Source organism: Oscillibacter sp. ER4 (genome assembly GCF_000765235.1).
In the GTDB taxonomy this organism is placed as follows: domain Bacteria; phylum Bacillota; class Clostridia; order Oscillospirales; family Oscillospiraceae; genus Hominicoprocola; species Hominicoprocola fusiformis.
In genome coordinates this window covers 1-51239 of the sequence record NZ_JPJG01000012.1, presented here as the reverse complement: position 1 = coordinate 51239, position 51239 = coordinate 1, and the positions used below count along the sequence as shown (strand labels likewise).

Annotated in this window: 43 protein-coding genes, 1 tRNA gene and 1 pseudogene; 25 read left to right on the top strand and 20 right to left on the bottom strand. The window is 54.7% G+C overall.

The genetic code is table 11. From position 1 onward, the window contains the following. A partial coding sequence (locus NI20_RS15575; RefSeq protein WP_369699384.1) for a hypothetical protein occupies positions 1-512 on the top strand: 512 nt, incomplete at its 5' end. A gap of 877 nt (positions 513-1389) precedes the next feature. On the opposite strand, the pseudogene NI20_RS0102135 reads toward NI20_RS15575, so the two are convergent. The 6 genes and pseudogenes from NI20_RS0102135 to NI20_RS0102115 form a co-directional block, all read right to left on the bottom strand. Next, positions 1390-3060, bottom strand: a pseudogene (locus NI20_RS0102135) (recombinase family protein); the annotation flags it as partial. A gap of 100 nt (positions 3061-3160) precedes the next feature. Continuing rightward, the gene (locus tag NI20_RS14400) at positions 3161-3310 is read right to left on the bottom strand and encodes a hypothetical protein (RefSeq protein WP_197055338.1); all 150 of its coding nucleotides are present in this window, start codon (positions 3308-3310) and stop codon (positions 3161-3163) included. Positions 3311-3335: 25 nt separating this feature from the next. Continuing rightward, positions 3336-4325, bottom strand: coding sequence for a MobV family relaxase (gene mobV / locus NI20_RS0102130; RefSeq protein ID WP_033119792.1), 990 nt, complete (start codon positions 4323-4325; stop codon positions 3336-3338). Then, the gene (locus NI20_RS0102125; protein WP_033119807.1) at positions 4325-4540 is read right to left on the bottom strand and encodes a hypothetical protein; all 216 of its coding nucleotides are present in this window, start codon (positions 4538-4540) and stop codon (positions 4325-4327) included. The genes mobV and NI20_RS0102125 overlap by 1 nt, the downstream gene beginning before the upstream one ends. A 439-nt stretch (positions 4541-4979) precedes the next feature. After that, positions 4980-6287 carry a phage/plasmid primase, P4 family gene (locus NI20_RS0102120; RefSeq protein ID WP_033119806.1) on the bottom strand — a complete coding sequence of 436 codons (1308 nt, stop codon included), beginning with the start codon at positions 6285-6287 and terminating at the stop codon, positions 4980-4982. Beyond that, on the bottom strand, positions 6265-6897 hold the full coding sequence (locus tag NI20_RS0102115; RefSeq protein ID WP_033119791.1) for a CHC2 zinc finger domain-containing protein: 633 nt from the start codon (positions 6895-6897) through the stop codon (positions 6265-6267). Before NI20_RS0102115 ends, NI20_RS0102120 begins: the two co-directional genes overlap by 23 nt. A 319-nt stretch (positions 6898-7216) precedes the next feature. Between NI20_RS0102115 and NI20_RS0102110 the strand changes: the two genes are divergently transcribed. From NI20_RS0102110 to NI20_RS13965, 8 genes are all read left to right on the top strand, one after another. Beyond that, entirely contained in the window at positions 7217-8044 is an 828-nt protein-coding gene (locus tag NI20_RS0102110) for a helix-turn-helix domain-containing protein (protein WP_052084362.1), read from the top strand. Positions 8045-8725: 681 nt separating this feature from the next. Next, on the top strand, positions 8726-8962 hold the full coding sequence (locus NI20_RS0102105) for a helix-turn-helix transcriptional regulator (protein WP_033119790.1): 237 nt from the start codon (positions 8726-8728) through the stop codon (positions 8960-8962). 2 nt (positions 8963-8964) lie between these two features. Continuing rightward, entirely contained in the window at positions 8965-9477 is a 513-nt protein-coding gene (locus NI20_RS0102100) for a hypothetical protein (RefSeq protein WP_033119789.1), read from the top strand. Further along, a complete protein-coding gene (locus tag NI20_RS0102095) occupies positions 9464-11044 on the top strand; it encodes a site-specific DNA-methyltransferase (protein WP_033119788.1) in 1581 nt (526 codons plus the stop codon). The genes NI20_RS0102100 and NI20_RS0102095 overlap by 14 nt, the downstream gene beginning before the upstream one ends. 14 nt (positions 11045-11058) lie before the next feature. Further along, on the top strand, positions 11059-11712 hold the full coding sequence (locus tag NI20_RS0102090) for a hypothetical protein (RefSeq protein WP_033119787.1): 654 nt from the start codon (positions 11059-11061) through the stop codon (positions 11710-11712). A gap of 1 nt (position 11713) precedes the next feature. Continuing rightward, a complete protein-coding gene (locus tag NI20_RS0102085; RefSeq protein ID WP_033119786.1) occupies positions 11714-14338 on the top strand; it encodes a DEAD/DEAH box helicase in 2625 nt (874 codons plus the stop codon). A gap of 29 nt (positions 14339-14367) precedes the next feature. After that, entirely contained in the window at positions 14368-15390 is a 1023-nt protein-coding gene (locus NI20_RS0102080; protein ID WP_033119785.1) for a ParA family protein, read from the top strand. A gap of 15 nt (positions 15391-15405) precedes the next feature. Then, complete coding sequence (locus NI20_RS13965; RefSeq protein WP_052084361.1) at positions 15406-16059, top strand: HEPN domain-containing protein; 654 nt, start codon at positions 15406-15408, stop codon at positions 16057-16059. A gap of 81 nt (positions 16060-16140) precedes the next feature. Here NI20_RS13965 and rlmD read toward each other — a convergent pair whose 3' ends face one another. Next, positions 16141-17763 (bottom strand): 23S rRNA (uracil(1939)-C(5))-methyltransferase RlmD, encoded by a 1623-nt coding sequence (gene rlmD, locus NI20_RS0102070; protein ID WP_033119784.1) that lies wholly within the window; start codon positions 17761-17763, stop codon positions 16141-16143. A gap of 70 nt (positions 17764-17833) precedes the next feature. Then, positions 17834-19429 carry an MBL fold metallo-hydrolase RNA specificity domain-containing protein gene (locus tag NI20_RS0102065; RefSeq protein WP_033119783.1) on the bottom strand — a complete coding sequence of 532 codons (1596 nt, stop codon included), beginning with the start codon at positions 19427-19429 and terminating at the stop codon, positions 17834-17836. 262 nt (positions 19430-19691) lie between these two features. Between NI20_RS0102065 and secA the strand changes: the two genes are divergently transcribed. From secA to NI20_RS0102045, 4 genes are all read left to right on the top strand, one after another. Continuing rightward, on the top strand, positions 19692-22418 hold the full coding sequence (gene secA, locus NI20_RS0102060) for a preprotein translocase subunit SecA (RefSeq protein WP_033119782.1): 2727 nt from the start codon (positions 19692-19694) through the stop codon (positions 22416-22418). A gap of 653 nt (positions 22419-23071) precedes the next feature. Then, positions 23072-23896, top strand: a complete 825-nt coding sequence (gene pgeF / locus NI20_RS0102055) for a peptidoglycan editing factor PgeF (RefSeq protein ID WP_033119781.1) — start codon at positions 23072-23074, stop codon at positions 23894-23896. Next, complete coding sequence (locus tag NI20_RS0102050) at positions 23893-25431, top strand: ABC transporter substrate-binding protein (protein WP_052084360.1); 1539 nt, start codon at positions 23893-23895, stop codon at positions 25429-25431. The genes pgeF and NI20_RS0102050 overlap by 4 nt, the downstream gene beginning before the upstream one ends. A gap of 35 nt (positions 25432-25466) precedes the next feature. After that, complete coding sequence (locus NI20_RS0102045) at positions 25467-25895, top strand: hypothetical protein (protein ID WP_033119780.1); 429 nt, start codon at positions 25467-25469, stop codon at positions 25893-25895. 146 nt (positions 25896-26041) lie between these two features. On the opposite strand, the gene lexA is transcribed toward NI20_RS0102045, so the two are convergent. After that, positions 26042-26680 carry a transcriptional repressor LexA gene (gene lexA, locus NI20_RS0102040; protein WP_033119779.1) on the bottom strand — a complete coding sequence of 213 codons (639 nt, stop codon included), beginning with the start codon at positions 26678-26680 and terminating at the stop codon, positions 26042-26044. 207 nt (positions 26681-26887) lie between these two features. Here lexA and NI20_RS0102035 point away from each other — a divergent pair, with 207 nt between their 5' ends. The 5 genes from NI20_RS0102035 (at position 26888) to NI20_RS0102015 (ending at position 31095) form a co-directional block, all read left to right on the top strand. Further along, on the top strand, positions 26888-27256 hold the full coding sequence (locus NI20_RS0102035) for a GntR family transcriptional regulator (protein WP_033119778.1): 369 nt from the start codon (positions 26888-26890) through the stop codon (positions 27254-27256). Next, complete coding sequence (locus NI20_RS0102030; RefSeq protein ID WP_033119777.1) at positions 27253-27948, top strand: ABC transporter ATP-binding protein; 696 nt, start codon at positions 27253-27255, stop codon at positions 27946-27948. The genes NI20_RS0102035 and NI20_RS0102030 overlap by 4 nt, the downstream gene beginning before the upstream one ends. Then, positions 27942-28760: a hypothetical protein gene (locus tag NI20_RS0102025; RefSeq protein ID WP_033119776.1), complete on the top strand. Its 819-nt coding sequence runs from the start codon at positions 27942-27944 to the stop codon at positions 28758-28760. The genes NI20_RS0102030 and NI20_RS0102025 overlap by 7 nt, the downstream gene beginning before the upstream one ends. A 140-nt stretch (positions 28761-28900) precedes the next feature. Further along, positions 28901-29665, top strand: a complete 765-nt coding sequence (locus tag NI20_RS0102020) for an ABC transporter ATP-binding protein (protein WP_033119775.1) — start codon at positions 28901-28903, stop codon at positions 29663-29665. Then, complete coding sequence (locus NI20_RS0102015) at positions 29662-31095, top strand: FtsX-like permease family protein (RefSeq protein WP_033119774.1); 1434 nt, start codon at positions 29662-29664, stop codon at positions 31093-31095. Before NI20_RS0102020 ends, NI20_RS0102015 begins: the two co-directional genes overlap by 4 nt. A gap of 66 nt (positions 31096-31161) precedes the next feature. Here NI20_RS0102015 and NI20_RS0102010 read toward each other — a convergent pair whose 3' ends face one another. Together NI20_RS0102010 and NI20_RS0102005 are read right to left on the bottom strand one after the other, a co-directional pair. After that, positions 31162-32379 (bottom strand): homocysteine S-methyltransferase family protein, encoded by a 1218-nt coding sequence (locus NI20_RS0102010; RefSeq protein ID WP_197055337.1) that lies wholly within the window; start codon positions 32377-32379, stop codon positions 31162-31164. A 40-nt stretch (positions 32380-32419) separates the two neighbouring features. Next, a complete protein-coding gene (locus NI20_RS0102005; protein WP_052084359.1) occupies positions 32420-33913 on the bottom strand; it encodes an ASKHA domain-containing protein in 1494 nt (497 codons plus the stop codon). A gap of 86 nt (positions 33914-33999) precedes the next feature. On the opposite strand from NI20_RS0102005, the gene NI20_RS0102000 reads away from it, so the two are divergent. Beyond that, complete coding sequence (locus NI20_RS0102000; RefSeq protein ID WP_033119772.1) at positions 34000-34527, top strand: DUF2284 domain-containing protein; 528 nt, start codon at positions 34000-34002, stop codon at positions 34525-34527. A 17-nt stretch (positions 34528-34544) separates the two neighbouring features. Then, the gene (locus NI20_RS15570; RefSeq protein WP_242842898.1) at positions 34545-36275 is read left to right on the top strand and encodes a cobalamin-dependent protein; all 1731 of its coding nucleotides are present in this window, start codon (positions 34545-34547) and stop codon (positions 36273-36275) included. A gap of 78 nt (positions 36276-36353) precedes the next feature. On the opposite strand, the gene NI20_RS0101985 is transcribed toward NI20_RS15570, so the two are convergent. Next, positions 36354-37730 (bottom strand): gamma-glutamyl-gamma-aminobutyrate hydrolase family protein, encoded by a 1377-nt coding sequence (locus tag NI20_RS0101985; protein ID WP_052084357.1) that lies wholly within the window; start codon positions 37728-37730, stop codon positions 36354-36356. Positions 37731-38024: 294 nt separating this feature from the next. On the opposite strand from NI20_RS0101985, the gene NI20_RS0101980 reads away from it, so the two are divergent. Then, positions 38025-39854 (top strand): CvpA family protein, encoded by a 1830-nt coding sequence (locus NI20_RS0101980; RefSeq protein ID WP_242842897.1) that lies wholly within the window; start codon positions 38025-38027, stop codon positions 39852-39854. Between the two features lie 342 nt (positions 39855-40196). After that, the gene (gene gdhA, locus NI20_RS0101975) at positions 40197-41549 is read left to right on the top strand and encodes an NADP-specific glutamate dehydrogenase (RefSeq protein WP_033119771.1); all 1353 of its coding nucleotides are present in this window, start codon (positions 40197-40199) and stop codon (positions 41547-41549) included. Between the two features lie 98 nt (positions 41550-41647). Here gdhA and NI20_RS0101970 read toward each other — a convergent pair whose 3' ends face one another. From NI20_RS0101970 to NI20_RS0101960, 3 genes are all read right to left on the bottom strand, one after another. Next, positions 41648-43063 (bottom strand): spore germination protein, encoded by a 1416-nt coding sequence (locus tag NI20_RS0101970; RefSeq protein WP_052084356.1) that lies wholly within the window; start codon positions 43061-43063, stop codon positions 41648-41650. A 634-nt stretch (positions 43064-43697) separates the two neighbouring features. Beyond that, on the bottom strand, positions 43698-45098 hold the full coding sequence (locus tag NI20_RS0101965; protein ID WP_033119770.1) for a GNAT family N-acetyltransferase: 1401 nt from the start codon (positions 45096-45098) through the stop codon (positions 43698-43700). Positions 45099-45171: 73 nt separating this feature from the next. Continuing rightward, entirely contained in the window at positions 45172-46059 is an 888-nt protein-coding gene (locus NI20_RS0101960; protein WP_033119769.1) for a LysR family transcriptional regulator, read from the bottom strand. A 175-nt stretch (positions 46060-46234) separates the two neighbouring features. On the opposite strand from NI20_RS0101960, the gene NI20_RS0101955 reads away from it, so the two are divergent. The 3 genes from NI20_RS0101955 to NI20_RS0101945 all read left to right on the top strand — a co-directional run bounded on the left by NI20_RS0101955 (position 46235) and on the right by NI20_RS0101945 (position 47744). Further along, positions 46235-46957, top strand: a complete 723-nt coding sequence (locus tag NI20_RS0101955; RefSeq protein WP_197055336.1) for a polysaccharide deacetylase family protein — start codon at positions 46235-46237, stop codon at positions 46955-46957. 99 nt (positions 46958-47056) lie between these two features. Further along, positions 47057-47132 (top strand) — tRNA-Pro (locus NI20_RS0101950). Between the two features lie 201 nt (positions 47133-47333). Then, the gene (locus tag NI20_RS0101945; protein WP_033119768.1) at positions 47334-47744 is read left to right on the top strand and encodes a hypothetical protein; all 411 of its coding nucleotides are present in this window, start codon (positions 47334-47336) and stop codon (positions 47742-47744) included. Positions 47745-48071: 327 nt separating this feature from the next. Here the strand turns inward: NI20_RS0101945 and NI20_RS0101940 are convergent, their stop codons facing one another. The 5 genes from NI20_RS0101940 to NI20_RS0101920 all read right to left on the bottom strand — a co-directional run bounded on the left by NI20_RS0101940 (position 48072) and on the right by NI20_RS0101920 (position 51204). Then, a complete protein-coding gene (locus NI20_RS0101940) occupies positions 48072-48515 on the bottom strand; it encodes a hypothetical protein (RefSeq protein WP_033119767.1) in 444 nt (147 codons plus the stop codon). Then, a complete protein-coding gene (locus NI20_RS0101935; RefSeq protein WP_033119795.1) occupies positions 48502-48717 on the bottom strand; it encodes a helix-turn-helix transcriptional regulator in 216 nt (71 codons plus the stop codon). Before NI20_RS0101935 ends, NI20_RS0101940 begins: the two co-directional genes overlap by 14 nt. A 291-nt stretch (positions 48718-49008) precedes the next feature. Then, a complete protein-coding gene (locus tag NI20_RS0101930) occupies positions 49009-49581 on the bottom strand; it encodes a hypothetical protein (protein WP_242842896.1) in 573 nt (190 codons plus the stop codon). 268 nt (positions 49582-49849) lie between these two features. Further along, a complete protein-coding gene (locus NI20_RS0101925; RefSeq protein WP_033119766.1) occupies positions 49850-50836 on the bottom strand; it encodes an IS5 family transposase in 987 nt (328 codons plus the stop codon). Between the two features lie 32 nt (positions 50837-50868). Continuing rightward, positions 50869-51204, bottom strand: a complete 336-nt coding sequence (locus NI20_RS0101920) for a ketopantoate reductase family protein (RefSeq protein ID WP_156108534.1) — start codon at positions 51202-51204, stop codon at positions 50869-50871. Between the last annotated feature and the right edge of the window lie 35 nt (positions 51205-51239).

The following is a 51239-nucleotide window of genomic DNA, read 5'->3' as shown; positions in this document are numbered from 1 at the left end:
ATTTGATGAGCGCATTCATGGGCAAGGGTAAATCTGCGCTTCCCGCACAAAGCATGAACCTGTCCAGGCTGAATAAAGCTCAAATCCAAAAGAATTTGATTTGCTTTCAGCGGGATTGTCCGCTTAACGCCCTGTTCCTCTATGGTGTACTCTGTATCGGCATGGACCACTCATATCCAGTACATGAGATCGGTATGTCAGTCGATCCACCAGCGCTGCGACCATCGTTGTATGCGAAAGCGAGGGTATTTGCGATCCGTTCCTGCAAGAGCAACGAACCGAAGGGCTTCAAGTTCTCCAAGCCGAGAGGCGAACAGAAAGGTGTTGTTACGATCTCCAACAAGAATCTGCTTGACCCGCTTCGCGCTGTCACTGGCGAGGACTGGATTCCCGGCAAGCGCTACAAGGTGCGTGGGTTCTGGGTTGCTGATGCAAAAACCATGTGCTTTGACCTCAATGAAGGGGTTCAGGAGGACTTTCGCCCTGTTACGCCGAGCAATGACGCAGAATAATCCCTGATATTCAGGGAGAAAAGGGAGAGCAAAAGAGCGGCGGCAAGCCGCCTGAGCGAGAAAGCCACCTCTCCCTTTTCTCCCTCGCTGCGGCTATGGAAACCGTGGAAAACCGCAAGCGGTTTACGCACCGTTCCCACAGCCTGCGCTCACCCTCTTTTTCCTCTCCGGCTTTCTCCCTATACAAAGAAAAGTGTTCATTTCTATCCCGAAAACGTACAGTTGCCGTGATGAACCGAGGGCAGCGTGTCAATATGGCAAAGAAAAGCAAACGGCACACAGTCGGTTTTATCCTCAAAAAAACCCGAAGCATGACAAAAAAGAAGCCCAGCACCACGCCATTAAAGTGGTGCTGGGCTTTGTCTGATTACAGCGATTTTCAGCGGGTGAAGCAATGCTCTGCTTGCAAACAGCTCTTTCGCATTTTGCTGTTTGGTGCGGAAATGTACTGTTTCGCAAAATCCTACGCACAGAAGCGTACCGCGTACACTCTATCGTGCTTTGCTTTCTAATATACTATTTTGCGCAAGAAGAAAGAAATTTGCTGTTTTCACTACGCTCGATTTTAGCACGGCGTTTTTACTGCCTCATAGTCAATTCACTCAGCAATTAAGCCAAAATGCCGCAGCGCATCTTTGATCGCCTCAACCTTTTCAGGCGGGCAGGGATGATACTCATGTTTTCTCTGCTCCACTGCGTTCGGCGCTTTGTGCATATCCAGTCCGACCATACGCTTGACCTCGGCAATATATGCCGTATGGACTTTGAAGCCGTACTTCTCCTGCACATATTCCTGAATAAGCTTATAGGTCGGATGCTCCTTGACCTCGCCGGTTTCCACTTCCATTCTGACTTCAACCGTCAGTGGATTTGTTTCCCGTGACAAGAGGACAACCGTCTCAACTTGTGTTTCATTGTCCAAACTAAAACTCATATCTTCCTCAATAATCGGGAGCTTAAATTTGATGGACTTGAGCCACTGTCCGTTGGGTTGACGTTCCGGATAAATCTGAATCTCGGAAATCAGAGATTCCATAATCTGCCGCTTTTCTTGCTCACTCATGACGGCGTACAGCTTATCGAAGTAAATCAGCACCTTGTAAATATTATCTCCGGCGAGCTTTTCTGCTTCGATTGCCATTTTCTTTGCTCTGGCGGCGATCAGCAGATTTTCCGTATCTTCGATTTTATCATACATCTTATAAAGCCGATCATCAAGGTCTGCTTTGCGTTTGTAGTAGTGTTTATCGTCCGGGTCAAGGGAATCTATTTCTTCCATCAGCTTTGATTTCACGGCATAACACTGCCGGAGCTGCTTTTCGTAATTGGCAATCTCCTGCTCAATGGCCGCCGTGTCCACCTTCATGTTGATTTTTTCCTGCATCATGGCGGCAAACTTGGGATTGCTGACCAACTTCACAATAACCTCTGCCACAGCACTGTCCAACAGTTCCTCGTGAATCTGCTTTCGATAATCGCACTTGTGCCCACGGGTCATAGTGCGGTGCTTGCAGCCGTAATAGAAGAAATCCTTGTACTTTGTTCCATCCGACTTATGCTTAATGCTCTTGTTACCATACATCCCGGCTCCGCAGATTGGGCATTTGACGATACCGGACAGAAGATGCACCTTGGTGTCCTTACCACGATTCACGTGTTCATACTTTTCAGCCTGAGCCAGCAGCTTCACCTGTGCTTCGTGCCAGAGTTCTTCCGACACGATCCCCTCATGCTGGCCATCCACCAGCAGATAATCATCCTGCTCCACAAGCCGGTAATCGTTCCTGGTGCCATGCACCTTTTCTGTTCTGCGTCTGCCATAGGCGATTTTCCCACAATACACAGGATTTTTCAGTATTCTTCGGATCAGGGATGCATCGAACAGCGGGTTTTTGCCGTTTTGCCGCTGGATTTTGTGAATACCATGTTGGTCAAGATATTTGGCAAGACCATTTGCACCCATGTCGGTATGCACATACTGATCGAAGATCACCCGAATTGCAACCGCTTCTTCCTCATTGATAATAAGCTGTCCATTTTCCAGCTTGTAACCATAGGGCGCAAACCCGCCATTCCATTTGCCTTCACGGGCTTTCTGGATTCTGCCTTCCATTGTCTGGACCCGGATGTTTTCTCTCTCGATCTCCGCAACTGCAGATAAAACAGAGATCATCAGCTTTCCGGCATCCTTGGAGGAATCAATCCCATCCTCCACGCAGATCAGATTGACACCAAAATCCTGCATGACCTGTAAGGTAGACAATACATCCGCCGCATTTCTACCGAAGCGGGACAGCTTGAACACCAGCACAAAGGATACGCCATCTTTTCCGGTTTTTATATCCTCCATCATGCGGTTAAACTCGGCTCTACCCTCAATAGATTTACCAGACTTGCCGGCATCCTCATACTCACCGACTATCTTATAATCATTGTACTCGGCAAAGGCTTTCATTCTGGACTTCTGGGCATCCAGAGAGTACCCGTCAATCTGCATAGCGGTGGATACCCTCGTGTAGATATATACTTTTGTCTTTTCTTTTTTCATCTCACGATCCTCATTCGTGCCACAGCCATGGCACCTTTATGTATCCTTACTCCGAAGTTCTTTCGGAGTAAGTTTGGACACTTATCACACGATTATTATATCATGCCGTTTTAGCTTTTTCAATAGTGTTCTCTGGCTGTTCGGGGATATTTGTAGCTCCGGCAGGTTCTTTTCCCAAACAATTCGGCGGCTCTGGAAGATTGTCAAGATCCAGAACCGCCGCATATTTTTCTATTAAGTTGGCAAGCAAATCAGCAAAGCCACTCCACTCATCCTTATTCCAATCCGCTATAATGGTTTACCTCCTGTTTCTTACTGCCACGCTGTGTGTACGCCCGGGTGATCTCTGGAGGGATACGGTCAAGAATCCCTTTTACCTGTTCATAATCGCTTTGCAGCCTTGCTTCCTGTAACTTCTTGACGGTGCTCTGCTGCTGGCTCTTTTCCAGAGCAACCGTCAGATCATCGTTTTTCTTTTTCAGCGCCTTTTTCTCGGACTCAGCCGTGGTAAAGCACCTCTGATATTTCTTCATCTGTGTTTCCATCGCCGCCACATCCGGGATATATTCCTCCAGAAACGCTGCGATCTGCGCTGTCCGCTCCTTGTAGTTGGTAAACTTCACATCGGAAAGCATTGCATCCAGCTTTTCCATCTGCTTTGTCAGACGGGTCATCTGTTTGAACACTCTCGGCGGGATATGGTCACGGCCCGTCTCGCTGGCACTCTCACCACGCTCCAATACCGGATACTTCTTGACCATGTGTTCCCAGAACTTGTCTTGCCACCATGTCAGCTTTTTCTTGTTGCCCACGATCTCCTTGGCGCTGAGCCGCTTGTCCTCTGTCAATGGGACAAAAGAAAGGTGCATATGGGGCGTTTTCTCGTCCATATGCACCACGGCGGATATAATGGTTTCGGGGGATTGGTTCTGTCGGATAAACTCCAACGCTTCATTGAAGAATTCCTTGATCTCAGCCCGCTTCTTGCCCTTGAAAAACTCCGGGCTTGCGGTGATCAGCGCTTCCACCACACGAACACTGTCAGAGCGAGTGCGGCATCCGGCTGCAGCAATCTGCCGTTCGGACTCTGCCCGGTACTTTCTTTCCGGCTTAACAAGGTGGAAATTCAAATGACTCCGACTGATGTCAATATCCGGATTGCTTGCGTATTCTTCTTTGGTGCGCTCATTATGGGCTTCAATACGCCCGATCTCCGGCCCTTTATACTTGGCAAATCTCAAAATAGCAAACTGTCCCTTTTCCATTATTTTTCCCGACCTTTCTGCCACACGATGTCGTAGCCCAACACATCAGCCAGTTCCAAAACCTCTTTATAGCGGATGCTCTCCCGCTGCAACTTGGCAGACAGGTTGGAAACGCTGTCCGACCAGCCGTATTCATCATGTAGCAGGTCAACTACTTCCTGCATCGTCATTCCGGCACGCACAATCTGTGCCTTGATTTCGTTGCGTACATTCATATCAAAAAATCCTCCATAAAATTTCATTGTTGGTTCGGTGAACACCCTGCGCTTCAAGGTAGAACAGATATACCGAATCGTGAAAAAAAGTAATCTCTGAAATCCGTCCAGAATTTCTCCTGTGATGTCCTGTCCCCATCTGACCATATCCCACTTTACTGTTCCGTGTGATTTGGGTTGGAACAGTGAAAACACCCACCATTCCATAAACACGGTACACGGTTCAGAGAAGCACGATTTCATGAAATCATTTCGTCCTACGGTCAAAAATTTGCCTGTTTTCACTACCCTTGAAAATCCATGCCCCAAAACAGGTCATTACGGATGCTTTTGCCAAAAAGAAGTGGGGTGGACTGGAAAGTACATGTACCAAGCGTACTTCCGTACCGTGGTACGTTTGGTACGGGTGGTACATGTATTTTTGGGTCACTTTCACTTTTCACAGAAACGGCCTTTGCAGAAGCTCGATGCCAACAAAACCTCTGGCGAACTTCCCACCGCCGATATTGACCTTATTTGTGTATTCAAGGTGATAGTGGCTCTCGTTTTGTTTGAGGAAGGAGCAAAAGCGCTTTTGTGAAAGGCTGCTCATGGCATTATCGTCACACCACAGCTTGTAAATAGCGTACAGGTCTTTGGAGCTGACTTCGTAATCTGCCTTGAAACGGATATACCCCTCGGAGCCTAAAAAATCGATGATGTTGTTGCCGTCCGATACCGCAGCGTCCATGTTGTCCTGCGCCGACTGGCTAAGTGTAAACTTGTAATCGTTGGCGATCAGACGATGCAGGCCCGCAAGTGCCCACAGGAAAATGCCTTCCGCTTCGGTGCACATCTTTTCCGCAATATACGGATCGTCTTTCCGGTTCGGGTCTTTTTCTTTGGTGGAAAGGATAATCTGTCTGCGGAAAAAGCCCACGCTGTGGTCATTGAGAGATTGCAAGACGCCGTTGCCCAAGCCGATAAAGCGAACATACAAATCGCCCTGATAGCTCTGCTGTCCCTTTTTCTCCAGATCCATCGGCAATTCTGCGGTGATGATCGCCTTGATGTGATTGGTCTGGGGCAAGGCTTCCAGCTTCATATCATCGTCCAGCATCACAAGCTCATGCTCCAGATCGGCACGAGCGAAGGGGCTTGTCTCTACCTTTGCGATACTGCCCGTGTTCATGTTGCTGCCCAGCAGCGCACGAAGGACAATACCAATGCGGCTTTTGCCCTCGCCTCCCTTGCCGATCAGCAAAAGCATCTTCTGGCCTTTGGTGGAGGGAATAAAGCAGTATCCCATAAATTCCTGTAAAGTCAGAATGTCCTCTGGCTCCAAAAGCTGAGACAAAAAATGCAGCCATGTCACTGGCTGCGGCGCTTCTGGATTGTAGGAAACAGGCAGACGGTTCCGGCAGAAATCCTTTTCCGGGCTGAATGTGCCGTTCAGATAATAGGTGCCGTTTGCCACATGGATACGGTCTTGATACAGGGGCAGCTTTTCGGTACAGCACTCCATCCGCATGACATCCAACAGGTTTGTGACTTTCTTTGCAATGCCGCTGGTCACATAATACTTGATGCGGTCATAGATCACCTTTTTCAGGCGGTTTTCATCGTGTACTCTGCCATTGACCGTGAAAAATGCTCCGTTCACCGTGATCATTGGATAGTCCCGGAGAAATTCTTCGCAGAATAGGGCTTCGCTGATTTTCTTGCCGTCAAACCACGCCGGATTTTCAGAGTGCGTGGTCTGCGTCATTTCCTCGCTCACAGCGTACATCCTCCTCTCTCTTTCTTGCGGTGTAGTCCTGGAGGAACGCAATCTTGCCATCCCTCATCAGCTCATCCACCACAGCAACACGTTCTTCCAAATCACCTACGGTCAAAATGTCAGTCAGATACTCGATGCGGTCAAGCATCTGGCAGGCTTCCACAAAACGATCATTCAGAGCATCGTCCGGCGTTTTGGGTGCATACCGTACTTTCCAATCTTCCAGCAGATGCAGATAATCCGTCAGTACACGGAAGCAAAACATTTCATCTTCTCGGAACTGTCGGATGTGGGGATGTTTGGGCTTGCGGGAAGCTGCCACAGCTTGTCCCTGTTCGGTGCTGATACCGAAGTCCACAGCCAGCCTTTGCGCCGCTTGCAAGCTTCCCAAATCAAACAGCTTTGCCGTAAATTCAATCACATCCCCGGTAGCTCCACAGCCGAAGCAGAAGAAATATTCCTCGTTCAGCTTCAGGCTGGGATGCCTGTCATTGTGGAATGGGCAGCAAGCCATGCCGTTGCGGTTAACTTTCAGCCCGTAGTGTTCGGCGGCTTGTCTTACGGGAACTGCCGCCTTCACAGTTTCAAAAATATTCAAATAGCAATAATCCTCCTGCTTGCTCTTGGTTAAGCCGTTCTACCCATTCCGTTTCCTGACAGGCAACCCTGCTCGGCGCTGTGTCGTCTCCTTTGTGGAGCGCTCGTTCCTTTTACAGAAGTCATGGCGGTTTATCTCGGTCTGGACGGTCATTCGATTTTCAAAGTGTCTTTTCGATCGATCGTGAGCCAAGTTTACCGCAAAAAATTAGCGGCCTTCGTTTATGCACGAAAGCCGCAAATGTCGGAAGTATAGACTTGAAAAATTGCAAATTTGCACAGGGTGGTTTATAATGATAGTAGGTTGGGAGGCGTTGCACATGAAGAAGAACTATGACGATGAGCAGGAAAATACCACTGCGTACCGTGTCCGCCTATTACGCCAGGACAGGGGATGGAGCCAAAAAGAACTGGCAGACAAAATATTTGTTGCTCACTCCCAGATCAGCCGTTTGGAGAGTGGAGAAACCACAAATATCGGCAGCGCTTTGTTAGTCTCGCTGGCTAAGGTATTCCATGTTTCAGCAGATTATCTACTTTGCCTTACGCCCATTAGCGTACCGAAAAGCTATGATATTTCCCAGCTGGGATTATCAGAGGAAGTAATCCGCAGGCTGATTTTGAAAACGATTGACCCCGATGTGTTAAACAGGCTTTTGGAGCATGACCAGTTCCCAAAACTTTGTGCTTTGATGAAAAACTATTTCAGCAATACCGTTGCAAATGGTATCATGGCCAGAAACCAGATTATTGACCTTGCCACTGATCCGCTTGCAGAGCTGATGAGCGCCGATCCTTCAAAGCGAACGGAAATGATAAAAGATCTGAGTTTTCTGAGCTCCAGCAAAATTCAGAGTAATGAAGCAGACATAGAGAAAATCAAAAACATATTGATGAAGATCATTCGGGATGTAAAAGAGAACATGGCAGAGGAGCAACCCAGTGGAGCGGTTGCTACAGCAGAAGCAGTAAAGGGGATTCGTGCCGCATTACCGGACAAGCCACAATCTGAATTGACAGCCGATGATGTGTCAACAGCCATTACTGCCTACATAGGAACGATGATCACAATGGACGAGAATACTTCAGAACTGTTCCAGCAGCTTGCCAAGCAAGTTCTTGAGCTCCCCTTGGATGGGGAAAATTAAGCGTGTCGCTGCGGCGGGTTTTTATATACCTCTTGCGCCCCCGTTGACACAGAAAAACTTTTCGCACAGCTACAAGGTTTTCTGCGCCACCTACACCCGAACAGCCGGATTTTGCTCATGGCAAATCCTTCATTTTGTGTATCTTACAGCCCACAAAATCCGCCTGTTCTGCTGCCACTGAAAACGGTCTGTCTGGCGTGGGACAGCCCCTTTCCAGCGTCAGCGGTCGCAAAAGGTATAACACACTAGACTTTCCTACGGAAAATCGTGTGCCAAGTGGAACTCCGTCCCCTTTGGATGCCCCTGCCAGGGGCAACGCTGTTTCCCTTTGGATACCCTATGCCAACAGGGATGCTGCTCGCCCCTATTGGAAACCCAGAGCCGAAGGGGCTTTGCCCCTCTGGACGCCCCGCCTGTCCATGCAGTAGCGATCCATCCTGCTCCTACACGATAGATACGCTCCTGCCCGAACAGGTAAAACAGGCACAGAGGTTTGCCCGAATAGCGGGTAAATCTCTGTGCCTGTTTTGGTCAGCAGCGGCTGGGAAAGGTGAACGGAAAGCCTTGCTGACTGATAAATTTGAGTTGGATATTTTCGTATTGAGATGCTAAAATCTGTTGTTCTGAATTCCTGTATCTGGTATAATAAAAGCGTCGAATTTTCTGACCGGAGGTACCCATATGGCCATTTCTTACAATAAGCTCTGGAAACTGCTCATTGATCGCAAAATGAGCAAGGCAGACTTACGCCGTGCGGCGGGAATCGCCCCCAACACCATGACAAAACTAAACCGCGATGAAGAAGTGACCTTGGAAACACTGGGGAAAATTTGCGCAATATTGAATGTAAATATTGGAGACATCGTGGACTTTCTGCCGACCAACCAAACAACCGAAGTGAACTTGGAGGCAAAATAAGTATGACGGAAAATGTATTGTGTGCGCTGATTGGCGTAGGGGGAACACTGTTAGGGACCATTGTTGGTCTTGTTTTTCCGTACCTGTGCAGTGGCTTTGGACGCAAACTGCTTGTTATTTCCGATATTGATGTGCGGTTCGGTACGGGCAAACCAGACGGTGAAGGCGGATATGATGGTTCGTGGATAAATTTTAGGGCTTCGATTCTCAACAAGAAAAATAAATCGTTGATTATTGAGAAAATTGCTTGCGAATTATACAGCGGTTCAAACAGAATTGCCGTATGCTCCTGTGCCGATAAAGACACCGTTAGGAAAAGCGCAGGAGCCTACAAATATGATGAACTTCGATATATTGATGTTGCTTCAAAATCAAGCACTACAAAAAACATCCATGTATTTGTGCGTGGAGATTTGACCTCATGTGATAAGGTGGTTTTTGTATATTCATGGGGGATAGTAAAAAGAAAGCAAATTGTTTGGGTCAAGGAGGATACACCCCATGCCAACACTTGAATGGATTGGAAAAGATAAAGTGGTAAACCACCACCAAGAGGTGCCTTATCGGGTGCTGGAGCGCCAGTACAGCTATGACGAAGCCGGACAGCACGCCGAGGACAACGGCAGCGAAAACATGATTATCCACGGCGACAATCTGGAGGCGTTGAAAGCTCTGCTGCCACAGTATGAGGGCAAGGTGAAGTGCATCTACATTGATCCACCGTACAACACCGGCAACGAAGGCTGGGTGTATAACGATAACGTCAATGACCCCAAGATCAAAAAGTGGCTGGGTGAAGTGGTGGGCAGAGAAGGAGAGGACCTTTCCCGGCACGATAAGTGGCTGTGCATGATGTACCCCCGCTTGAAGCTGTTGCAGCGATTATTAAGAGACGATGGTGCAATTTTTATTAGTATAGATGATACAGAACAGTCAAATCTTCGCTTGATTTGCGATGAAATCTTTGGCGCGGGAAATTTTATATCAGACGTAATTTGGCAACATAGTGTTCAGGCAAATGGTTATGGCGGAAAATTTGTTTCACAGTTTAATCATACCCTCGTTTATTCTAAATCTCCACAGTTCGTTCTCGGAAATTTGCCAAGGTCGGATGCTGATAATAAATTGTATAAAAATCCTGACAATGATCCTCGTGGGCCATGGAGAGCAGGCTATTGTGTCAACGGACTATATCGACCGAATTTAAAGTATGAGATTCAAACACCGCATGGGAATATTATTTCTCCTCCTGAAAAAGGCTGGCGATGGAGTAAAGAAACCATGCAGGTCAAAATAGATAGTGGGGAAATCATTTTCAATGCAGATGAAACGGCAATTATTCATAAATTATATCTATCTGATTTAAATGGTAAAGTCCCTGAAAACATCTGGGCGGGTGGTATAGCGGGGACTACTCGGCAAGCAACCGCGGAATTAAAAGTAATATTCGATGGCACAGCCCCTTTTGACACGCCAAAACCAACTTGCTTGATTGAGCGCATCATCCAAATCGCGTCCGATCCTGATTCCATCATTCTCGACTCTTTCGCCGGTTCCGGCACTACTGCCCACGCCGTGCTCAATATGAACAAAGCCGACGGCGGTAACCGCAAATTCATCTTGGTGGAAATGGAGAATTACGCCGACAGCATCACCGCCGAGCGTGTCAAACGGGTGATTGACGGCTACGGCGAGGACAAGAAGGCCGTGGAAGGCACCGGCGGCAATTTCAGCTACTATGAGCTGGGGCCTGTGCTTCTGCTGCCGGACGGCAACCTCAATGAAGAAGTGGGTCCGCAGAAAATCCGGGAATATGTCTACTATATGGAGACCAAAGAGTCCTTGCCCACCGAACAGCCCACGGACGAGCCCTACTTCATGGGCCTGTGCCGCAACACCGCCTATTACTTCTACTATGAACGGGAAAGTGTCACTACGCTGGACCATGCCTTTTTAGCTACTATCCAGACCAAAGCCGAGGGCTATACGATATATGCCGATCTATGCGCCATCCCCCAGGAGACGCTGCGCAAGCATAACATCACATTTAAGAAAATTCCTCGGGACATAGCTAGGCTATAAAGGAGCATGAGGAAATGGCAAAAGAACTTTCCGAAATATCAAAATTTGTAGCGAGTTACTGGAACTATTATCTCGAACTGGAGGAAGCTTTTAAGCAAACTCAGAAATATGTAGCTTTTGACAGACACAATGATCGGACCTACTCTGTTGAGTATTTGAAACTTATTCAGGCTGTGTGCAGCGAGATTGATGTTGTAGCAAAAGAAATTGCAGAACATTTTGACCCAAACTTTTCTACAATTCAAAGACCTAATATTACCCATTGGGGGTATGTTATCATAAACAATATGCCCCAAATTACAAAAGCTCGTGTTTTCTTTACTAACGGTTACGTGGTTAAACCATGGGACAAATTTGGATACACCCAGTATCTAGATAAAAACGGAAATGTGAGATATAAATTACTTCCAAACTGTAATACGCCTAGTTGGTGGAGCGATTATAACAAAATGAAGCACCAAAGGACTTCGAGAAATTCGGATGGTGAAATCAATTTTGTAAAGGCAAATCTAAAAAATATGGTTTTATCTTTGGCTGCGCTCTTTTCACTGGAAGCACTATACATGGACATCATTACTCCAGAAATTGGACCAGATTGCAATATTGAGGAAAATCAATTATTTGAACTTACTTGTAGTGACTCTATTGAGTTCATAGGGGATACATAATATGGAACTGAAATCCTATCAAAAAGAAGTCATTGCTGATCTTGCACGCTACCTGGAGCTGGTGGTGGAACTGCAAAGCCCGGCAAAGGCGTATCAGACCCTCTGGAACGAAAAGAATGTTCTGGTGGGCTTCGGCGGTATGTCGAATTATGTGAATGTGTTGCCCGGCGTGCCTCATGTGTGTGCCAAGGTACCCACCGGCGGCGGCAAGACCTATATTGCCGCCAGTTCTCTGCGGACGATTTTTGACGCCATGCCTCAGCGCCGGGCCAAGGCCGTTGTATGGCTGGTGCCCTCTGAGGCCATTCTGACCCAGACACGTAAGGCGCTGGAAAATCCAGACCATCCCTACCGCCAGCGGCTGGATGTGGATTTTGGCGGGCGGGTGCAGGTGTACTCCAAAGAACAGGCCCTCATGGGGCAGAATTTCACCCCCTCTGCGGTGACAGAACAGCTTTCTTTGTTTGTCCTCAGCTATGATTCCTTCCGAACCAGCAAAAAAGAAGGCCGCAAAGCCTATCAGGAGAATGGTTATCTGGCTGAGTTTGCCAAGTGGATGGATGATCCGTCTGTTCTGTTGGCCGATACCGATGAGACGGCGTTGATCCAGGTAATCCGCTATTTGAATCCGGTGGTTATCGTGGACGAAAGCCACCATGCCACTTCGGATTTGAGCGTGGAAATGCTGCAAAACTTCAACCCCAGCTTCGTGTTTGACCTGACCGCCACCCCCAAGAAGAAAAGCAATATCATCTCTTTTGTGGACGCTGCTCGACTGAAAAAGGCCAACATGGTCAAGCTGCCGGTCATCGTCTACAACCGTAAATCTCAGGCCGATGTATATGGAGATGCTATCGCTATTCGTGCCAAGCTGGAGGCGCAGACTAAGCGGGAGCAGGAAACCAGCGGGCGCTATATTCGTCCCATCGTTCTGTTCCAGGCACAGCCCCGCAACAATGCGGACAGCACCACATATGAAAAAATCAAGAAAACGCTGGTGGATGGCGGCATTCCAGAAAAGGAAATCGCCATAAAAACCGGCGATAAAGACGAGCTGAAAAATGTGGACTTGCTGTCCCCAGACTGCCCCATCCGGTACATCATCACCGTGAATGCCCTGAAAGAGGGCTGGGACTGTCCCTTCGCCTATGTGTTGGCCACGGTGGCAAACCGCACTTCTACCGTGGATGTGGAGCAGATTTTGGGGCGTGTGCTTCGCTTGCCCTACACACAGAAAAACAGCAGTGAAGTGCTGAATCTCTCCTATGTCATCACATCTTCCGCAGACTTCCACCAGACGCTGGAAAAGGTTGTAGCCGGACTGAACAGCGCCGGTTTCAGCAGCCGCGACTACCGGGCACAGGATGTGGATGCTCCCATTATGGTACCTCCCACAGCAGAGACAGAGCAGCTTCCCATTGTAACCCCTCCCGCTGACGAACCAGATCTGCCGGAGGTAGACGGCTCGGATTTGAAGGCGCGTTTTGAAGCGGCAACACATGAGTCAGAGCAATCCGTGCAGGATGGAACTATGCAGTCCGATCCCATGCTGTCACAGGCCCTGCAACAGAATAAAACCTATGAGGACGAGATCAACCAGGCCGATAACACTGCTTTGAGCCAGGCTCCATCGGAGGTGCGCGACAAAATGAATCAGTTCCGAATGAATGAGGAATTTGCAGACGAAGCCGCTGCCTTGCGCTTCCCCCAATTTATGCTGGAGACTGGCCCCAGTCTGTTTTCGGAAGCTCATGAAACCCTGGAACTGGAACATTTAGAGGGTGGTTTCTCTCTGCGGGACAAAGACGCTCATGTGGATTTCACTACCGTCAACGCTGAGATGGCGCGGGTGGATGTAGACGATAGCAAAGACAGCACCGCAAAGGCATGGCGGTTGTCTGGTGGCGACAGCGCCTTTTTCCGGGAGTGGTTCAACACCCAGCCCTCGGAAAAGCGGCTTTCTCTGTGTAAGGGCATTATCAAGCAAAAGCTGTCCAAGATGAACTGCGTCAACGACCGGGAACTGGATGAGTACATCGACCGGGTGATCGGCACCATGAGCGAAGACCAGCTCTCCGAGCTGGAGCAGTCGCCGTATCCCTATGTCGTGAAAATTCAGGGAAAGGTAAAGGAATTGATTGCCCAGCATCGCTCCAGCGTCTTTGATACCTGGCTGGAGCAGGACAAGATTTCCTGCCTGCCCAACTATGCGCTGCCTGCGGTGATCTCCCCAACGGCATTTACCTCGATGGTGCCGAAATCGCTCTATACCGCCGAAGAAGATATGAACGAGTACGAGTTCAAGGTGGTGTGGGCACTGTCGGAGCTGGGCAACGTCAAGTGGTGGCACCGGAATATTTCCAGACTGGGCTTCCAGATTAACGGGCCCGTTCACGCCTATCCCGACATCATCGTGATGCTCCACAGTGGGAAGATTTTGATGGTAGAGACCAAGGGCGACCACCTGGACAACGATGAATCTAAGGAAAAAGCCAAAATCGGCGACCAGTGGGCGAAGCTGGCCGGAAAACAGTACAAGTATTACATGGTGTTTGAGACCAAGCAGCCGGACTATCCGGGAGCGTATTCCCTGGAGCGGTTTATGGAGATTGTGAAGGGGTTATAATATTCACTTTAGCATTAGGAGGATAGACAATGGCAAAAATAATTTCTTTTTTCAACCACAAAGGTGGAGTTAGCAAAACAACTACAGCTTATCACGTAGCATGGATGCTTTCGGACAAAGGATACAAAGTCCTAATGGTAGATACCGATTCTCAGTGTAATCTCACAGGTCTAGCTATTGGCGAAGATTCCTTTGAAAGATTTTACGAAGAAAACCCCAATAACAATATCAAGTCTGCACTTGATCCGGCATTTTTGGGGCAGCCGATTCCTATCCAAGCAATTGAAGGAGTTCAAGTTAAAGAAAACTTGTGGCTTGTTCCAGGGCATATTGATATTACGGAATTTGATATTTCTCTTGGAATGGCACACAATTTTTCTACATCTATGGCCATTTTGATGAATTTACCTGGTGCAATATACGCATTTATTCAAAAAATGGTCGAAAAACACCAAATTGACTATGTTTTAATTGATATGAACCCAAGTCTTTCGGAAACAAATAAAAACTTATTGACTATTAGCGATTACTTCATCGTTCCTACTGCACCGGATTTCTTCTCGCAGATGGCTTTATCGACATTAGCCTCAACGGTTCCAAAATGGAAAAAATGGTCCTTAACTGCTAGAGCGTTTTTTAGAGACAGCATTTATCCTTTTCCCGAAAAAGATCCTAAGTTTTTAGGCATTGTGATGCAAAATTTTACTATTAGAAAAGGGAGCCCCACGCAGGCATTTCAAGGAAAAATAGATAGTGTTGTCGAAAAGGTGCAAAATACAGTCATTCCCGCTTTTGAACCACAAGACTTAGTGTTGGATGGAGAAAAAAGAGCAATTCAAGAAAGAGTTAAATATTGTTTGGCGTACATCTCCAACTTTCAAAGTCTAGCTCCCAAAATGCAAGAAGACAATGGACCATCTATCCCTGTATTTGCCATTGATGAGAGATATTTAGGAACCGGACAGGTGCTGGAGAACTATCTTGAAAAAAGGCAAATGTTTTATAAGGTCTTTTCTGATATGGTTGATGAAATTGTAAATTTGACAAATTAATAGTGAGGGTTGAAAATGAATACTCCAATTGACAATTTCAATCTTCACATCCTAGAGTTAAAAAAATTGGATGATATTTTCAAGTATAATGCCAGATTGCTTACAGCCGGAATAGATATATCTGGTTTGTTAAGAGCAGAAATTGTGTTTGCAGTTAGTGCTTTGGACCAGTTTATCCATGCGGTGTTAATTTACAAAGCAATGGATATATTGAAAAACGGAAAGCCACAGTCCGCATCCTTTTATAAGCTTACAATTGGCTTAAATTCTGTAAGTCTATTTCTCAATAATACCAATGCAATTGATGCTTTTCCAATCATCGAGAAAGAAATCAGAACCAATTTAGGGTGGAAAAGTTTTCAGCAGCCAGACAAGATTGCTGAGGCATTAAAAATAGTGTGTGATAAAAAAATTTGGGACGAAGTTTCTGGTATAATGGGTATTTCAACTCAGGTACTCAAGGAACAACTTAAGCTGATTGTAAAGCGGCGTGATTCCATTGCACATGAAGCAGACTTTGATTTGGTGAATCAATGCCAATACCCTATTGATAGAGCAAGTACAAAGGATTCGGTAAATTTCGTTATTTCTCTGGTCTATGCAATTGATTCCATTGTTTTCGACTATGTCTATAATCAAGCAAATGTAAATCGGTATCTCATTACATAACAACAAGAAAGTGCCAGCCTTTTGACTGGCACTTTCTTGCTGTCTATATCAATTATAGCCTAATCCTATCAAACTTCAATTTTATGAAATCATTTGAAAATGCTTCAGTGCCGCCATAATAGCCGCTTCCTTTTCAGGTGGGCACTGTGGCACTTTTGCATCTTCCTTCTTTGACAGGTTATAATTCTGTCCCACATCCAGCCCGCACTTCCGCTTGACTTGGGAGATATACAGGCTGGACACCTTCAAACCGTACTTCTCCAGCACATACGCTTTGATCTCATCATAGGTTGCCTTTTTCTCTGCTGCCGTCAAATCCAACTCGTCCATATCCAGCTCAACTTCAATATGCTGCGTCGATTTCAGTTTGGACAAAAGACATACCGTCTCGACGTGATCCGCCCTTGGGAACATGTCCACTGCGCAGGCGCGCTGGGCGGTGTAGCCGAGGTCTGCTAAGCGCTTTACGTCGCGCGCCATGGTCGCGCTGTCGCACGAGACGTACACGACACGTCCCGGCTGCATCTCGGCGATGCTCTCCACCACGTCGGCGGCCAAGCCCTTGCGCGGCGGGTCGACGGTGATGACGTCGGGGCGCAGGTTTTCGCGCGCGAGCTTTTTTGCCACATCGGACGCATCGCCGCAGAAAAACTCCGTGTTTTTAACGCCGTTGCGCGCAGCGTTTTCGCGCGCGTCGTCGATGGCCTCGGGGACGATCTCCGCACCGAGGACTTTCTTCGAGTGGTCCGACAGCGCAAGTGTGATCGTGCCCGCGCCGCAGTAGAGGTCGAGCACCGTCTCCTGCCCCGTGAGGTCCGCAAATTCGATGGCCTTCGCATAGAGCCGCTCGGCCTGCGCGCGGTTGACCTGATAGAACGACGGCACGCTGAGCCGGAACGTCTTGCCGCAGAGTGTGTCCTCGATCCGGTCGCTCCCCCAGAGCGTGCGGTAGCGGTCGCCAAGGATGACGTTGCCCTTTTTCGTGTTCGTGCCGAGCACGATGCCGGTGCACTCCGGGCACGCATCGCGCAGGAGTGTGACGAGCCGGTCTTCTTTCGGCAGCTTATCGCCGTTCACAAGCACGCAGATCAGGCTCTCCCCCGCCGCGTTTGAGCGGACGTAAAGGTGACGAATGAGGCCGCGGCCCATCTTTTCGTCATAGCCCGCGACGCGGCAGGACTGCATATATTCGCGCAGCGCCTCCGCCGCGGCGTCGGCCTCAGGTCTGACTAATAAGCAGTGCTCGCACTCGATGACCTCGTGCGTGCGGGCGCGGTAAAAGCCGACCGCGCCGTCCTTTGATACAGGGTACTGCGCCTTGTTGCGGTAGCGCAGCGTGTCCTGCGCGCCTAAAATCTCCTCAACCGTCACATCACTGCCGCCGATGCGGGACAAATTGTCCTGCACGCGTTGCTTTTTCAGCCGCAGCTCCTCTTCATAGCGGATGTGGCGGTACGTGCAGCCGCCGCAGCGCGGAAAATACGGGCAGTCCGATTCCATGCGCTCGCTCGACGGCTCGAGCACCTCGAGCACTTTGGCAAAGGCGACGCTCTTGAGCGTCTTCAGGATGAGCACGCGGCACTTTTCGCCGCGCAGCGCGCCGTGGACGAACACGACGCGCCCGTCGATGCGCGCAACGCCCATGCCGCCCTCGCCATAGCCCTCGATGGTGACGGTATGCTCCTGATTTTTGGCAAGCTCCATCGTCTTCTCCTCTCAGAAAAGGTACTTCGCGCTTTTATCGCGCGAAGTACCTTTTGTTGTGTATCTCAAATCACTCGCGGAAGCGCTCGATCAGGCTGATGATCTGGCCGGTGAGCGCGGAAATGTCCTTGTTGGGTCTGCCCTTGCAGCGCTTGGCAAACTCAAGCAGCGACTCCGCCGCCGCCACGAGCTTGGCGTACAGGTTGTCGGCGCGGGACTTCTGCGCCGTGCGCTTGCGCTCGGAAATGTAGCCCTCGCTGACCATCTCGTTTGCGGCAAGGTCGTAACACTCGGTAAACTTGGCCGCGTGCGCATGGAAGCCGAGGGAATTGAGCTCTTCGGCAAACACGGGCGCAACGTCCTCGTCGCCGTGGACGACGAACACATGCGCAGGCTTCGGGTCGAAGGCCTTGATCCACTCGACAAGGTGGTCATGGTCGGCGTGGGACGAAAGGCCCTGGAAGTTGACGATCTTCGCCTTGACGGCGATCTCCTCGCCGAAGAGCTTGACCTTTTCAACGCCGTCGAGCAATCTGCGGCCCAGCGTGCCGGGCGACTGGAAGCCGACGAACACGACCGCGCTGTTCGCGCGCCAGAGGTTGTGCTTCAAATGGTGGCGAATGCGGCCGGCGTCGCACATACCGGAGGCGGAAATGATGACCTTGGGTGTCGTGTCCATGTTCAGCATCTTCGATTCCTCGCTCGACTCAACAAGGTTGAGGTTGGGGAAGGTGAACATGTGCGTGCCGTCCTTGACAAGATCAAGCGCCTGCTCATCAAGATAGCCGCGCAGGTCGCCGCAGAACACAGTCGTTGCCGCCTTAGCAAGGGGCGAGTCGATGTACACAGGGAAATTCGGCGTCGACTTGACGAGCTTTTGATCCTTGATCTCGCGGATAAAGTACAAAAGCTCCTGCGTGCGGCCCACAGCGAACGACGGAATCACAACGTTGCCGCCCTTGCCGAGCGTTTCGTCGATGATCTCGGCAAGCTCGTCGGTATAGCTCCAGACCTCGGTGTGGTTGCGGTCGCCGTAGGTCGACTCCATCACGACGTAGTCGGCCTTTTTGAGAAGCTGCGGGTCGCGGATAATGGGCTGGTCGACGTTGCCGATATCGCCGGAGAAGACGATCGTCTTGTGCACGCCGTTTTCTTCCAGCTCAAGCGTGATGGACGCGGAACCGAGCAGATGGCCCGCGTCGGTGAACACCGCGCTCACACCCTCGCAGAGGTCGACCTTTTCTTTATACTCGCAGGTCGTCACGTACTTGAAGACGTCCAGCGCGTCCTGCTCGGTGTAGAGCGGATCGACATGCTCGCGGCCCGCGCGCTCGCCCTTGCGGTTTTCGTACTCAGCGTCGCTCTCCTGAATGTGAGCGGAGTCGAGCAACATGATCTTCATCAAATCTGCTGTCAGGCGTGTCGTCAGGATGCGGCCGTGGAAGCCGTTTTTCACCAGCAGCGGGATACGGCCCGTGTGGTCGATGTGCGCGTGGGTGACGAGCAGAATATCGATATTACCGGGAGCAAAAGCGAGATAACGGTTGTCGAGCTCGTCGCGGCCCTGCTGTAAGCCGCAGTCGACGAGGATCTTCTTACCGTTTATCTCCAGGCAGTGGCAGGAGCCGGTCACGCAGCGGTCGGCCCCGTAAAAGTGCAGTTTCATGCGAATGTCCTCCTTAGATGAGAAAAAAACTTCTTCCTTATACTTCTGTCCTCCGCCGTCGGAGGGCGTTTCGTCGCTTTGTACTATCTTGCTTTGTATTTTACCACAGCAGCTATATAGAGTGCAAGCCATGCCTGACGCGGCGGCGGAATTTATTTACAATCCATTCATATTATACAGCAAATTTCCCTTTGCATATCGCGCAGAGGGATGCTATACTTGTAAGCGTGTCATTATGCTCCCACGAAAGGAAGTTTTGAATATGGGTTTCTTTAGTAAAATGTTCGGTTCCTACAGCGACCGTGAACTCAAGAGCATCTACCCCATCGTCGACAAGATCGAAGCGATGGCGGACGAATACAAGGCGATGAGCGACGCGGAGCTGCAGGCCAAAACGCCGGAGTTCAAGACGCGTCTGCAAAGCGGTGAAACGCTCGACGACATCCTGCCCGAGGCGTTTGCCACCGTGCGCGAGGCGTCCCGCCGCGTGCTGGGTCTGTACCCCTACCGTGTGCAGCTCGTCGGCGGCGTGGTGCTCCATCAGGGCCGCATCGCCGAGATGAAGACCGGTGAAGGTAAAACGCTGGTGGCAACGCTGCCCGCGTACTTAAACGCCCTGACCGGCAACGGCGTGCACATCGTCACCGTGAACGACTACCTCGCCAAGCGAGACAGCGAGTGGATGGGCAAGGTCCACCGCTTCTTAGGCCTCACGGTCGGCCTGATCGTCCACGACCTCACAAGTGAAGAGCGCCGCAAGGCCTACGCCGCAGACATCACCTACGGCACGAATAACGAAATGGGCTTTGATTACCTGCGCGATAACATGGCCATCTACGCAAGCGAACTCGTCCAGCGCGGACATGCCTTCGCCATCGTCGACGAGGTCGACTCCATTTTGATCGATGAGGCGCGCACGCCGCTCATCATCTCCGGCATGGGCGAAAAGTCCACGGAGATGTATTCCCGCACGGAAAACCTTGTACGCGGCTTCCGCAAGAAGGTCATCGCCGAGAGCGACGACAAGGAAGAGGAAGACGTCAACATCGACGCCGACTACATCGTCGACGAAAAGGCCAAGACCGCGACGCTCACCGCCCGCGGCGTGAAGAAGGCCGAGGAATACTTCGGCCTTGAAAACCTCTCCGATCCCGAAAACTCCACCATCGCGCACCACATCAACCAGGCCATCAAGGCCCACGGCACGATGAAGCGCGATATCGACTACGTCATCAAGGACGGTCAGGTCGTCATCGTCGACGAGTTCACCGGCCGACTGATGTTCGGCCGCCGCTACAGCGACGGTCTGCACCAGGCCATCGAGGCCAAGGAGCATGTCGAGGTCGCGCGAGAAAGCAAGACGCTTGCGACCATCACGTTCCAGAATTACTTCCGCCTGTACGGCAAGCTCTCCGGTATGACCGGTACGGCGCTCACCGAGGAAGAGGAATTCGGCACGATCTACAACCTCGACATCATTGAAATTCCGACGAACCGTCCCATCGCCCGTATCGATGACCCCGACGTCGTCTACAAAACCGAGGCGGCAAAGTACCGCGCTGTTATCGAGCAGGTCAAGGCCTGCCATGCCAAGGGCCAGCCCGTGCTGGTCGGTACGGTGTCGATCGAAAAGAACGAAAAGCTCTCGTATCTGCTCTCCCGCGAGGGCATCAAGCACAATCTCTTGAACGCGAAGAACCACGAAAAGGAAGCCGAGATCGTCGCGCAGGCCGGTAAGCTCGGCGCGGTCACGGTCGCGACGAACATGGCCGGCCGTGGTACCGATATCATGCTCGGCGGCAACGCCGAATACATGGCGAAAACCGACCTTCGCAGGGCGGGCCTCAGCAATGAGCTCATCGCCGAGGCGACCGGCTATGCCGAGACCGACAACAAAGAAATTCTTGACGCGCGCGACATGTTCGCCAAGGCTCTTGAAAAGCACCGCGAGGAGATCTCCGGTGAGGCGGACAAGGTCCGCGAGGCGGGGGGGCTCTTCATCATCGGCACGGAGCGCCACGATTCCCGCCGTATCGACAACCAGCTGCGCGGCCGTGCCGGCCGTCAGGGCGACCCGGGCGAGACGCGCTTCTACCTCTCGCTTGAAGACGATCTGCTGCGCCTGTTTGGCGGCGAGCGCATCACGAACCTGATGGAGCGCTTCAACCTCGACGAGGATACGCCGATTGAAAACAAGACTCTCTCCAAGGCAATTGAAAACGCGCAGACGAGCGTCGAGTCCCGCAACTTCCAGTACCGCAAGAGCACGCTCGAATACGACGACGTGATGAACAAGCAGCGCGAGATCATCTACGGCCAGCGCAAGCAGGTGCTCGACGGCATGGACATCAAGCAGACCGTTTTGAACATGCTGAGAAGCAGCATCGAAAGTCAGGTCGCCTTCGCCTTCGGCGAGCACGACAAGACCGACGACGAGCACCGCGCCGACGCGCTCAAGAGCTGCGAGGGCACGTACTTCCCGCGCAGCGCCGTGGATGCAAACTCTCTCTCCGGCCTTTCCGCCGACGATCTGACCGATCGCTTCTATGAAGCCGCTGAGAAGTATTACGAGGCCAAGGAGGCCGCCGTCACCTCGCCCATCATGCGCGAACTCGAGCGCGTGGTGCTGCTGCGCGTGGTCGACGAATACTGGATGGACCACATCGACGCGATGAGCGAGCTGCGTCAGGCCATCCGTTTACAGTCCTACGGCAACAACAAGCCCATTGACGTCTACAAGCAGGAATCCCTCACGATGTTTGAGGACATGATCTCCGCCATTCAGGGCGACACGGTGCGCCGCATCTTCTCCGCCCGCGTCAAGACCGAGGGCGAGGTCAAGCGCGAGCGCGTGGCCGACGGCATCGTCGCCTCCACCTCCGGCGACGGCACGGTGAAAAAGCAGCCCCGCAAGGTCCAGAAGATTGGCCGCAACGATCCCTGCCCCTGCGGCAGCGGGAAGAAATATAAACAGTGCTGTGGGCGCTGATTGACCACTTGTAAGTGGTGGAACATTTCCCCCACACCCGTGGGGGATACGGGAAAGGGGGCCATTCTCTCACATGAGAGAATGGCCCCCTTGGACCCCCAAGAGAACGCAAGGGGCGCCGCCCCTTGACCCCGCACATTGGTAGTCTGTAGCTTGAAGGGCTGCACGCGCTGCGCAGTGAGGGTGCGGTGTACATGGCTTCGCCATGAATCCCTGCGAGTCGTGACCGCTTGCAACCGCGCCTTACTATCGTGAGGCGCGAGTGACGTTAGAACGGCGGCAGACTGCCTGCTGAATGCGGCATTGCTGCGCTCGCCGCATTGTGGAGACTGGCGGTAGATGGGAATTACTGCGTACTCCTACAAGATGGGCAGAGCGGCAGCGGATGATAGGAGCAGAGGCAAATCGTATAGCAGCTTCAAACGCGGCAACGCCGCGCTATGGGCAGTGCAATCGGCAAGCATTGCAGCTCTTCGAGCTGCTCGCTTGCAATGCAAACGCCTTTCTTTTGGACGGTCACACCGCCCGTTTTCTTTCCACGGAAAGAAAATGGGGGGTGTGGTGCTGCGGCGCACACGCCGCATTTCCCCCGCCGCCTGAGACAGGCGGCGACATCTCCGCACCCTTTGGTGCAGAAAAAGGAGGCACTTTTGATGTCTTTCACCGAACATAACGTAAACGGTCTCATCTACGACACGTCCGATGTCATCACCGCCGCGGGGAGCGGCGCGGTGCACGCGTTCACGACGCGGCACGGCGGCGTGAGCCCTGCGCCCTACGATTCACTCAACTTTGCCGACAACAAGGGCGACACGAGCGAAAACCTACTCGAAAACTACCGCCTTCTCGGCGAGGCCGTAGGCTTTGACGCGAGCCGCGCCGTCGGCTGCCGCCAGATCCACTCTGACCTTGTCCGCATTGCATCGGAAGAGGACGCGGGCAAAATTCTCTGGGATGACCGTCCCTACGACGCCGACGGGCTCATCACGAACGTGCCGAACCTGCCGCTGTTCGCCTACGGGACGGACTGCTGCGTCATCACGCTCTATGACCCGACTTCGCGTTCGATCGGTGCGGTGCACGCCGGCTGGCGCGGTACGGCGAGCGGCATCGCGCTCAAGGCCGCCGTGTCGATGATGAGCTGCTACGGCGCCGATCCCTACACACTGCGCGCCGCCATCGGCCCGAGCATCGGCAAGTGCTGCTTTGAGACCGACAGCGACGTGGCCGACGCCTTTTTCGCCCTGCTCGACCCCGCGATGGACGAGCGCATCGAAAAGCGCGGCGACAAATACCACATCGACCTGAAGGCGATCAACCGCCTGTGGCTGCTGCGCGCGGGCATCGACCCCTCGCGCGTCGATGTACACCCCGACTGCACGAAGTGCCACCCCGAGCGCTACTGGTCGCACCGCGCGATGGGCGACCGGCGCGGCGGCATGGCGGCGATGATCTGCCTTACGGAGGATGCGCTGTGAAGCGCCGCCTCTCTGCGCTTTTGTGCGCGCTGACGCTCGCGCTTTCGCTTTCGGGCTGCTGGAGCGGCGATGTGAGCGACGACAGCAGCGGCGACTTCTGGGAGGAAACGCCGCCGGTGGAAGCGGACACCTCCTCCACCCTGACGCCGATCACGTCGTTCGCACTGCCATATTTGCAGGGCGTGACGCTCGACCCCATCACCTGCCCCGACGGCATGCAGCAGACGCTTGGCGCGCTGCTCTACGAGGGGCTTTTCGTGCTGGACGAGTCGTTTGCGCCGCAAAATGTGCTGTGCAGCCGCTATGAGCACAACGACGACTGCACGAGCTACACCTTTTACCTCCGCGACGGCGTCAGCTTTTCCGACGGCAGTAGCCTGACGGCAAGCGATGTGCTCGCGACGCTTCGCCGCGCGCAGGAGAGCGAGCGCTACAGCGCGCGCTTTGCCAACGTCGCCTCGATGCGCGCAAGCAACGGCGCGCTCATTGTCAATCTCACGCGCGCGGACAGCGCATTCCCCGCGCTGCTTGACATCCCCATCGTCAAATCCGGTTCGGAGAAGAACACCGTGCCGCTCGGCACGGGGCCGTATCTCTTCGTCACGGACAGCGACGGCGCATGCCTCAAGCAGAACCCCGACTGGCGCAGCGACGGCACGCTGCCGTTCGAGCGTATCGAGCTGCGCGCCGTCAAGGACGCGGACACGGCGTCGTACCTTTTCTCCTCGCGCGAGGTGCATCTGCTCTCGGCTGACCTGACGAGCAGCACGGGCGATCTGCGCAGCGCGGACACGGCGCTCACCGACTACGCGACGGCGAACATGATCTACCTCGGCTTCAACACACAGCGCGCGCCGCTCTCCGATGCATCGCTTCGCAGCGCCCTCGCGGGTGCGATCGACCGCGCGACCATCACGACGGGCTACTTCGCTGGTCACGCCGAGGCGGCGCGCTTCCCGCTCTCGCCGCACTCCAGCCTCTATCCGACGGAGATGGCGTCGACGCTCGCTTCGCCTGACCTCGCCGCTGCGCTCGAAAGCGCGGGCGTGACGGAAAGCTGTCCCCGCACGGTGACGATCCTGGTCAGCGAGAGCGACTCGTTCAAGGTCTCCATCGCCGACTATCTGAGCCGCACGCTCTCGACCGACGTTCTGACGGTCAGCGTGCGCTCACTCCCGTGGAGCGACTATCTGACCGCGCTGCAAAACGGGAATTTTGACCTGTACCTCGGCGAGGTGCGCCTGACGGCGAACTGGGACATTTCGTCCCTCGCGCGCACCGGCGGCGCGCTGAACTACGGCCGCTACGCGGACGCGCAGTGCAACACGCTGCTCGACGCGTTCTCGCTCAATGAGACGGATCAGACCGCCCGCGCGCTGTACCGCTACCTTGCCCAGAGCGCGCCCATCGCACCCATCGCATTCAAGACCGCGTCGGTCCTGACGCCGAGCGGCCTCATCGACGGACTGAACCCCACCGTCTCCTCCCCGTTCTGCGGGATCGAGGGCTGGACGGTGCACTTTGACAAGGGATGAGGGCGTAAACAAATCGGAATCTAAGGAGGCGCAAAATGGTAACGAGATTTAAGCAGCAAATGAATATGCCGTATAGCTTACATGATATGGTCGTAAGCAATATCACTTGCCAAAATGGAACTGTTTATTTGGAGTTTGAGCACGGATTTGTAAGTGTCAAAGAGCCTTATACGCAAGTAGATGGGAAAATTGCCATTGAAAACGTCGATATGGATAGCACCTGCGTTTTACTGTTGAGCAAATTAGGAAAATACGGCAGATTTGACGGTGTCAAAGTATCATTGAATGATTTTATTAAGCAGTATGGTAAATGCTGCTTTGAAATTGTAGATGAAATGTATGGATTTCATCAGGTAGAGTATATCGGTTATCTGCGTTTGCCTAAAGATAATGAGTTAGATTTAATCCAAATGTCGTTGTCCATGTATTTTAACGGTGACATTGTATACGAAACCGAAGAATAGTATTTTTATGTCCGCTTTTGCAAGGAACTCAAACAACAGGAATTGAATAACTTCCAGTTTGCCGCAACTCCCTCTAACAGTACGCTTTCCCCCTGTAACAACCAAAACGCTCCTCCGCGAATGCGGAGGAGCGTTTGCTTTTTCTCTTAATACTGCCGCACCACGGCAACGACGCGGCCCAAGATCGTGCACTCGCGGCCGTCGATGGGCTGGTAATCGGGGTTCGCGGGCATGAGCCAGACCTCGCTGCCCTTGCGCTTGAGCGTTTTGACCGTCGCCTCGTCACCAAGCAGCGCGACCACGATCTGCCCGTTCTGCGCGATGTTCTGGCGGTGGACGACGACCAAATCGTCCGGCAGGATGCCGACGCCGAGCATCGACTCGCCGCGCACACGCAGGGCGAAATACTCGTCATCGTGCCCGCCAGTGTCGAACGTCAGGTAGTCCTCGATGCACTCCTGCGCCAAAATCGGGTTACCGGCGGCAACATTGCCGAGGATCGGCACCTGACGGCGGCGTGGGGCAAGCTCGTCGATCTCGACGGGCTGCGGCGCAACGGGAACGGCCTGCAGCTGCTTTTTGAGCGTGATGGCACGGCCCTTGCCCGCGCTCTTCTCAATGAGCCCCATCTCCTGCAGGTGCTTGATATGGAAGTGGACCGTGGAGGGTGACTTGAGTCCCAGCGCCTCACCGACTTCGCGCACAGAGGGGGCATAGCCGTGTTCGGCGATGCTCTCTGCTATATAATCGTATACGCGCTGCTGCATTCTGGACAGTTTTTCCATCTTGTGCGCCCCTTCCAACATTTGCTCGAATCTATGATACCACATTTTTCCCGAAATGCAACATCTGTTTTAGGGTTTTATGTCAATTTCGCGGCTTTTTTCTGCCGCGAAATTTTTTGATCTTTTTTGCGTCCGGCTATTGACAAATGCCGCTTGATGTATTATTGTACTAATCACTTAATACAGTGATACACAAGGAGGATCACTATGGACTGGAACTTCCGCAATGACCAGCCGATCTACTCCCAGCTGACACAGCGATTGACGGAGGCCATCGTCTCCGGCATCTACGCGCCGGGAGAAAAGCTCCCCTCCGTGCGAGAGCTTGCGGTGGAGGCGGGCGTCAACCCCAACACGGTCCAGCGCGCGCTATCCGAGCTCGAACGCGACGGTCTGGTGTTTTCCCAGCGCACGGCGGGACGGTTCGTCACGGAAAATGAAAACATGATTGCAAATGCCAAGCTCCGCATTGCGGACGAGCGCGTGGGAGAATTTCTCCACTCGATGAAAACGCTCGGCTGCACGAGAGACGAAGTCATAGCTCTCATTCAGGGAGCTAAGGAGGAGGAAGAATGAGTATTTTTGAATGCAAGGCGCTCACGAGAAATTACGGCGCCAAAACGGTGCTCGACAGCATCGATCTCACGATCGAACCCGGGCGCATCGTGGGCCTGCTCGGCCCCAACGGCAGCGGCAAGACGACGCTCATCAAGCTCGCCAACGGCCTTCTGACGCCGACGTCGGGCGAAATTCTGATCGCAGGCAAGGCCCCCTGCCGCGCAACGAAGGCCATCGTCTCGTACCTGCCCGACCGAAACACGCTGCCCGGCTGGATGACGATCGCGCAGGCGCTTGACTACTACGGCGACTTTTATTCGGACTTCCGCCGCGGCGTGGCCGAAGCGATGCTGATGAACCTCGGCCTTGACCGCACACAGAAGATTAAGACGCTCTCCAAAGGCATGCGCGAGAAGACGCAGCTCATCCTGACGATGAGCCGCGACGCCAAGCTCTATCTCCTTGACGAGCCCATCGGCGGCGTCGACCCCGCGACGCGCGACTACATCCTGCGCACGATCATCGGCAACTACAGCGAGGACGCAGCGGTCATCATCTCCACGCACCTGATCGCCGACGTCGAGCAGATCCTTGACGAGGTCGTGTTCCTGCGCGAGGGGCAGGTCATGCTCCACGAGAGCGTGGAGACCATTCGAGATGAAAAGGGCAAGAGCGTTGACGAGCTCTTCCGGGAGGTATTTAGATGCTGAGCAAACTGATCAAACATGAATTCCGTGCAACGAGCCGCATCATGTGGCCGGTCTTTCTTGGAATGCTGGCACTGACGGCGCTGATGCGTTTTTCTCAGTTGCTCCTGAACGGCGGGCACATTCCCTGGCTCTTACAGCTCATCGGCGTACTGCTGGTCATCGGCTTTGTGATGGGCCTCTTTGCGCTGGCGTTTGCGCCGCTGGTGCTCTCCGCCTGCCGCTGGCGCGACCATGTGCTCAAGGACGAGGGCTATCTCACACTGACACTGCCGGTGAGCCTCCATCAGCTGCTCATCTCCAAGCTCATCGTTTCCGCCGTGTGGTATGCTGCGGCGTTCATCGTGGGACTTCTCTCGCTGCTGATTGCTGCCTCCGGCTGGAGCACTTTCCAGTATGTCCCCGATCTTTTCAATGATGTTTTCACAGCGTTCTTCGGAATGGAGGCCTCGCTGCGCAGTCACGCGCTGCTGATCGTCTTTGAGCTTTTCTGCAATTTCGTCTTTGCCGTTTCTGCCGCCGAGCTCGTGGTCTACGCCGCCTATTCCATCGGTTACAGCTTCAATAAGCGCAAGGAGCTGTGGACGGTCATCCTGATTCTCGTGTTCTTCCAGCTTGCGCAGTTCACCGCCATCGCCATGATCGGCCTGTTCATCCAGACTTTCCCTGATACATGGATCTCACTGGACGCCAACAACCTGCCCACAGGCATCGAGCTGCTGCTCCTCTGGGGCATGCTCGGCGAACTTCTCTTCTGCGCGATCGGCTACGCCGTGACGTGGTACTTCACGACGAAAAAACTGAATCTCGAGTAACGCGTTTTCGAAAAAGCAGCCGCGAAAGGTCTCCGCTTTTCCGGCTGCTTTTTTCGCCCTTTTTTCGGAAAAATTTCCCCAGGGGTGAAAATTATGTCAACCGTCAGCTTCTAACTCACTCGTTTGAAAGGAGTCATCTCATGCAAATCCTGACTGTTTCCGGTCTTCAAAAGACCTACACCACGCGCTTTAGCGGCAGCAAGGTCCAGGCGCTCAAAAATGTCAGCTTCACCGTTGAAAGCGGCGAATATGTCGCCATCATGGGCGAGAGCGGCAGCGGCAAAACGACGCTTCTCAATATCCTCGCCGCGCTCGACAAGCCCACCGGCGGCACGGTGCTGCTCGGCGGCAAGAACCTCTCCGAGATTCCCGAAGAGACTGCCGCGGCTTTCCGCCGCGACAACTTAGGCTTTGTGTTTCAGGACTTCAGCCTGCTCGACACGTTCTCGCTCGAGGACAACATCTGCCTGCCGCTCGTGCTCGCGGGCAAGTCGCGCACGGAGATGCGCGACCGGCTCTCACCGCTCGCCTACGACCTCGGCATCGAGACGCTGCTCAAAAAGTACCCCTACGAGGTCTCCGGCGGACAGAAGCAGCGCGCCGCCGTCGCCCGCGCGCTCATCACCCGCCCGCAGATCTTGCTGGCCGACGAGCCGACCGGCGCGCTCGACTCCCGCTCGACCGACGAGCTCTTGAAGCTCTTCGGCGAGATCAACGCCTCTGGCCAGACCATCGTGATGGTCACGCACTCTGTGCGCGCGGCGAGCTGCTCCTCGCGCGTGCTGTTCCTGCGCGACGGCGAGGTCTCGCTGGAGTTAAAGCGCGGCAAGGACACGGATTCCCAGTTCTACCAGCGTATCACCGATGCGCTCACGCAGCAGCAGACGGGAGGCGAATGCGCATGAAGCCCGCCTTTTACCCCCGCCTTGCGTGGATGGGTATCAAAAAGAACGCAAGGCTCTATGTGCCCTATCTTCTCTCCTGCGCGTTCATGGCAGCGATGCTGTATGTCATTGCGTACCTCGCCGTCACCCCCGCGCTCTATACGGTCAATGGCAAGGTGAACGGCTCCGGCACCTCTGCGGTCGCGATGACGATGAGCCTCGGCTCGTTCGTCGTATCGGTGTTCATCGCGCTGTTTCTCTTCTACACGAACAGCTTTCTCCTGCGCCGCCGCAAGAAGGAATTCGGCCTTTACAGCGTGCTCGGCATGGACCGCGGCGCACTCAGCGCCATTCTCTTCTGGGAGACACTTCTGGCCGCGGCGTTCACGCTGATCGCGGGGCTTGGCCTCGGCCTGCTGCTCTCCTATGTCTCGCAGTCCGCACTGCTGCGGCTTTTATCTCTCCCCGCCGCAGCTTTCACCGTGAGCCTTGCCGCCATCAAGCAGTGCGCTATCACGTTCATCGCCATCTTCGCGCTGCTCTATGTGCGCGGTGTGCTGTCACTGCGCCACGCACAGGGCGCGGCGCTTTTGAAGAGCGAAAACGTCGGCGAAAAGCCGCCGAAGTCGCAATGGCTGCTCGTCATCCCCGGTCTTGCGCTGCTGCTCGGCGCGTACTACATCGCCGCGACCATCAACGACCCCATACAGGCGATGCTGCTCTTCTTCCTCGCGGTCATCATGGTCATTCTATCGACGTATCTTCTCTTCATCTCCGGCAGCGTGACGCTCTGCAAAACACTCCAGAAGGATGAAAAATTCTACTACAAAAAGCGCAACTTTGTTTCCCTCTCGTCGCTCACCTACCGCATGAAGCGAAACGGCGCGGGCCTCGCTTCCATTTGCATTCTCTCGACGATGGTGCTGGTGATGCTTGCCTCGACGGCGAGCCTCTATTTTGGCGCGGAGGACGCGATCAACACGCTTGCCGTCCAGAATCACTGGCATCCCACGGAAATGGCGGGCGTCCGTGCGGAGTTCTTCTCGCTCTACGGCAGTCTCTTCTTCCTCGGCATTCTTTTAAGCGTGCTGTTCCTGTTCGCAACGCTTCTGATGCTCTACTACAAACAGGTCGTGGAGGGGTATGAGGATGCCTCGCGCTTTGCCATCATGCAGCGCGTGGGCATGACCAAGCGCGACATCCGTGAGAGCGTGAACGCGCAAATGCTGCTCATTTTTCTGCTGCCGCTTGCCGCGGCGGCGCTGCACCTCGCCTTCGCCCAGCCGATGGTCTGGCAGATCTTACAGCTGTTCGGCATCCAGAACCTCACGCTGTTTCTCGGCGTGACCGGCGCGGCGCTGCTTCTTTTCGCGCTGCTCTACTGCGCGATGTACCGCCTGACGTCGAATGCGTATTTCCGCATCGTCAGCACTGGCGGCGCCGCGGCGTGACGCGCTTTACTATATAGAGAACGGGACGGAAATGTTCATTTCCGTCCCGTTCTTCTTTTTCTCTTTTTACACCAGCAGACCGTATTTTTCGACCAGCGGCGCAAGGGCATCTTCGGTGAGATTTCCCTCGTACAAGGCTCTTCCCTGATAGGCGCGCAGGCCCGCTTCCAAAAGCTCCGCGTCGTCGCAGATAAGGCACAGCGGCTTTCTGATCATGTACTGGTAGTCCGCCAGCGCGTCGACGTCCGCCCAGGACGCGAGCTTCAGCGCGACCATCGGCCATTCGTCATCCATCGCGTCGGAGAGCTTGTCCTCCAAATCGCCGTCCGCGGTCAGCACCGCGCCGTGCGTCGCATCGGCGGGCAGGAAGAAGGCTTCCTTCTCCGTTGCCGCGGGAAGAAGGTCGAGGCATTCCGGTGCGGGGCGAACGTATTCCGCGTCCTTGAGCGCTGCTTTCAGCGCGGCGATGTGCTCCTCCGTCGTGCCGCAGCAGCCGCCGAAGAGGGCCACACCTGCCTTGAGCATCTCGGGCACCAGCGCGACAAATTCCTCCGGCGGGCAGTTGTACACGGCCTCGCCGTTCACGATCTCCGGCATGCCGGCGTTGGGCTTGGCGATCAGCGGCACGCGCGCGTATTTATGCAGGCGTTGGAGCTGCGGCAACATCTGCTCGGGGCCTGCCGAGCAGTTCAGGCCGAATGCGCTCACGCCCATGCCCTCCATCACGGAAAGCGCCGCGACCACGTCCGTACCGGAGAGGATCTTGCCGCTCTCATCGCAGGTAAAGGACACAAGGATGGGCTTTTTGCTCATGCTGCGGATCGCCAGAACCGCCGCACGCGCGTCGGTCAGCGTCATCATCGTCTCGATGACGTAGAGGTCAACGCCCGCCTGCTCAAGGCCCGCCGCCTGCTCGGTGTAAATGTCGACGAGCTCTTCAAACGACGCATCGCCGAGGGGGGCTAAAAAGCGGCCCGTGGGCGCGATATCGCCCGCGACCCATGCTTTTCCGTCCGCCGCCTGCTTCGAGAGCTGCGCGAGCGCTTTGTTCATCTCCTCCGTGCGGTTGAAGATGCCGCGCTCTTCGAGCTTCTGGCGGTTGCCGCCGAACGTCGGCGCGTAGAGCACATTCGAGCCGCTCGCCACATACTTGCGCTGAATTTCAAGGATGCTCTCGGGATGCTCGAGCACCCACTGCTCGGCGCTCATGTCGCCGGTGAAGCCGCGCTTTTGGAGCTCGGTGCCGGTCGCGCCGTCCAAAATCACGGGAAACTGCATTTCCATAGGGTTTTCCTCCATTAAAAAATCCTGTTTGGAACGATTTTCAAAATGTCAAACTGTCGGTGAACGCGCGGGAAAAGTCGTCGCGCCCGGAAAGCTCGAGATAGCGGCACTTTTCGGGAATCTCCGCGAGCTTTCGCCAGTTTTCCCCGTCAAGCGCCAGCATCGAAGCGCCCGCGAGCGCCGCGTTGCCAAGGGGTCTGATTTTACTAAGGCACGCGCGCGGCAGCATGCCAATGCGCACTACATTCTCGGGCGAGAGATAGTTGCCGAACCCGCCCGCGAGCTCCACACTCGCAATGTCATCCGCCGTCACGCCGCGCTGCTCGAGCAGCACCCGAATACCGCCTGCCACCGCCGCCTTGGCAAGCTGCAGGTTGCGCACGTCGCGCGCCGTCAGGCTAACGGCCTTCGTCAGGTGGAAGACGCCGTTGCCCTGGCCATCCTCGGTCAGATAGCGGCGCATGTCCTCCGGCGCGTCCTGCGGCGGCAGCAGCCGCCCGCTTTCGTCGATCACGCCTCGCTCCAAAAGCACGGCGACAAGGTCGACCAATCCCGAACCGCAGATGCCCTTTGCCTCTCCCCCGCCGACAATGTCGCAGAGGAAGCCCCTGTCATAGCTCACATGGCTCACCGCGCCCGTGATGCCCAGCATGCCGCAGCTGATGCCCGCGCCCTCAAACGCTGGGCCCGAGGCGACCGCGCAGCAGAGCGCGCCGTTCTCATTTCCCAGCGCCATTTCGCCGTTCGTGCCGATATCGAGAAACAGCCGCAATTCCGGCTGCACAAAAAGGCCGTCTGCCAACAGTCCCGCCGTGATATCGCCGCCGACATAGCCCGCGACGCACGGGGCAAATTGCACGGGAATGCCCGAAAGCAGCTCACCCGCGCCGTCTTCAAACAGCGTCTCCGGCTGAAACGGCGCGCGGGCGATGGACGCGACCTCGCGCCCGTCGAAAAGGTGCTGCATCACGGTATTGCCCGCAATGACGAGCTCCTTGACCTCCTCCAACTTCCGTCCGGCGGCGGAAAGTGTTTGTCCTAAAAGCGTCTCGGTCTGCGCGCGGATACAGCGCGACAGCTCGCCGAGCCCGTCGGACGCTTCCATCGTGTGCTGGATGCGGCTGATAACGTCCGCGCCGTAGGGCGCCTGCGCGTTCCAGTCCTGAGCCTGCGCGAGCAGCTTTCCGTCTGCGCGGTCGAAGAGCCGCAGCGCCACCGTCGTCGTACCGAGGTCGACTGCCGCGCCAAGGCCCGAGCGGCCCGCCTGCGCCTTCGGCAGTGTGAGCGTGTCCGTCAGGATGACGCCGCGCATTGTCTCGGGCAGGTCGATCCAATCGCCGTCCTGCGCTTTCGTCTCGCAGGCAAGGCGCGGCACACCGCTCACCTTCACGCGGCATTTGCCGCAGCGGCCCTTGCCGCCGCAGGCTGCGGGGATGGAATATCCCGCCCGCCGCAGCGCGGAGAGCAGCGTCTCTCCTGCTTCGAACGGGACCGGCGTGATTTTCGCCCCCTGCTGAACTTGAATGCTTGACACGAGCTTCCCCCACCCATATAATAGATAAATAATGTATAAATAGTATTTTATGCAGAAATAAATTCCCTTGTCAAGAGGCATCGCTTATGACAGACCTTCTCACCCTCACCCACGAGGTCGGCTTCTCCCAGTGCGCACCGGTGAATATGGATGCACTCGATCCGCTCGAAGCCGTTCGCGACATGTGCAAAGCTGACCGCTGCGGCCGCTATGGCAAAAGCTGGAGCTGCCCGCCCGCCTGCAGCACACTCGAGCAGGCAAGGGCGCAAATCAAGCGCTATTCACAGGGGATTTTGGTGCAGAGCACCGCGCAGCTCGAGGATGAATTTGATTACACTGGTATGACATCGCTCTTGGAGGCGCATAAAAAGCGCTTTTCGACCTTCGCCCGCCAGGCGCGGCTCTTATATCCCCACTGCCTGCCGCTGACGGCGGGCACCTGCACGCTCTGCCATACCTGCACCTATCCGGACCGTCCCTGCCGCCACCCCAAGCAGCGGCTCTCTTCAATGGAGGCCTACGGGCTGTTCGTCAGCGATGTCTGCGTCCGCTCAAACCTCGCCTACAACTATGGTCCCCGCACTTTGACCTACACAGCCTGCGTGCTGTATTGATAAAGGAGATCTTCCCCGTGTCTACCCCGAAAGGAATTTTTCTTGAACTCATCAAGCCCGACGGCCAGCCCGAGCGTCAGCTCTGCCAGTATGAAGCGCTGCACATGTGCCTCACGGACCCCATCAACACCTATCTTCGCGGCAACCGCAAGCGCGGCTCCGTGAGCAAGGACCGTTGGGGAACGACCATCAGTTTTCCCGAGGACGCGCCCGGCCCTATCCCCGTCCACACGCCGGAGCTGACGGTCTGTCCCGATGTGACGCACTGGAAGGACACCGTCCACGTTCCCGATCTGAGTGTCTGCTCCGAGGGCTGGGAGGAGTGCCGCACGCGCTCGCGCGCCGCCGCGGACGCCGAGGGCAAGCTCCTCGCCGGCTTCATGGGCACAGGCATTTTTGAGCAGTGCCACTTCCTCATGGGCTTTGAAGATACGCTGACCGCGCTCTACGAGCATCCCGACGAGATGCACGAGCTCATCGAGACGATCACGCAGTACCGTCTCGACTATGTCCGCCGTCTGATCGACGGCTTGCAGCCCGATGTCATCTTCTCCCACGATGACTGGGGCACGAAAAATGCCCTCTTTATGAAGCCCGACATGTGGCGTGAGTTTTTCAAGGAGCCCTACCGCCGCTTTTATGGCTACATCCGCTCGCGCGGCGTCATCGCCATCCACCACGCCGACTCGTACCTCGTCCCCATCGTGGACGACATGGCCGAGATCGGCATTCAGGTCTGGCAGGGTACACTGCCGGAAAACAACATTCCCGCCCTCCAGCGCCACTTAAGCGGCAAGCTCACGCTTATGGGTGGCTTTGGCGCGGCCATCGACCGTGCGGACGCGCAGCCCGATGAAATTCTCGCCTACGCAAGGGACGCGCTCGCGCGCTATTGCCCCGGCGGGCACTTCATCCCCTCGATCACCTACGGCCTTGCCGGTACGGTCTTCCCGCACGTGGATCAGTACCTCGATCAGGCCGTGAACGAGTACAACGCGGGGCTGCACATTCCCGTCACGCCGCTCCCCGCCGTGCCGAAGCGTGAGATCGGTGCCGCAAAGGCCGAGGTGGTGCAGGCCGCAACCTCCGCGCAGGAGTCCGCCGATGTGTTCGAGAACATCGCCCGCGCGCTCGAGCGCGGCCAGCAGAAAAAGCTGCTCACCCTCTGCCAGCAGGCACTCGACGAAGGCCACGAGCCGGGCGACATTCTCTCCAAGGGCATGATCATCGGCATGAACCGCCTCGGCGAGGCGTTCTCCGCCAACCGCGCGTTTGTTCCCGAAATGCTCATGGCCGCGCGCTGCATGTCCGCCGCTACGGAGCTTCTGAAGCCCCTGATGGTCGGCGAGGGCACCGAGCCCGTCGGCCGCGTGTGCCTCGGCACCGTGAAGGGCGACATGCACGACATCGGCAAGAATCTCGTCCGCATCATGATGGAGGGCAGCGGCATCGAGGTCTTTGACCTCGGCGTAGACACGTCGGCGGAGCAGTTCGTCAGCACCGCTGTGGAGAATCACTGCGGCGTGATTGCCTGCTCGTCGCTGCTGACCACCACGATGGAGGAAATGCGCGAGGTCGTCAAGCTCGTCCACGAGCGCGGCCTGCAGAATCAGATCAAGGTCATCATCGGCGGCGCGCCCATCAGCCAGAGCTTCTGCGACGAGATCGGCGCGGATTACTACGCCGAAGACGCCGGTGCCGCCGCCCGCGAAGCCGTCGCCATCCTAAAAGCACAGAAAGCGTCATAAACAATTACAATACATCAAAAAGGTCCCGTCCGAAGACGGGACCTTTTTTCTATGCATTCTGTTGTACGGTACGTGTCCTTACTTGCCCGCGTACTCGACCAGCATCTCGAAGAAGTTCAGGCAGGTCTCATAGTCGCACAGGGCCTTTTCGGGGGTCTTGGTGTAGAGCACGAACTTGCAGTCATTCTCGGGGTGGAACTGCACGCCGAGGCAGAAGGTCTTGTCCTGACGCTCGACCGCTTCAATGACTTCCACGCCGTCATACGTCGCCGTGCTGACGACGGTGAGGTTCGTGCCCTCAACGCCGCCGACCGCCTGGTGGTGCCAGGAGGAGACGTTCTTCAGCTCCGTGGAGCCGACGATCTTGTAGAGCCACTTGGAGGCGTCCTTGTTGATGACCACATCGTGGCGGGCATAGGTGCGGTCAGGCGCGCCGACGGGCATTCTGTGCGAGTCGTTGTAGGTCGCGCCCTGCTCCTTATAGTAGTTGGGGATATCCTGGATGAACGTGCAGCCGGAGACGATGGACATCACCTGCTCGCCGCGGCAGACCGCGAACGTCGGCACGTCTTTTTCAAGGCAGTAGGCCATGAGCATGTAGTCGGAGATATCGCGCGTAGCGTTGATCTCTTCGCCCTCGTTCTTTTCCTTCTCGGGGACCTTGAACAGGGACGGGCTCACATCCTCGCCGCCGGTGAAGAAGACGCCGTCGATGGCCTGCATCACAGCGCCGACGTTGCTGGCCGTGAGATCCTTTTCCTTCACCTTGTCAGCGTATTCCTGCTTGAGCATGCCGCTCTCTTCGAGATACGCGGACTCGATCTCGCCCTCGGCATCGTACTTCACGGCCGTGCTCGTCACCTGATCGAGCTCGACGGGGATAGCGCCGACGGTCTTGAAGATCGTCTTGTGGGAGTCGTAATTCTGTCCATTATAGGACCAGCTGATGCCGATGACCGGCTTGTCCGCGATCGCCGCGGCATTCTTGAGCATCTGCTCGAGCATCGCCGTCGTCACGGGCTTAGACGCCTCGTAGGTCAGGCCGTCCATCAGGCCGGACCAGACGGCCATATCGTCATAGTCCGCGGGCCAATCCTTCAGCAGCGCCTTGTCCAGACCGGTGCTGCGCAGGATCATCGCGGCCGCTTCCAACTGCGTAACGGCTGCGTCGGGCGCAAATGCGTCCTTGCTGACGCCGTTGACAATGCCCTTGGAGTAGGCGAGGTTGATCGCGCCTTCAAACTTGCTGCCCTCGGCAACATCCTTGAATGCGCTCGCATCCTTGGCGCTCGCTTCCGCCTGTGCGGCGAGGCCCATGTTCTTGATGACCTTCTGCGTCACTTCGGCGCGGGTCATCGAAGCTGCGTTATCATCTGCGAAGGCGGTGACGGAGAGACTGAGCGCGAGAACAAGTGCCAGGATCAGGGACGTTGCTTTCAGAGACAATCTTTTCATACAAATTCTCCTTCGTTCGATATTGGGCGGCACGCGCATGCCGCTCTACCGCCATGATAACGAGGCAAAATGAAAATAGCAAGTCCAAGTTGCGGCAAATTGCATTTTTAGCCACTGTATACAACCCATCGGCCACTTTTTCCGTGTGATATGCACAATCGCTTTTCCGCTCTCGCATTTTCACTATTCAAGCCGCCGGTGTACGATTTTTGCCCCGCCCTTGTTTTTATGGGGCAATCACGGTATACTATATAAATAAGCACCGTTCCCATTTCATCAGAAAGGAAATATTCTATGGATATCAAATTTTCCGGCTCGGACGCCGGCGGCTTTCAGTTCGACCCGAACGCCGCGCCCAAGCCCAAACGCGAGCGCAAGCCCCGCAAGTCGATCGGCAGCAAGGGCGGCCGCATCGCGGTCAACACGCTCGTCACGCTGCTTGTCGGCGCAGTCTTCTTCTACGTGCAGATGCCCGCCATCAACCTGCATGCTGAAGAGTTCTACGGTTTCGTGCTGCTGCTTTGCGTCACGTACTGCGTCTGCGCACTCTTCACCTCCGGCTTTCAGGGCACGGGGGCCAAGGGCTACTTCACGTTCGTCAAAAAGCAGTGCACGGTGCCCTTCTTTGTCGTGGCGGCGCTCATCGTCACAGCGCTCGTCGGCGCGCTGATGTCGTGGGTCGTGCTGCGGGCCAAGGACTATCAGGCGCTGCTGCCGATTGAGAGCGGCAGCTTTGCAAGCGAAATTGAAGAGGTCTCGTATGACCGCATCCCGATGCTCGACCGCGACAGCGCCGAAAAGCTCGGCGACCGCAAGCTCGGCGAACTGGCCGACATGGTCTCTCAGTTTGAGGTCGCGGAAAACTACACGCAGATCAACTACCACGGCCGTCCCGTGCGCGTTACGCCCCTGCGCTACGGCGACATCATCAAGTGGTTCAACAACCGCTCGGAGGGGCTGCCCGCCTACCTTATCATCGACATGGTCACGCAGAACGTCGAGGTCGTGCGCCTTGACGAGGGCATGAAGTACACGACCGCCGAGCACTTCTCCCGCAACCTCTACCGTCATCTGCGCTTCGCGTATCCTACCTATATGTTTGAAGAGCCGGTCTTTGAGATCGACGAGGACGGCACGCCCTACTGGGTCTGCGCCAAGAAGGAAAAGACCATCGGCCTGTTCGGCGGCACGGACAACCACGGCGCGGTGCTCGTCAACGCCATCACGGGCGAGAGCGAATACTATGAAGAGCCGCCCGCGTGGGTCGATCACGTCTACTCCGCCGAGCTCATCATCGAGCAGTACGACTACTACGGCATGTATCACAACGGCTTCTGGAACTCGATCTTCGGCCAGCGCGACGTGACGGTCACGACCGACGGCTACAACTACCTTGCTGAAGGTGACGACGTTTACCTCTACACGGGTGTGACGAGCGTCGGCGGCGACGAGAGCAACATCGGCTTCCTGCTCTCCAACCAGCGCACAAAGGAGACAAAGTACTATCCCTGCGCAGGCGCGACAGAGTACAGCGCCATGGACAGTGCCGAGGGTCAGGTGCAGAACCTGCGCTACAACGCGACGTTCCCGCTGCTTTTGAACATCGCCGAGCAGCCGACGTACTTCATGGCGCTCAAGGACGCGAGCGAGCTCGTCAAGATGTACGCGATGGTCAATGTCAACCAGTACCAGATCGTCGCCACCGGCGCGACGCTCGCCGACTGCGAGGCGAACTACCGTCAAATGCTGCTCAAAAATAACCTCATCTCCGACGATCAGGGCTCCATCGACGTCACGCCGAGCGATTATAAGAGCGTCGAGGGCACGATCGCCGAGATCCGCACGGCGGTCGTAGATGGCAACAGCATCTACTTCCTGCGCTTTGACGGCGAGAGCGCCTTCTCCGTGCGCATGAGCGCGGCTGAGGTCGCCTATGCGCCGCTGCTGAACGTCGGCGACCGCGTGTGCGTCTACTACCGCGACGGCTACGTCACGGAAAACTGGATCGAAGCGTCCGACGTCGAGCTGCTGGATGGCAGCGCCCAGAGCGCACCGCCCGTAGAAACGAGCGTTTCGACTGAGGACAGCGCGGATCCCGTCGAAAACGCACAGGAAATGCCGTAAAGCGGCGGCAAAGCACTTTCTATTACAAATTTTGATAGGGGTGGCGACACCCCTATCTCTTTTTGGAATGCATTGCACAAAAATGCAAGATTATGAGCAGTTTTTCTCGATGAAATAACCACTTTGAAAGTTGGCTTGCATCAATCTAATATGTTTTATTAAAAAAGTTAAAGTTTTTTGCCAAATTTTCTGCTAAATGCACAAAAAGTCAGAAAGAATTTCTTGCACAGCGCCAATAGCGTTTTGCTTGAGAATTTTTTCCTTTGGTGATAAACTCATAGACAAGATGGCTGAACCATCAAGCCCTGATTTTCAGGGTAATTTTAGAGGAGGCTACTTATCATGAACGCTTACATTGAGAGAGTTCTTGCCGAGACCAAGGCCAAGAACGCGAATGAGCCCGAATTCCTGCAGACCGTCGAAGAAGTCCTGTCTTCCCTCGAGCCGGTCATCAACGCCCACCCCGAGTACGAGAAGGCCTGCCTGCTTGAGCGCATGGTCGAGCCCGAGCGCACCATCGAGTTCCGTGTTGTCTGGATGGACGATAACCTTCAGTATCACGTCAACCGTGGTTACCGCGTGCAGTACAACGCGGCCCTCGGCCCTTACAAGGGCGGCCTGCGTTTCGCTTCCAACGTTAACCTTTCCATCATCAAGTTCCTCGGCTTCGAGCAGACCTTCAAGGATGCTCTGACCTGCCTGCCCATCGGCGGCGCCAAGGGCGGTTCCGACTTCTCCCCCATCGGCCGCAGCGACGGCGAAGTCATGCGCTTCTGCCAGGCCTTCATGACCGAGTTCCATCGTCACATCGGTCAGGACATCGACTGCCCCGCTGGTGACGTTGGTGTCGGCGGCCGCGAGGTCGGTTATCTGTACGGCCAGTATCGCCGCATCGTCGGCGCTGCCGAGTTCGGTGCTATGTCCGGTAAGGCTGTCTGCACCGGCGGTTCCATCCTCCGTCCCGAGGCTACCGGTTTCGGCGCTGTCTATTATCTGCGCGAAGTCCTGAAGCACGACGGCAAGGGCATTGAGGGCCTGCGCGTCGCTATGTCCGGCTACGGCAACGTGGGCTGGGGCATCATGAAGAAGATCGACGAGCTCGGCGGTAAGGTCACCTACTTCGCCGGCCCCGATGGCTACATCCATGATCCCGACGGCGTCTGCGGCGAAGAGAAGCTCAACTTCATCCTCGAGATGCGCGCTAAGGACCCGATGCACTGCAAGCCCTATGCTGACAAGTTCGGCGTTGAGTTCGTCGAGGGTCAGAAGTGCTGGGGTGTCAAGGACGTCGATGTCTACATGCCCGCCGCCACCCAGAACGACGTCAACATGGAGTGGGCCAAGAAGATTGCTGAGTCCGGTGTTCCCTACTACATCGAGGTCGGTAATATGCCCACCACCAACGATGCTCTTGCTTTCCTGATGGAGCAGAAGCACCTCACCGTCGCTCCTTCCAAGGCCGTTAACGCCTGCGGCGTTTCCGTCTCCGAGCTCGAAATGGCTCAGAACGCTCAGCGTATCTACTGGACCGCTGAGGAAGTCGACGCTAAGATGGAAGCCATCATGAAGAATATCTATGATGCTTCTGTTGAGGCTGCCGAGCGCTATGGCCTGGGCTACAACTTGGTCGCCGGTGCTAACATCGCTGGCTTCCAGAAGGTCGCCGACGCCATGATGGCTCAGGGCATTTTCTAATCGAAAATCCCTCACGACTTTCTCGTGCCGCACATCTGTGCGCATGAACCAACAAGAAAAAGGCATCCTGCTTTTGCAGGGTGCCTTTTTTGTTGTCCTCAGGTGTTGTCGCGGCTGATGGGCTTTCGCACCAGCAGCGCAAGCAGCGCCTTTTTGTCGAGCGGACAGAGCGGATAGAGATACCCCTTCCCCACGATCGGCTTCGTCGTCGCGAGCAGCACGACGATCACGATGCACCCGAGCACCAGCCCGATCCAGTCCAGCGCGCCGACAAACAGCAGCAGCATCAGCCGCAGCAGCTTGAAGGCGTAGCCGAGCTCATAGCTCGGCTGGGCGAAGTTCGCGATGGCGACGAACGCCATGTAGGCCAGCACCTCCGGCACGAGCCAGTGCGCCTGCACGGCGAAATCGCCGAGCACGAGCGCACCAAGCATGCTGAATGAGTTGGAGAACACGTCCGGCGTGTTGAGCGAGGCGAGCTTCAATAGGTCGACGATGAACTCCGCCAGCAAAAGCTGCACGAGTAGCGGCACGGAGTAGTCGCTGTCGATGGCCAAAAACTCAAGCCCCGCCTGCGTGCGCACGGGGTCTTTCACAAGCAGGAACCACACGGGTGTGATAAACATCGTGAGCAAAAACACCACAATGCGCAGGATGCGCAGATACGTCCCGATCAGCGGCGGGAAGTAGAAGTCGTTCGCCTCCTGCACAAAGTCGAAAAAGTGCGTCGGCAGGATCATCGCCGCAGGCGAGTTGTCCACGAGCACGACGATGTCACCTTCCATGACGCAGGCTGTCGCGGCGTCGGGCCGCTCAGTGTATCGCACCTTGGGAAACGGTGTCCACCACTGCTTCTTGCCCATCATCGCCTCAGCGATGCTCTCTTGGCTCATCGAGACCGAGCGCACGTCGATCTTCGCGAGCTTCTGCCGCACCTCGTCGAGCAGCTTTCTGTCGACCTTGTTTTCCAAATAGCAGAGCACCACGTCCGCGCGCGAGCAGTCCGACACCTTGTGACCTTCGAGCGTAAGCTGCGGGTCGCGAATGCGGCGGCGCAGCAGCGCCGCGTTGGCAACAAGCGTTTCGATGAAGCCGTCGTGCGCGCCGCGCAGCACCTTGCCCGACGACGGCTCCTCCACCCCGCGCGCGGGATACTGCTTCGCGTCGATCAGTGCGCACTCGTCATAGCCCTCGACCAGCAGCGCCATCTTGCCCAAAAATACGCTTGTCACCGTGTTTTTGACACTTTTCTCGGCGTTTACCTCGTTGAATGTGATGTATCGGTTGATGAACTGCTGCATCGTCTGCGCGTCGCTAACGTCTCTGAGCGGCAGCCAGAAGCTCAGCATCCGCTCAATAACCGCGTCGTCGCCGTAACCGTCCACCACCCACAGCCGCGCCCGCCTGCCGCCAACATACAATTCGCGCGAGATCATATCAAAGCACCGCCCCACGCCAAGCAGATCATCCAACGCGCGGGTGTTTTCCTCGTAGTTTGCCGAAAAAAGCTCCATAACCGCCCTCCGCCACATAATTTTCCTTATTATGCTCATGAGCGGAAATTTTATGCCGCGCGGGCGGCAGATTTTCCCTGCGCCGCGCAGGGGACGCGGGAAAGGGGGCCATTCTCTCACGTGAGAGAATGGCCCCCTTTAAATCCCCCAAGAGAACGCGAGGGGAGTTCCCCTCGACCCCCGACATTGACAGCTTTAGGCTTGAAGAACTGCTCAGCCTGCGGAATCGGGCGCGGTGTACATGGCTTCGCCATGAATCCCTGCGATTCGTGACAACTCGCAACCGCGCCTTACTACCGTGAGGCGCGTGTGACGTTTGCACGGCGGCAGACTGCCTGCGGAATGTGGCATTGCTGCGCTCGCCACATTCTGGAGACTGGCGATAGACGGTGATTAGGCTGTACTCCTACAAGATGGGCAGAGCGGCAGCGGATGATAGGAGCAGAGGCAAATCGTCTTGCAATGCTAACGCGGCAGCGCCGCGCGCATGGCAGTACAATCGGCAAGCATTGCAGCTCTTCGAGCTGCTCGCTTGCAATGGGAATTTTCTCTGGGAGGGTGTAAGGGAGGGATATCTCTTTTTGAAAAGAGATATCCCTCCCTTATCCGTTCCCCGCGTCAGGCGGGGAGCATATCAAACTTCTTTATTAAAATAGAAGAACTTCTCATCCTCTCCCTTCTTCCTCATGCAGGAAGAAAGCATTTTATAAGAAGCGTCGTTCTCCTTGAAGCACTTGGCGACGACGTGTCCCAGGTGGCACTGGTAGAGGCCCCATTCGGCCACGGCGCGGAACGCTTCGACGCCGTAGCCCTGTCCGCCGTATTCCGGCGCGATGCGGCAGCCTTCCTCCGCGCCGCCCTTGCCGTCGAAACGGTAGAGCAGCACCTCGCCGATGCACTTGCCGTCTAAACGGATGGCAAAGTTGATGGCGCGCTTTTTGGCAAAGTCCTCTCGCACAACGTCGAGGAAATAAGAGTCTAAGTCTTCACCCTTCCAGTCGGTGCGGTAGTCGTAGCCCCACCACTTGTTGCGCTCATCGTCGAGGCAAAGCGCGTTGTAGGCCTCGCGGTCCTTGTCGGTAAAGGCCGAAAGTGTCAGGCGCTCGGTCTTGAGCGTCGGGATCTCGTCCAAGTCCTCCAGCTCGTTTTTCACATCAAAGCAGAACTTTTCCGCGAGCTTGCACGGCAGGTATTGGAGCTTCGAGGTGCGAAGGCCGCGGTCGCCCGCATCGTCCTCACGGTTCAAATACCTGACGCCGTCCACCGCGTAGCAGCGGGCGAACTCCTGCACCGTCGCGGGATAGACGCCCTCGTAGCCGTAGAGCGCCTTTTCGATGTGGACGTGCAGCGTCTCGCCGCAGCGCTCGGCCATCGCGATAGAAATGAGCCGCCCCTCGTACTCCATACCGCCGACATAGAGCCACGACACGCCCGTCAGGCGCAGCATCGTCTTCGCAAGCGCCAACTCCTGCCTGGCCGACTGTGAGGTCTTTTCAAACACCTCCGTATAGTCCTGCCAGAAGCGCTCGATCAGCGGCAGATCATCCTTCCCCAGCGCACGGAACTGCGCCTCGGGATAGAGTTTGCGGAATTTGTTGACGTGGTTGCGCTGGCCGCTGTAATGGCGGCCCGGGAACTCGCGCAGATCGTTCGCCTCGTAAATATAGTCGCGCCAGGAACGAAAATTGTTGAGGTGGAAGCGCGGATAGCGCTCTAAGAGCTTCGCCGTCTTCTCCCGCGGCACGACGGACAGCTCGAGCGAGATGCCCTGCTCCACGCAATAATCCTCAATGGCGCAGAGCGCGGCCTCCTCATCGCCGTCCGGTCCCGGCACGGGATAGTCGAAGCAGGGCTTGCCGTCGATGCAGTTTTTCACGATCAGGCAGCCCGCCGCCTCGGCATACTGCGGGTGCAGGTGCCCGCGCCACATCAGCTTGACGAGCGCGGAATACTCGCATAATTGGTAGTTGCAATTCTTATAATAGCGACGCAGGCGGGAAAGATCCCGCTGCGCAACGGGTTTGAACGTCAGCATGGAAAACCTTTTTCTCCTTTTCGAGTCGTATCGATTATTTTACCCGTTTTTGCGCCGCGTTACAAGTCTTTTTTCATTTTGGCTCCAGCTCGGCGAGCACCGTCTGCGCGCACTCAAGGAACTGCTGGAGCGACGCCTGCCGCCCCTCGCCCGCGCGCACGGCCATGCCGAGCTCGCGCGCCGACTTGGGCTCCACCGGCACAAGCAGCACGCCATCTCCGCGGCCGCGCAGCGTCAGCTCCGTCATCATGCTCACACCGAGGCCGTGCTCGACCATGCTGATGACCGTCGGGTCGTCCACTGCCGTCGGCAGGATGTGCGGCTTGACGCCCACGCGGTTGAAGATGCGCATGATGTCCTTGTCAAAGCCCTGCGCAGGCATAATGAAGTCACGCCCGTCGAACTCGCTCAGCGGATACCCCGTGCGCCCGTCGATGGGATAGTCCTTGGGCAGCACGGCATACATCGTGTCGTCTCGCAGATGGATCCACTCGTAGCCACTCTCCTCTTCCTGATGGCTGACAAAGATGACGTCCATCTTTCCCTGCGCCAAAAGCTCATAGGGGCTGCGGATGTGGTCGGCCATGCGGATGTCGACATCAACGTCGGGCCGCTCCTCACGAAAGCGGCGGATAATGCTCGGCAGCCAGTGCATAGCCATGCTGGCGAATGCGCTCACGCGGATGACCTCGCTGCGCGAGGACGCCACCTGCGCGATCGTGCTGTCAAGCCGCGCGTTGGCCTGCAAGAATTCGCGGATGGCGGGCGCCACGCGCTCGCCGTCCTTCGTCAGGCGGACGCCGCCGCGCCCGCGCTCAAGCAGCGTGAAGCCGACCTCGCGCTCGAGGGAATTCATCATGTGCGTCAGGCCGGACTGCGTGTAGCCCATCACCTCCGCCGCCTTGGTAAAGCTGCCGAGGTCTACCGCCATCAGCAGCGCTTCTAACTTTTTGCTCTCCATAGGATATTCCTTTCCTATTAGTATTCAGCATGTTTGGATTATAATATATCCTCGCGCCGTATGCAAGCGGAATTCTCGTTTTCAGCTCCTTTTTACAAACTTTTTCCATCATCTGTCATACAGGTTGGTCTTTTTTGTCCACCTGCTGCGTAAAATAGAGGCTGAGGTGATGATCTTGAAACGACGTTCCGCGCTCTTGCTGCTGTTTTTGTTGACTTTTCTTGCCCTCTGTTTTTCTTGCACTAAAGACGGCCAAGCTGTCGCCGTCTCAGCTGCGTCTCAGCCGCGGCGCTGCATTGCGCTGACCTTTGACGACGGCCCCTCCCCGCAGACGACCGCCACCCTCCTTGACGGGCTCAAGGAGCGCGGCGCGCACGCGACGTTCTTCCTCATCGGCGAGCAGATCGCGGGCAACGAAGATCTCGTCCGCCGCATGAAAGACGAAGGCCATCAGGTCGGCGGCCACAGCTACACGCACATCCGTCTTGACAGCGCTGACGCCGCTGCACTCGCCGAAATCCAGAAAACGGACGAGACGCTGCGCGCCATCCTCGGCGACGGTGACTACTGGCTGCGCCCACCCTGGGGCTTTGCAAGCGACGCACTCAAAAGTGCCGTCTCCGTCCCGCTCATCTACTGGACGATCGACACGATGGATTGGAGCGTGCGCAATAGGGACCTCGTCGCGCACCACATCATCGAAAACGCCAAAAGCGGCGACATCGTTCTCCTGCACGACCCATATGACACGAGTGTCGAGGCCGCACTTCAAACCATCGACGTTCTTAGTGAGCAGGGCTACGAGTTCGTTACGCTCGAAGAGCTGTTTTCCAACGCCGGCGTCACACCGCAGGCCGGACACTTCTATCTGCGCGCGGATGAAGAAGTCCCGTGGTGAGGTCTCGACAAAATTTTTGAAAAAATTTCAAATTAGGACTTGCATTTTCCGGACTGGTGTGCTATCCTATCTAAGCTGACATTGAGCAGTACACATCATCCGGGTGTGGCGCAGTTGGTAGCGCGCTTGACTGGGGGTCAAGAGGCCGTGAGTTCAAGTCTCGCCACTCGGACCAGCTAAAAGCCTTGAAATCGTATGATTTCAAGGCTTTTTTGTAACTTTTGAGAGCGAAATGCGCAGTGCGAAAATGCGTGAAAACTCCAAAAGCGCACAAAAAAGCGCACAACTGCCTTGAAAAAGTTGCTGCGGCTGCTTTTGCATGATATACTTAAAATATCAGTGAATTTAAAAACAGTATTCAAGGGGGCTGCCAGCGATGAAGAAAAAACTTTTTTGCATTTTCGGTTTGATCCTGATTGTCTCGGCTATCGCCTATTTTTGCCACGATCACAGCGTACTTCCGCTCGACGCCGAAAACGCAAACTATATCAGTTTTAAAATTTACCCTCAAAATGAGCCGAATTATATGGTGACAAACGATGACCGAGTGAAAGAGATCGTGCGTGCTATCAATGAACTGGATGTGCAGGAAACAACGGATCAAGTAGACAGGATGTCGGATAGCTTTTACTATTTTTGGATTCAAATATCGGACAAAGATATCCCTGTTGAACTGGATGAAGATACCATTTCGATCAATAATGAACGCTATCAGGCGGACACATCGGATTTACGCGAGCTTTTGGATAAGACGTATCGTGATGTGATGAGCGGTGTTATCGATTGATGAAGATAATATCCGCGTTTAAAGGAAAAATTGCTTGGACTTCGATTTGTAGATAGCAAAGGAGCGGGGCGCAGCTCCGCTCCTTTTTTCTGTTTTCACCCCTCCAGCGGCTTGATCTCCTTACGCTCCACGCGAGGCAGCTTGCAGGCATCGGCAGGATTGAAGCGCAGATAACCGACTGCCACCGCCTGCTGCAGCGCCTTGTGCAACACACCATGCGCAGCAGCAGAGTTCCACTATCCTCCACATTCCCGTCATCATCCCTTGTGCTATACTCCCGATAGGAGAGTATAGCAGTGCGCCCTTTAGTTCCTAAAGGGATTTCCCTTAATACTTTTTCATCAACTTATTAAAAATGATAATTCCTGTGATAATTTGAAACATTAAATATCCGCTGAGATAGAGTATGATCATGCGAGCATTGTCGATAACTTCCAATGCTCCGAGAATACTGAAAACCAAAATAGAGAAACAAATAACCACCAGTCCTATGCCGTAAGCATATCTTCCGGCTCTATCTCTAATTTTTGTTTTCAACTCGTCATGTTGCTCAATTCGGTCGTTCTCCAAACGTTCTTCGTATTGCTCTTTATTCTTGGGGGAACTCCAATAAAAATATTTGCATATCATCATAATTCCAGGGAAGATACCTGCGCCAGCAAAGCCCCATAAAATGCCCTCTAACTTTGTTTCAATCAATAGCGCAACAATCAAACAAACCACACCGAAAAGCACATATAGTATCCCGGTTATCAAATTACTCTTTTTCATTTTCTGCTCCTCTTTCATAGATAAAGATTTCTTCAATCCGTTTACCAAAAAAGTCTGAAATTGCAAAAGCTAATTCCAATGATGGATTATACTTTCCTGTTTCGATTGAACTAATGGTTTGTCTTGAAACACGAAGCATTTTTGCAAAATCATCTTGATTTAATCCTCGCTCCTTTCGTAACTGCTCAACTTTATTCTTCAAAAAAACGCCTCCTTGCATGACAAGTTTCCTTTACAAACTTACTATAGCATGACACGCCCATCTTGTCAAGTTTCCTTTACAATATTTACTTCTTTATCATGGGAAAATTACAATTTATTCATACAGTAAGAGTGCCCAAAAATTTTTTGTCCGGGCGCTCTCAGTATCAGTCATGGATCATCCGCTTTGGCAATATCTGTCGAAAAATTCACCGATGCCTCGCCGGAGTCTGATTTTTCCGTGAGCGGGCAAAAAAGAGCGCCCGCCAAATGACGGGCGCTTCCCCTTTGTTCACTTCAGGTATTTTGCGACTTCCTGCTCAAGCTCCTGCCACACGGGATATTTCGCGCCGTTTTCGTCAAAGAAAGCCTTCAAATCGCGGTTCAGCGCGCTCATTTCATCAGTCGCATTCATGGCGTGGTCGGACGCGCAGATCTTTCCGAGGCTCGTGGCGTACATGAGCTTAAAAAAGCGCAGACAGGTCTTGCGGTACGCCGCGCCTTCAAACTCCGCGTCGTCCTTCGGTAAAATTTCATGTCCCGCGTTTTTGATCGCACGGTAACCCTCGATGTTGGCGTCGATCAAGCGATTTAAGTAGGCTGTGTTGCCCTTGAGCTTTTTGAGGTCGCCGTCGACCTTGTAGCAGGCGAACGCCACCGGCAGCACGAACGCCGCGTGGCAGAGAAGATAATCCTCCATATTCGGCTCGTAGGCTACCTTATATTTGGTGCCGTCAAAGATCTGCCCGATGAGCGTTTCGTTCGACGGCGCGCCCGCGATCTGGCCGATGGTGATCTTCTTGAGGTCGACGGATGCCACATACTCCCGCTCCCGATGTCCTGCTGAGGACGCAAAGGCAAACATCACGTTTTTCTCCGGCAACGAAGCGCTCAGCGCACTTGCGCGCACGTCGTTTCCCGCAAAGACGATATTCTTTGTCGGATTCATCCGCAGGGTATCGAGGATCGCGTCGAGCTGCGTATAGGGAACCTCTGAATAATAGCCTTTGTCCTGTTTCTGCTCGATGTATTAGCCGCAATTTGCACTTAGTTAAGGTGATTTCAGTGCAAAATGGCCATTATTTTTCTGCGTTTCTGCTCCTTTTCCTGAAAAAGGGCAGACTGCCCCTGTATCAGGTTGCGGAGAGTTTTCGCCCGGCCATGGCAAGTGCATACAAATTGGCACAAGCGAACATAGCGTACAGTCGGTTCTCGTTTTTCTTCAAACCACGATACACGGTTTTCTTGTAGCCGAACTGACACTTGATGATCCGGAACGCGTGCTCTACTTTGCAGCGCACCGCGGATTTGCGGTTTTCAATATAACGCTCCCAGTCAATGGCGTTGTCACTGACCCTGGGAAGACTGCTGGGGCGGCGGTTAATGCGGAAATCAATTTTTGAAAAATGCTCGTCGTTTGCGATTTCGGGCCGCTTCTGCACTCCAAGATATCCAGAATCCCCATAGACTACCCCGTCATCTTCCCGGAGTAAGCTCGCTGCCTGGGTGATGTCATGCTCGTTTGCCGCTGTGACGGTCATCGTGTGAACCAGACCGCTGCCGGCGTCTACTCCGATGTGGCATTTCATTCCGAACTTCCATTCATTGCCCTTTTTCGTCTGATGCATTTCCGGATCTCGGGCTTTCTCCGCATTCTTGGTGGAGCTGGGCGCATTGATGATGGTGGCGTCTACAATGGTGCCGCCCTTCATCATGTGTCCGGTTTGTACCATGACGCGGTTGATTGCATCGAAGAACAGTTTGTTCAGGCCGTTTGCCTCCAAAAGATGACGGAATTTGTACAGCGTTGTTTCGTCCGGAACAGACTCCGTCATGAAGTTAATGCCTGTGAATTTTCGCATGGCGTAGCTGTCGTAGATGGCATCCTCGGTAGCCGGATCGGACAGATTGAACCAGATTTGCAGCAGATACATCCGCAGCATTTTTTCAATGCCCATGGGCGGACGGCCACGCTTTCCCTTGGGATAGTAGGGTTCGATAACACCAACCCACTCCTCCCAGGGGATGATCTCGTCCATGATTTCCAGAAATTCCTCCCGCTTCGTTTTCTTCTTGCGGAAGCTGTATTCGATATCCGTAAATGTTTCCTGTTTCTTCATCCTCATACACCACCATTGCTTTGATAGTGTTATTATCCCACATTCGGAGTCTTTGCGGTAGTGCGCATTAAATCAGAGGTTCCATAGCGCAGGACGACGAAGATCACGTCGTACTTGTCCTCCGCTTTCAGCTCCGTCACGACCGGAATACGGCTGACCGACATGCGGGGCGAAAACTTATCCTTGATCCGAAGGCCGTTTTTTTGGATGCTCTCGCCCCATGCTCCCCGCGCCAGCAACGTAACGTCCTTTCCCGCGCAGAAGAAATTCCGCGCCAAATTGCAGCCGAGCACGCCCGCGCCGAATACTAAGGCAATACCGCACAGAAAAGATGCGGAATAAAGGCAAGTGTGGTAAAATATAGGCATGGATAAGCAAGTAAGCCTGTCTGGCCTGAGCGATG

Coding starts and splice junctions, on each gene's coding strand:
- NI20_RS0101965 (WP_033119770.1), bottom strand. CDS start 45,098: ATGCTGACGTTCAAACCCGTTGCGCAGCGGGATCTTTCCCGCCTGCGT.
- NI20_RS0102100 (WP_033119789.1), top strand. CDS start 8,965: ATGACGGAAAATGTATTGTGTGCGCTGATTGGCGTAGGGGGAACACTG.
- NI20_RS0102095 (WP_033119788.1), top strand. CDS start 9,464: ATGCCAACACTTGAATGGATTGGAAAAGATAAAGTGGTAAACCACCAC.
- NI20_RS0102125 (WP_033119807.1), bottom strand. CDS start 4,540: ATGAATGTACGCAACGAAATCAAGGCACAGATTGTGCGTGCCGGAATG.
- NI20_RS0102015 (WP_033119774.1), top strand. CDS start 29,662: ATGAAGCCCGCCTTTTACCCCCGCCTTGCGTGGATGGGTATCAAAAAG.
- NI20_RS0101970 (WP_052084356.1), bottom strand. CDS start 43,063: ATGGAGCTTTTTTCGGCAAACTACGAGGAAAACACCCGCGCGTTGGAT.
- NI20_RS0101985 (WP_052084357.1), bottom strand. CDS start 37,730: ATGAAAAGATTGTCTCTGAAAGCAACGTCCCTGATCCTGGCACTTGTT.
- rlmD (WP_033119784.1), bottom strand. CDS start 17,763: ATGGAGCTTGCCAAAAATCAGGAGCATACCGTCACCATCGAGGGCTAT.
- NI20_RS0102065 (WP_033119783.1), bottom strand. CDS start 19,429: ATGAAACTGCACTTTTACGGGGCCGACCGCTGCGTGACCGGCTCCTGC.
- NI20_RS0102090 (WP_033119787.1), top strand. CDS start 11,059: ATGGCAAAAGAACTTTCCGAAATATCAAAATTTGTAGCGAGTTACTGG.
- NI20_RS0102085 (WP_033119786.1), top strand. CDS start 11,714: ATGGAACTGAAATCCTATCAAAAAGAAGTCATTGCTGATCTTGCACGC.
- pgeF (WP_033119781.1), top strand. CDS start 23,072: ATGTCTTTCACCGAACATAACGTAAACGGTCTCATCTACGACACGTCC.
- NI20_RS0102010 (WP_197055337.1), bottom strand. CDS start 32,379: ATGGAAATGCAGTTTCCCGTGATTTTGGACGGCGCGACCGGCACCGAG.
- NI20_RS0102030 (WP_033119777.1), top strand. CDS start 27,253: ATGAGTATTTTTGAATGCAAGGCGCTCACGAGAAATTACGGCGCCAAA.
- NI20_RS0102035 (WP_033119778.1), top strand. CDS start 26,888: ATGGACTGGAACTTCCGCAATGACCAGCCGATCTACTCCCAGCTGACA.
- NI20_RS0102045 (WP_033119780.1), top strand. CDS start 25,467: ATGGTAACGAGATTTAAGCAGCAAATGAATATGCCGTATAGCTTACAT.
- NI20_RS0102025 (WP_033119776.1), top strand. CDS start 27,942: ATGCTGAGCAAACTGATCAAACATGAATTCCGTGCAACGAGCCGCATC.
- NI20_RS0102120 (WP_033119806.1), bottom strand. CDS start 6,287: ATGACGCAGACCACGCACTCTGAAAATCCGGCGTGGTTTGACGGCAAG.
- NI20_RS0102110 (WP_052084362.1), top strand. CDS start 7,217: ATGAAGAAGAACTATGACGATGAGCAGGAAAATACCACTGCGTACCGT.
- mobV (WP_033119792.1), bottom strand. CDS start 4,325: ATGGAAAAGGGACAGTTTGCTATTTTGAGATTTGCCAAGTATAAAGGG.
- NI20_RS0101980 (WP_242842897.1), top strand. CDS start 38,025: ATGGATATCAAATTTTCCGGCTCGGACGCCGGCGGCTTTCAGTTCGAC.
- NI20_RS0102000 (WP_033119772.1), top strand. CDS start 34,000: ATGACAGACCTTCTCACCCTCACCCACGAGGTCGGCTTCTCCCAGTGC.
- secA (WP_033119782.1), top strand. CDS start 19,692: ATGGGTTTCTTTAGTAAAATGTTCGGTTCCTACAGCGACCGTGAACTC.
- NI20_RS0101920 (WP_156108534.1), bottom strand. CDS start 51,204: ATGCCTATATTTTACCACACTTGCCTTTATTCCGCATCTTTTCTGTGC.
- NI20_RS0102020 (WP_033119775.1), top strand. CDS start 28,901: ATGCAAATCCTGACTGTTTCCGGTCTTCAAAAGACCTACACCACGCGC.
- NI20_RS0102080 (WP_033119785.1), top strand. CDS start 14,368: ATGGCAAAAATAATTTCTTTTTTCAACCACAAAGGTGGAGTTAGCAAA.
- NI20_RS0101925 (WP_033119766.1), bottom strand. CDS start 50,836: ATGAAGAAACAGGAAACATTTACGGATATCGAATACAGCTTCCGCAAG.
- NI20_RS13965 (WP_052084361.1), top strand. CDS start 15,406: ATGAATACTCCAATTGACAATTTCAATCTTCACATCCTAGAGTTAAAA.
- gdhA (WP_033119771.1), top strand. CDS start 40,197: ATGAACGCTTACATTGAGAGAGTTCTTGCCGAGACCAAGGCCAAGAAC.
- NI20_RS0101960 (WP_033119769.1), bottom strand. CDS start 46,059: ATGGAGAGCAAAAAGTTAGAAGCGCTGCTGATGGCGGTAGACCTCGGC.
- NI20_RS0101940 (WP_033119767.1), bottom strand. CDS start 48,515: ATGAAAAAGAGTAATTTGATAACCGGGATACTATATGTGCTTTTCGGT.
- NI20_RS0101945 (WP_033119768.1), top strand. CDS start 47,334: ATGAAGAAAAAACTTTTTTGCATTTTCGGTTTGATCCTGATTGTCTCG.
- NI20_RS0102105 (WP_033119790.1), top strand. CDS start 8,726: ATGGCCATTTCTTACAATAAGCTCTGGAAACTGCTCATTGATCGCAAA.
- NI20_RS0101930 (WP_242842896.1), bottom strand. CDS start 49,581: ATGTTTGCCTTTGCGTCCTCAGCAGGACATCGGGAGCGGGAGTATGTG.
- lexA (WP_033119779.1), bottom strand. CDS start 26,680: ATGGAAAAACTGTCCAGAATGCAGCAGCGCGTATACGATTATATAGCA.